The sequence below is a fragment of the Terriglobales bacterium genome, from assembly GCA_035651655.1.
GTDB lineage: Bacteria > Acidobacteriota > Terriglobia > Terriglobales > Acidobacteriaceae > DASRFG01.
Genome location: DASRFG010000037.1, coordinates 1 through 57,671 on the forward strand (window position 1 = coordinate 1; position 57,671 = coordinate 57,671).

Sequence of the window (57,671 nt, forward strand, 5' to 3'; positions counted from 1 at the left end):
GTCACGGTGCACAAAGTCTGGGCCGCACACGATTGCGGTCGCGCGTTGAACCCAGTGTCTGTCGAAGGCCAGGTGATCGGCTCGGTATGGATGGGCCTCGGCCAGGCCCTCGAAGAAGAAATGATCTGGAAAGATGGCATGCTCATGAATCCCGGCCTGCTGGAGTATCGCAGCCCGTCTTCCATCGAATCGCCCGAGGTGGAATGCTTCATCGTCGAGAGCATCGACCCGGAAGGTCCCTTCGGCGCCAAAGAATGCAGCGAAGGCTCGCTGGCGGCCACCATTCCTGCCATCGCGAACGCGATCTATGACGCGGTTGGCGTCCGCCTGCGCGAAGCCCCATTCACGCCCGAGCGGGTGCTCGCCGCGCTGCGCGAGCAGAACAATGCGAAAAAGCTCAACCTGACCGAAGGAGTTGATCCAACTGCTCCTGCGCGGCTTCGCGAGCACGGCGGCTCGCTGTGGTTCCGCGGAAAAGGCCCGCTACGGCATGCGCTGGATCCGGCGCGCGCAACCCAATCACTGCAAGCCGGAGGCGATGATTGAGCCTCCCAGCATTCAAGTTGCTGCGGCCGCGCTCGATTGCCGAAGCTATCGATTACTTGGCGGAGCATGCGCCCAACATACAAGTACTGGCCGGCGGCACCGACCTCATTCCTTCTCTGCGCCAAAAGCTTTTCGAGCCTCAGTATGTGCTTGATCTGCGCGGTCTCGCCGAGCTACGTGGAATTCGCTCTAACGGCAACGGAGTAGAAATCGGCGCGCTTACTACGCTCACCGAGATCGAACGCTCCGCATTTTTGCGACAGCATTACCCAGTGCTAACCCAGGCTGCGGCCACAGTCGCCTCGCCTATCCTGCGCAACATGGGCACGATCGGCGGCAATATTTGCCTGGACACTCGCTGTCTCTGGTATAACCAGTCGCTCACCTGGCGCAAGGGCTGCGGCTTCTGTATCAAAAAAGACGGTGACCTCTGCCACGTCGCCCCCGGTGGAGATGACTGCTGGGCGGCCTTTTCCGGCGACACACCGCCGGCCTTGCTCTGCCTTGATGCGGAAATTGAAATTGCCAGCCCAGGGGGGAAGCGGCGCCTGCCGCTCTCTGATTTCTACACCGGCATTGGCGATAACTATCGCAAACTCGAGAAAAGCGAACTGCTAACGCGAGTTTTCCTCCCGCAGTCCACGGCCGACTATCACGGCGCTTATCGAAAGCTGCGAATTCGCGGCTCCATCGATTATCCTTTGGCGGGTGTGGCGGTGGCACTGCGCGGTAACGGGCACATTGAAGACGCGCGGGTTGCGATTACTGCTGTGAACCCGGCGCCGGTGCTGGTCAAGGGCGCGCGTGAGGCGCTTGAGGGCAAGACGCTCGATGAAGAGCTTGCCATGCATGTTGGCGACCTGGCAGCGCGCACCGCCAAGCCGCTGACCACATCAGCGCTGACGCCTGAATATCGTCGCGAGATGATTCGCGTCTTCACCAAGCGCACGCTGCTCGCGGCAATGAGAACTGCTCTTTGATCACCGACTGCCACATTCACATCCAGCCGGTCGAGATGTTTAAGCCGGCCGCGCTGGCGCTCATGCAAAACAAGCGGCGGAACTTCGACCAGATAGTCGAATACTGCCGTTCGCCCAAGGCATTCCTCAAATATCTGGACCAGTGCGGCATCGATCGCGCCGTGCTCATTAATTATGTGGCACCGGAGGTCATCGGCTTCACCTCCGAGGTCAACACATTCGTTGCCAACTACGTTAAGGAGAATCCCAGGCGCCTCATCCCCTGCGGCAGCCTGCATCCGCGGCATACCAACAATGTTCTCGCGGACGTGGAGCAGATTGTCCGGCTGGGCATTCGCCTGATTAAAATTCATCCGCCGCACCAGCTGCTTTTTCCCAACGACTATCAGCACGGCGTCAAGGAACTGGAAATCATCTATCGTGCCGCCGAAGCCAACGGCATTCCAGTCATGTTCCACACCGGTACGTCGGTTTTTCCCGGCGCCCGCAACAAGTACGGCGACCCAATACACATTGACGATGTAGCGGTGGACTTTCCCCGGTTGAAGATCCTGCTGGCGCACGGCGGCCGGCCGCTATGGATGGATACTGCGTTCTTCCTGGTGCGCCGCCATCCCAACGTTTACCTGGACATCAGCGGCATCCCGCCCAAGGCGCTGCTGAAGTATTTTCCGCGCCTGGAAGAGATCGCGGACAAAACTCTGTTTGGCACCGACTGGCCCGGGCCCGGCGTTCCCGATATCAAGAAGAACCTCGATGAATTCCGCGGCCTGCCGCTTTCTGAACAGGCCAAGCAGCAGATCCTCAGCCGGACAGCCCTCTCCATCTGGCCTTCCTAAAGCTGCAAGCGTTTGCACAGTTCTTGCGCTTGTTGTTCTGAGTTCAGAACGATGGCAATATTCTGATTGACAAGCGCCGCCTGCTTGATAAGCTTGCCAGACCGAGTAGCTGAATATGAGATTAGCTGTTCGCTGTCCTGCTGTGCATTCCCGTTGGTTCTTCTCTATTGGCCTTGTTCTCAGCCTCACATGCATTGCCTGCGCAGACACTATTTATTTCAAAAATGGCACTTCTATCCAGATAGACAAGGCCACCGAGAAGGACGGCAAGATCGAATACTTCATTGGAAGCACTAGGTACACCATCCCACAAACTTCGGTACAGCGGGTCGAGCACAGCGGTGGCCTGGGAATTTCGATCGGCTCCAGCAAACAAGTTTCTACAATCATTGCAACACCGGACAGTGGCGCCTCTGCCGAAGACAATCCGGTAGAGAAGCGACAGATTCGACCCGAGAAGCTCAGGCTGCCGTCCCCGGAAGTCTCTGCGGCCGAGGAAAAACACCTGGCCGAACTGCGCTACCGCATTCTGATCGCCGACCGTGTGGACGAGGCTGGCCTCGCAGCAGTAGAGCATGAAGGAAATGCGCAGCAATCCATGTGGGCCAATTTCGAAGCAGGCCGATTCCAACTGCAACACGGCGACGCCGACGATGCGCGAAAACGCTTTGAGCGTGCGCTCAGCTTTAAGCCAGATCTACCCACCCTTTTGGAATGGCACATCATCGCCTGTGCGCAATCCAACCGTTATGCCGAAGCTATTCCTTCCGCAGAGAAATTAGTGAAGGTGCTGCCGGAAGGGTGGACATTTGCAACCCTCGGCCAGCTCTATTACAACACCGACCAGAAACAGCAGGCGATTGCCGCCCTAAAGCGTTCGTTGCAGTTCGAGCGCGTGGAAGTGGTTCAGGAGTTGATGGAAAGGGCGCAACACCAACTGGATGTGGAGGGTAATTTCAACCAAAGTGACAGCTGGCACTTCACCCTTCGCTATGAGGGCCGTGCCACTTCACTCACGTTACAGCGCGATCTCCTGGGCACCCTGGAAGAGCAATATCGTGACCTGGCCCGCGACCTTCATTACAATCCAACCGAAAATATTTCAGTCATCTTATATACCTCGGAGCAGTTTTTTGACATCACGCGAGCGCCGTCGTGGGTAGGTGCTCTGAATGACGGCACCCTTCGCATTCCGCTCGGCGGCATTACAACTGTTAGCCCCGAATTGCAGAGTGTGCTCAAGCACGAGCTCACCCATTCTTTTGTCCGATTGATGAGTGCCGGTCGCTGCCCCACCTGGCTCAATGAAGGTCTGGCCCAGTTGATGCAAGCAAGGACGCTGTCGCCAAGTGACAATATGGCCCTGGCGCGATTGTTTGGTGAGTCTAAGGAAGCGCCATTCCGCCTCTTGGAGGGAAGTTTCGTCAGGTTCCCCGCGCCTGTAGCTGCAGTGGCCTATGCGGAATCCCTGGTTGCAGTCCAGTACTTGCGCAGCAAATATGGCATGGGAGGTCTGCAGCGGCTTCTAACACGTATCGGGGAAGGCGAGAGCCCCGAGGCGGCCTTATTTGCAGTCACGAGTGACCACTATGTGGAGTTTGAACACGACCTATCCGCCTACCTTCAACGCGGCAGCGGCGGGTAGAAACTATTTCCGACAAAATTCCACAGCCAACCTGTTCCTCCATCGCGCCACATCTTAAGTAATACTCCCTAGAACGCGACGTTCGGGTTCAATAAAGGAAAGTGTGCGCAAATCGGGCATAACGCTTATGCATTTTGTGATGTCTAGTGCGGCTACGGGTTGGAATCTTGCGAAAGATTGCTGTATAACAATAAGTTGCGCGCCTCATTCGCAGCGCCTAGCGCGCTCCCCCTTCTGAGTCTATGAGAGGAAGCTATGTCCAGTCTCACCGCTAGCCATGCCCCCAAGGGGCTGGAAGGTGTTGTTGCGACTACCTCCAGCATTTGCTTCATTGACGGGGACCGTGGTGTGTTGGCATACCGCGGCATTGATATTCACGATCTGGCCGATCACTCTACTTTTGAAGAGACCTGTCACCTACTCTGGTTTGGCGCCCTGCCCACCGAGGCACAGCTGCGCGACTTGCAATCTCGGCTCGCAGAAGAGAGAAGACTTGATCCCGCGGTCATCGACTTGCTCAAAACCGCGCCCAAGACCGCTCTGCCGATGGACGTTCTGCGCTCCGCCGTCTCGGTACTTTCGTTTTACGACGCAGACGACAAGAAAAACGATCACGATGCGAACATTCGTAAGGCAATCCGCCTCACCTCGCAGATCGCGATGATTGTGGCCGCCTATGATCGCATACGTAAGGGCAGACCAGTGGTCGAGCCCGACCGCTCGCTCTCCCACTCAGCCAACTTTCTCTTAATGCTGAATGGAGAGAAGCCCTCCTCCACTGCCGAACGCGCGTTAGATATTGCCCTGGTTCTTCACGCCGACCACGAGCTGAATGCATCTACCTTCGCGGCGCGGGTCACCGCGGCCACTCTTTCCGATATGCATTCGGCAATTACTTCGGCCATTGGCGCATTGAAAGGGCCGTTGCACGGTGGCGCCAACGAGGCAGTTTTCGCCGTGCTGAAGAGCATCAGTAACGCCGGAGCTGATCCCGTCGAATACATTCGAGGTCAACTCGCGCAGAAGAAGAAGATTCCCGGTTTCGGGCATCGCGTTTACCATACCGAAGACCCCCGCGCCACCCACCTGCGGAAGATGTCGCGCGAGCTCGGCGCCTCCGGTGGAGACGGAAAATGGTTTGACTATTCCCGCCGCATTGAAGAGTTCATGAAGAACGACAAGAAGCTCAACGCCAATGTTGACTTCTACTCAGCATCCACTTATCACTCATTGGGCATCGAGGTTGACCTGTTCACCCCAGTTTTTGCCGTCTCGCGGATAAGCGGCTGGGCGGCACACGTCATCGAGCAGCTCGACGACAATCGTCTGATTCGTCCCCGCGCCGACTATATCGGCCCCGCGTACCCGCAAAAGTATGTGCCGATAGAGAAGCGATAGGCTGGCCCCTCGCGTCGCCGGCTGTCCCCAGCAATCGGGTCCATTTCATTTTCATGCTGACCAAGTGCTTCTCCAGGCGGGCGCCTGGATTCCCGATGAACTGAGTCCAGCCGCGGAGCGGCGGAACAGCGTTTAGCCCAGGGCGTAAGCCCTGGGAAGGTGCGCAAAGAAAATCTGAGCCCCGGAAGGGCGACATCAAACGCGCTAAAATGACCGCAGGATATGCGCCGCGTCTATCTTGACAATAACGCCAGCACGCCGGTTCTCCCGGAAGTTTTTGAGGCCATGCGCCCCTACTTCGGAGAGAACTTCGGCAACGCGTCTTCCATCCACCATCATGGACAGGAAACGCGGGCGGCGGTTGAACGCGCGCGCGAATCCGTGGCCGCGCTGCTGGGTTGCAAGACCACAGAAGTCGTCTTCACTAGCGGCGGCACCGAAGCCGACAATCTGGCGATCTTCGGACTAGTCCGTCCCGGCGACCATGTAATTACGTCAACCATCGAGCACCACGCTGTTCTCAATTCTGGAAAGCGGCTGGAAGAAATGGGCTGCGAAGTCACTTACGTTCCAGTTGATTCTCGAGGCCTGGTCGATCCTGGCGACGTCCGCCGCGCGCTGCGTCCCAACACTCGCCTCATCTCCATCATGATGGCGAACAACGAGAGTGGTGTGCTGCAGCCGGTAGAAGAGATCGCCACGATCGCGCGCGAAGCGTCCGTCGCTTTTCACACTGACGCTGTACAGGCCGCGGGCAAGGTGCAGCTCGAGGTCAAGCGCATCGGTTGCGACCTGCTCTCCATCTCCGGCCACAAAATGCACGCGCCTCAGGGAATCGGCGCGCTGTACGTGCGGAAGGGAACAAAGCTCCAGCCACAGCTTTATGGCGGACGTCACGAGCGTTCGCGCCGTGCCGGCACGGAGAACGTCCCTGCGATCGTTGCGTTGGGGAAGGCGGCTGAGGTCGCCGCTCAAGGCTTGCGTGATGGTTCGGTCGCCAAAATTGCAGCGCTGCGCGATCGGCTCGAGAGCACAATTACGGAATCCGTCGAAGCTGTCAAAGTGAATGGCGGTTCCGCTCCCCGCGTGCCCAATACTACGAACCTTCATTTTGATGGCATCGAAGGGGAAGCCTTGGTGATCGCTCTTGATCTCAAGGGACTGGCTGTTTCCACGGGTGCCGCCTGTTCCTCGGGGGCGATTGAGCCCTCGCACGTGCTTACCGCGATGGGCTTGCGTCCTGACCAGGCTCGTGCCAGCCTGCGCTTCAGCCTCGGCAAGCAGAACACGGCTGAGGACGTGGATTTCGCGCTAAACCTGATCCCGCAGACCGTCACCCGCCTGCGTGAACTGTCTCCCGTTTACAATAGTAATTAGCAAGGACGCTGCTCGCTTGAGCCGATGTGCAGCTTCGGCCAGGCGCTAACAGCCGTTTTTTATGTCTGACTCTCGCACCATTGCCGTGGCCATGTCGGGCGGTGTGGACTCTTCCACCGTCGCGGCCATGCTGCGCGCCGAGGGGCACAACGTTGTCGGCTTGACCATGCAGCTCTGGAACCAGCGCCGCCTCGCCGGCGAGGAGGGGATGCCCGAGGCCGTCCAGGGGCGCTGCTGCTCGCTTGATGACGTTTACGACGCGCGCCGCGTTGCTGAGACCATCGGCATTCCTTATTACGTGGTCAACCAGGAGCAGCGCTTCGAAGACGATGTAGTCCGCCCATTCGTGGACGAGTACCTTAGCGGTCGCACGCCCATTCCGTGCAGCCTGTGCAACAACCACATCAAGTTTGATCAGTTGCTGATCACGGCTCGCCAGATTGGCGCGGACCGGCTGGCCACAGGCCACTATGCCCGGGTGGAGTTCGATTCCGCCGGCGGACGCTGGCTCCTAAAGCGTCCCGTGGATCGAAGCAAGGATCAAACCTACTTCCTCTTCGGACTCACTCAGCAGCAGCTCAGTCGCACGCTGTTCCCTCTGGGCGGACTGCGCAAGTCCGAAGTTCGGGAGCTGGCACGAGAGCACGGCCTCATGCTCGCCGACAAGCCCGATTCGCAGGAAATCTGTTTTGTTCCCGGCGGCGACTACAAGCAATTTCTGGACGCTTACCTGGCAGAGCAGGGAGAGGCTCTGCCGGATACTTCCGGCGAGCTCGTTACTACTACTGGCGAGGTAATCGGCGAGCATGGCGGCATTCAGAACTTCACAGTCGGTCAGCGCAAGGGACTGGGCGTAGCTACCGGGTCTCCGCTCTACGTGCTCGAGATCGATGGCACCCGCCGGCAGGTGATCGTCGGCAGCGAAGACCAGCTCTACTCCCGCACCTTGCGCGCCAACCGCGTGAACTGGATCGCTTTCGAGCAGCTCAGCTCACCGCTGCGCGTCGAAGTCAAAATCCGACACCGCCATGAGGCAGCCCCGGCTACTCTCGAGAGTGCTGCGCCCGGCGAGGCGCTGGTCACCTTTGACCAGCCACAGCGGGCCATCACGCCCGGACAGGCCGCCGTCTTCTACGATGGCGACGTTGTGGTCGGTGGCGGCTGGATCGTTTAGGAGTAACCTTCGGTACTGCAATCGTGAAACAGGAGGTCTCATGGCCCCCAGCGCTGTCGCTGTGCCTGCGGATGTCCGCGAAGTTTTGCTCGAGATTTGGGCGGCCAACGAGCGCATGAACCAACTCATCCTCGAGCATCTCGATCCCCGCGCCTGGCAGGCAAAGCTCTCCGGTTCTAAGGGACGCACCATCGCTGCCATCTTCGCCCACGTCCACAATATCCGGCGGAAGTGGTTGAGGCTTTCGGCGCCGCATCTGAAACTTCCTGCTCAGGCCAACCGCACCCATTCAACGCAGAAACAGCTCAAAGCCGCATTCGCGCAAAGCGCGCAACGCTGTGCAGAAATGCTGGCAGATGCCTTGGCAGCCTCCCCGGCGCGCGTCAAAACATTCCGTCGCGACGGCTGGGCGCAGTCATGGCCCGCCGGCCCAACCATGCTCGCTTACATGTTTGCTCACGAAGCCCATCATCGCGGCCAGGTCATGATGCTGGCCCATCAGCTCGGATTTCCGCTCCCCGGGAATATTAACTACGGACTCTGGGATTGGGACAGGCTTTGGAAACAGTGCGGCTTCGAGACCCGCCCACGCTGAGTTTTCCCGCCGGTTCTCAGTAGGGCCAGGAAAAGAGATTACGTCGCCGGGAAAATCGGAGGGATTCCTGGCCGCGCTCGGAGTTACAGAAAGTGCGGCTAGATGAACATCTCGTCCTGGGGAACACCCATGCCATCCCCTGCCTGGCGGCGTCGAGAACGGCCACGGAAGAAAGCTTCAAGCCCCACGGAAACTCCCTGCATCAGGCCGCTTATTTGCCTCACCGGTGAAACGACCGTGTGTTCCACTGACTGAGTAGCTTCTTCTACCTTGTCAATAGTGCGGGTCACCAATTCATCGGCACGGATCACCTGCAGGCGAGTACGGTCAATGATATTAGTTACCGTGGAGTCAAGCCGCTCGACCTGACCACGCACTACTGACGTGGTGCTCTCCACATTCTCCAGAATATTCTCCAGCTTGCCTCGCGAGGCGTCCATTAGCGCCTGCGCCGATTCAAGCGTGGGAAGCGCCTTGGTGCGAAGTTCCTGGGCAAGGGATTCCATGCGAGTACTGGTCTTGCGGACCGCCAGCAGAATGCCGACCAGCACTCCCGCCTGTAGCACTACGGCGGCAGCTGTCACTGCGGTGAAAATGGTAATGGTATCCATCGAAGAGATGCGCACTTCAACAGTTAAAGTAAAACTTTACATTCCTGCCGGCTAACACCTAATCCGCAGCAATTACCCTTTGCTCTTACCGGTGCTACCTTCAGCGGTGGCTTCGCGATAGGCCTGCCGTCCGGCTTCAAAGGCGGACTTGAACGTCTCACGTTGCTGGCCGACCACGTCCTTGCCTCGTTCCACCCAGTCGCCAGCCTGATCGCGGACCTGCCGGCTGCGAGACTTAACGAACTCCCGGCCTTCTTCTGCCTTTTCGCGTAATACTTCGCGGGTCTCACTGCCGGAGCGGGGAGCATAGAGCACCCCGACCAGCGCGCCCAACCCTAATCCTGCCAGAAACCACATGAAACCACCGTTATCTTCCGCCATTCTGACCTCCCGCATGATTGCCAAACCAATCGGATACTAGCACCCGATTTAGTGAATTACAAACCCCCGTCGGCGACCGCAGAACGTCATTCAAGCATTAGTTCTCAAAGCAGGAATATCCCGTTGCGGCATAAGTAGTATTCTCTCCTAGCATGAGCGCGCGCGCCTCCAAGCCGAAGGTTCGCAAGCGGGCCACCGGCCAGGTTCGCCCCGCTCCCACTCCCGGGTTGTCCGCAGCTCGAGGGCTTGGCCCTTTCGACGTGGTGGCAATCGGCGCCTCTGCCGGGGGTCTAAATGCCCTCACCCAGCTGCTGGAGCCTCTCGATGCGAATTTTCCATGCACCATTCTGGTGGTGCAACATCTGGACCCGCACCATAAGAGCCGGCTTGGCGAGCTGCTCTCTCGCCGCGCACATCTGCCAATCAAAGAGGCGGAACACGGCGAAAAGGCCCTGCCCGGAACCGTGTACCTCGCGCCGCCCGATCGCCACCTGTTGGTTGAGCAGGGCATCATTCAACTCGCTCAGTCCAAGGTGGTTCACTTTTCCCGGCCTTCCATAGATTTGCTGTTCGAGTCCGTTGCCGGAACCTATGGGAAACGGTGTATTGGGGTAGTACTCAGCGGCTCTAACAGCGACGGCGCGGCAGGCATCCGGACCATCAAAGAGGCCGGGGGCGTCACCATTTCCCAAAAACCCAGCACCGCCGAGTATCGCACCATGCCCCAGGCCGCCGTTTCCACCGGCTGTGTGGATTACGTCCTCACGCTTTCGGAGATCGGTCCGCTTTTGTGCCAGTTGTGCGCCGTAACACCAGGGAAACATGCTTGAGCTCAGCCTCAGATCTCTGGTCGATCAGCTGGTGGAAGAGCGCAATTTTGATCTGCGCGGGTATAAATTTTCCACACTACAGCGCCGCTTCCAGCGTCGTATGGCTGTCCTGAAGATCACCTCCTACTCCGAATACCTCACCTTCATTCGCCAGCATGACAACGAACTCACGGAACTACTGAACACTGTCCTGATCAACGTCACCGATTTCTTTCGCGATCCTCCGGCGTGGAAGATTCTCGGCGATGAAATCATTCCTTCCGTCACCGCAGGGCTTCACCACGGTGATTCGTTTCGCTGCTGGATCCCGGGCTGCGCAACCGGACAGGAGCCGTACTCCCTGGCCATGCTGCTGCACGAACACTTCGGTCCAGCAGTGAAGGATTTTGATATCAAGATCTATGCAACCGATGTAGATGAAGAGGCGCTGAAGTTAGCTCGTCGAGCTGAATACACGGCTAAAGAGTGTAGCAACCTGCCTCCGGAGTACCTCCGCAAGTACTTTTTGGGAGAGAATATACGCCGGGTGGTGCGGGACCTCCGGCGTATGGTTGTATTTGGCCGGAGTAATCTCGCCCTCGATCCACCTATCTCTCGGGTTAAACTTGTTCTATGCCGCAATGTTCTGATTTATTTCGATCTGGAATCTCAAAGCCGAATTTTGGGGCGGCTGCATTACGGTTTGCGGCCAGATGGAATTCTGATGCTCGGCCGGTCAGAGTCCCAATTGACTCGCTCGAATTTATTTGAACCCTTACACGCCAAGTGGCGTATCTTTCGGTGCAGGAACACTGAGGAACGAGTTCCCATTGAAATCGTTCCTCGCCAGGAGAAGCACTTGCCCAAGCCCGATCAGATGGACGGTTTGTTGCAAGCCTACAGTCAAGCCATCCTGGAGACGCTAGAACCAGGTGTGATCGTTGTGGACAGCACGGGGATCGTGACTACCTGCAACAATGCTGTCGCACGCTTGTTGCAGCTGGAGGACTCGGAGCTGGTTGGTAAGCGCATTCAGCGCACCGAAGTTCTTGACCGAATTCCGGAAATAGCAGAACACCTCACTGGCAGTCAGGCCAACAACGAACCTTTCCATTTCGAGCATACACTGCCTCAAGGAAAGGGCGAGGCCAGTGTGCTTGCCATTACCGTAAAAGCAATTTCTGACGGCAAACGGAGTCGCGTCGGTACGCTCATCTACATCGAAGACATCACCGCGCGACACCGATTACAGCAGACCGTTGCGGAATTACAAGACGCTAGCGAAAAGCTTCACGCCACCAATGAAGAACTTGAAGCCACTGCTGAGGAGTTGCAATCTACCAACGAGGAATTGGAAGCTACCAATGAAGAGCTGCAGTCCACCAACGAAGAATTGGAAACCTCCAACGAGGAACTTCAAGCCCTGAATGAAGAGTTGGGTACCACTAATGAGGAGCTGGAGGTCAGGACCAAGGAGTTGGATGAAAGTAATTCCCGCTACGTTGAGACTCTGGAAAAGACACCCTGGCCGCTTCTGCTGGTCCAGGAGAGGGTGGGGGTACAGGTTTGGAACTCGGCGGCGCAGAGGCTTTTTGGATTGCCTGCAAAATCAGTGATCGGCTTGGAGCTGAAACAGCTCCCCGTTCCGGAAGCGCTTCGCAACTCGCTTTCCCGTTCCTACCGCGAAGTACTGGCCCGCGGGAAGGGCAAGATCATTCATAACTTCTATTTGGACTTGGGTCAATTTCGGGGCCCTGCGGAGGTCCATGTATTGCCTTTAGGTGGCGAAACCGTTGGTGAGAGCGTCTTGTTCATGTTTCAGACCTTTCCGCAAAGTGCTGCCGCGGACCGCCTCGCAAAGACCAGAGCAGTTCTTATTCGGCGCGCCGGCCGCGGAACCAAGAAACGCAAATCTCAAAACAGCGAGCGACGCAGATAATCTGTAGCGCGGCACCCTGCCTACGAAGCTGGGTAAAGGGCAGCCGTGACTAGAACATCACAAGTTCTCAGGAAGCGTTCCTTTGTCCGCCGCGACGGCTCGGCTCGCGACCTCGTTCCTGATTACCGGTGGCCTCGTCCGATTTTTCCCCAGGACGGGGTTCCAATCCCGGGAAGGTGGCCAGAATCTTGCGATGGGACGAGATCCGGCCCTCAACCGCGTTAAGAATAAACGCGCTGATGGTTCGCCGCTCCCGCTTGGCCGCCCAACGGATGGCCATAGCCTCTTCTTTTGTGCAGCGCACTAGCAATGCGGTTCGTTTTACTGGCATTCCCGTATTATCCACTTATTGCGAGTGATATCAAGTGATAGTCCAGAGTTGAATTAGCACGCATATGTCCGTACTCTGGCAATGGACGCTGCATCGGGCCGCGGGGGCTCAACTATATGACGGACAAGCGCAAAATCCTGGTGGTTGACGACGACCCCGTGGTTCTCGAGACCATCCTGTTGGTTCTCCAGCACAATGGCTTCGACGTAAAGGGAGCTGACAACGCTGAAGATGCGCTCACAAAGGCTCGCTTCGAACCACCCGATATTCTCATTTCAGACATTCTGCTGCCCGGCCTAAACGGGATTGATGCCGCCATTCGCCTTCGGAAGTTCCTGCCTGACTGCAGGGTACTCCTCATTTCGGGCGACACCAGCGCCACGGAGGCGTTGCAAAATGCGAGGGCCGGGGGCCATGTTTTCGAAGTGCTGCCCAAACCCACCAGCCCTGAAGTTTTACTTGAAACTCTGAGCCGGGGTCATGCGCGAGAGCAGGACCTCTTTCGCGGCTAAGACACTCCGCTTTGCCTTGATTGTCACCCTGCCCGGAGCCAAGGACCAGCTTTAGAATCAGGGTTTCTGCGTGGGCCGCAAAATCACTTCGCTCGCGAAGGCGCGCTGCGGCTCGGTTACTATCATCGCCACTGCATGCGCAACGTCTTCAGGTTGCAGCATTTTGCTGGTGTCCCGTCCGGTATGAGGACTTAACTCCGTCTGCACCGATCCGGGGCACACGACCGATACCCGAATGTTGTAGCCGCGCAATTCCTCCGCCACCGAGTAGCTGAGCCCATTGAGTCCCCACTTCGACGCGGCATACGCGGCTCCATTAGGCAGAGCATTCTTGCCGGCAATGGACGAGATGTTAACAATGTCGCCACGCCGCGCGCGGATCATGGCGGGAGCAAAGCCGCGAATGCAGTAGTAAGCGCCGCGCAGGTTGGTGTTGAGTATGCCGTCCCAGACATCAGGCGGCAAGCTGTGCAGTGGCCCTCCGAAGCCACCCACCCCGGCATTGTTCACCAGAATATCCACTCGCCCGAACTTCTTCTCCACCCAGCCGGCCAGCTTCTCGACGGAATGCATATCGGTTACATCGCACTCAACCGCCTCGCACTTACCACCCGCCCCGCGGATGCGGTCGGCAGTCTCTTTGAGCGTTTGCAACGACCGTCCGCAAATCACCACGTCCGCTCCGAAATCCGCCAGCTTGCTGGCAATCGCTGCTCCGATGCCGCGGCCACCGCCAGTCACAACCGAAACCTGTTGTTGCAGAATGCCACCTTGTTTCATAGCGTCATCTCGTTCTACCCGACCTTCGTTACCCCAACCCTTCTCGCCAGCTCGGCTTGTTCTTCAGGCGCTGCGCAGAGTTCCGGCGAACCCGTAATCAGCCGCACTCCGCGTTGATAGGTGATGTACGACCACGCCCACTGAAACAGCACCAGGATGCGGTTGCGGAAGCCGATCAGAAAGAAAATGTGCACAAACAGCCATGCCAGCCAGGCGAGGTAACCCGAGATATGCAATCTTCCGAAGTCTGCCACCGCGGCCGCCCGGCCGATGGTCGCCAGGCTGCCCTTATCCCGGTAGTGGAAGGGAAGTCGCGACTTTCCCTGCAGCTCGCGCGCTATGTTCCTGGCGACCGCATTGCCTTCCTGGATAGCTACCGGCGCCACTCCCGGTAATAGTTTTCCGGCCTCATCTTGAAATGCCGCCAGGTCACCGATCACAAACACTTCCGGATGTTCCGGCAGGCTCAGATCGCTCAGCACCGGCACCCTTCCAACGCGATCCACGGCCACGCCCAGTTTCCTTCCCAGCGGCGAGGCCGCCACGCCTGCCGCCCACAAAATCACCGTGGCCGGCAGCACCTTCTCACCCATGTGTACGGATCCCGGCCGCACATCGGTGACCATTGCAGACGTGAGCACCTCCACTCCCAAACGGGTTAGCTGTTTCTCCGCGCTGCGGGAAAGGTCTTCGGGATAAGCCGGAAGCACTCGCGGGCCGCCCTCAACCAGGATGATTCGTGCGCGCTTGGGATCAATTGCCCGAAAATCGCGAGACAGCGCGTTATGGGCGATTTCTGCCAGCGTTCCCGCTAATTCCACGCCTGTGGGGCCTCCACCAATAACCACGAAATTCAGCGGCATCTGTCCGCGACCGGTTGCGGCTTCGCGTTCCGCCAACTCGAATGCCAGCAGCACGCGATTGCGAATTTCCAGCGCGTCTTCAATTGTCTTAAGACCCGGCGCGCATGCCTCCCACTGTTCATGGCCAAAGTAAGCGTGCTTCGCCCCGGCGGCAACGATGAGGTAGTCATAGGGAAGTTCGAGCTCTGCTGCCTGCACTTTCCTGCGAGCCAGGTCGAAACCGCTGACCTCCGCCATTATCACTTCAACGTTGGGTGAATGCCGCATTACCCAACGCATGGGCGCGGTGATGTCTCCCGGTGACAGTCCCGCAGTTGCTACCTGGTACAACAGGGGCTGGAAGGTGTGGTGGTTCTTCCGATCCACCAACGTGACCTGCACCGGCAGGTGCGACAAAGCGCGGGCAGCAGTCAACCCGCCAAAACCGCCTCCAACCACAACTACCCGCGCATTAGACTTCTTTGCCATACCTAACTCTACCTATAGGGATTCGCGAATGTGTGGTGGGGTTGAAAAATATCCCGAACGCGCCAGAGAGCCTTACCGGCGGCGTTGACCGCGCTAAGCCCTTGGGATTAAAGTAAGCAGTTACTTACATGGCCGCGACCGCTCCAGTTCGCTTCTCCGCTGCCGACCGCCGGCAGCAGATCATGGACGTGGCCCTGCAGTTATTCGCCCGCCGCGGCTTCCAGGGCACCACGACTCGCCAGATTGCCGAAAGGGCACGGGTGAACGAGGCCATCATCTTCCGCCATTTTCCAACCAAAGAAGATCTTTACTGGGCGGTGATCGAGCACAAGTGCCGGCGTCCCGCGGGTGAATTTCTGAAAGACAGGCTTCGCCAGGGCGGCAGCGATCGCGAAGTTTTTTCGGCCTTGGCACAGGAAATACTTGAGCGCCGGGCCAGGGACACCACGCTCTCGCGCCTGCTGCTCTTCACGGCACTTGAAAACCACCGGCTATCGCACCGTTTCTTCCGTACCTACGTGGCCGAATATTACGAAATACTCGCAGACCACATCCGTCTTGGCATCAGTGAGAGCCGGTTTCGGGAGGTGAATCCGTTGCTGGCGGCGCGCGGCTTCATTGGCATGGTCGTCTATCACTCCTGGATGCAGGAGTTGTTCGGGTGGAAGCGTTACCAGAAATTCGAACATCGGGAAGTAAGCCAGGTGCTGACCGATATCTGGCTGAAAGGCATGCTGCTGAAAGACGAAAAGCAACCCCATAACGGGTCCGGAAAACCAGGCAAGAAGTCGTAAATAGCAGTGTCGAAAGAGGTTTGTTGACGTCGAATACGAAGGGCGAATCCAGGCTAGAACCAACCGATTATGCAAGCCATGAAACTTAACCAGCGCTTTAAAAATATGCTGCTCACGGTGGCCACTTTACTTCTCGTCGCGCTATTCGCGGGTGGGCTGGCGGCGTGCTCCCAGCAAAAGACCCAGGCGGCAGCGCCCCAGGTGGTGCCTGTGGTGGTGGCCTCGGTTGAACAGAAGAGCGTCCCGGTTCAGATCACCGCAATTGGCGCTGTCGAGGCTTATTCAACGGTTTTCATTAAGCCGAATGTTTCGGGCCAACTGACCGGCGTCTATTTCAAGGAAGGGGATTACGTCCGCAAAGGCCAGCTTCTGTTCGCCATTGATAAGCGTCCTTTTGAAGCCGCGCTCGCCCAACAAAAGGGAAATCTCGCACACGACATCGCTCAGGCGGAGAATGCCCGAGCCCAAGCCCGCCGCTATGACGCCCTGGAAAAGGCCGGAGTCATTGCCAAAGAACAAGCCGAGCAAATGACCACTTCGGCGGCTGCGCTCGATGCCGCGGTTGAGGCAGACAAGGCTGCGGTAGAGAACGCCAAGGTTCAGCTGACGTACTGCACTATTTATTCTCCACTCCAGGGTCGCACCGGTAATCTGATGGTGAAGGCCGGCAACATGGTCAAAGCCAACGATGTTCCGATTCTGGTGACCATCAACCAGGTCGAACCCATTTACGTCACCTTCACCGTTCCGGAGCAGTACCTGGAAGAAATTAAGCAATCTTTCAGCCGGAGAAAACTCCCGGTCAGCGCCAGTGTGCCCCATAGCACGGAACCGTTGGGAGTCGGTGAGCTTAGCTTCCTGGACAATCAAGTTGACCAGACCACCGGCACAATTAAGCTTAAGGGGACCTTTCCCAACCGCCAGCGCCGGCTGTGGCCGGGCCAGTTCGTTAATACGGCGTTGACCCTGGCCACCCGTCCGGATGCCATAGTCGTTCCAGCGCAGGCCCTGCAAACTGGTCAGAACGGGCAGTTTGTTTACGTAATCAAGCCAGACATGACGGCGGAATCGCGGCCGGTCGTGGTCAGCCAGAACGTCGGCTCGCAAGCCGTGATCCAAAAAGGGCTTCAGCCCGGAGAACGCGTGGTCACGGACGGCCAGTTGCGGCTTGTTCCTGGGGCAAAAGTGGAACTTAAGTCGCCGGTGGGTCAACCGACTGCAGCCGGCAACAATTCTTCAAATCAGCCTGGCGGCGAGTAGCGATTTTCGGAGTACACGCGTAGATGAGTGTCGCTGAAACCTTCATTAAACGCCCGGTGATGACCACTCTGGTCATGATGGCGATCCTCATGTTCGGGATCATTGCCTATCGTGATCTTCCGGTGAGCGACCTGCCGAACGTTGATTTTCCGACCATCCTGGTGAGTGCCAGCCTGCCCGGAGCCAATCCCGACACCATGGCATCGTCGGTCGCCATGCCGCTGGAGAAGCAGTTCTCGACCATTGCTGGCCTGGACTCGATGACGTCAACCAGCTCCCAGGGCACGACGCAGATCACGCTGCAGTTCAATCTGAGCCGTAGTCTGGATGCCGCGGCGCAAGATGTCCAGTCCATGATCTCAGCCGCTGCCCGCGATTTGCCGCAGAACCTTCCCGCTCCGCCTTCCTATCAGAAAGTAAACCCGGCGGACTCGCCGATTCTCTATCTGGCGCTGAGTTCACCCAGCATGCGCCTCTCTGACATAGATGAGTACGCCGAAACGCTGATGGCGCAGCGCATCTCGATGGTCAGCGGCGTCGCCCAGGTGAGCGTCTTCGGCTCGCAAAAATATGCGGTGCGCACGCAGTTGGATCCGAAAGCTTTGGCTAGCCGGCAGATCGGCATTGACGAAGTCCAGCAAGCGGTGGCCAGCGGCAACGTCAACCTGCCCACAGGAATTCTCTACGGCTCTCACCAGGCTTTCACCGTACAAGCCACCGGTCAGCTGATGCGGGCCTCGCAATACGCTCCACTGATTGTGGCCTATCGCAACGGGGCTCCGGTCCGCCTCTCCGACATTGGCAAAACATTCGACAGCGTCCAAAATGACAAGACCGCAAGCTGGTACGGGAGTGACAACGGGGTCGAACGCGCCATCGTACTGGCGATCCAGCGGCAGCCCGGTACCAACACCGTCGAAGTCGTGGACTCCATCAAGCAATTGTTGCCCAAGTTCCGGGCCCTGATTCCGCCTGCGGTGCGGTTGAACATCCTCTACGACCGGTCAGTTTCGATTCGCAGTTCGGTCAACGATGTGAAGTTCACGCTGCTTCTGGCACTGATGCTGGTCATCATGGTGATCTTCCTCTTTTTGAGGAATATCTCTGCTACGGCCATTCCCAGCCTGGCGCTGCCCATGTCGATTGTGGGCACCTTCGCCGTGATGTACCTGCTGAACTATTCGCTCGACAATCTCTCGCTCATGGCTCTGACTTTGTCGGTGGGATTCGTGGTGGACGACGCCATCGTCATGCTGGAAAACATCGTCCGCCACATGGAGATGGGCGAGCCGGTGATGCAGGCTGCATTGCGCGGCTCTCGCGAGATCGGCTTCACTATCGTGTCCATGACCTTGTCATTGGCTGCGGTCTTCATTCCGATCTTGTTCATGGGCGGCATTCTGGGGCGGCTGCTGCACGAATTTGCGGTGACCATCGGCGCTGCAATTCTGGTCTCAGGATTTGTTTCTCTCAGCCTTACGCCAATGCTGTGTAGCCGCTTCTTGCGCCCTCCCAAAGAGGAGGGCCACGGGCGCGCTTACGCGTTTACGGAACGCATGTTCAATGGCCTGCTGCACGGTTATGACTGGACGCTGCAGAAGACCCTGCGCCACCGCTTGGCAACCATGTCGGTCTCGCTGCTGGTGTTGGTCGCCACCGTATACCTCTTCACGATCGTGCCCAAGGGATTCCTACCCGACGAGGACACGGGACAGATCTTTGTCTTCACCGAAGGGCCGCAGGACGTCTCTTTCCAGAGCATGGTTCGCCACCAGAAGGCGCTCAACGAAGTCGTCGAACGCCAGCCCTGGAGGCAGGAGTTCTTTTCCACCGTTGCCGGTGCAAACGCGGGGCGCATCTTCATCCACTTGAAGCCTCGCAACGAACGCAAGGGCGCGTTGCAGTTGATCCAGGAGCTCCGTCCGCAGCTCGCTCAAATTCCGGGGATCAATACCTTCGCGCAGGTGCTGCCGCCCATTCGCATTGGCGGCCAGCTCACAAAAAGCCAGTACCAGTTCACGCTTCAGAGCCCGGACACCAAGGAGCTATACGAGTACGCCCCCAAATTAGAGGCCAAACTTCGCGGCGATCCGGATACACAGCGTTTGCTTCAGGACGTAACCAGCGATCTGCAGGTGAAGAACCCGCAGATCAATGTGCAGATTGATCGCGATAAGGCCTCTGCCCTGGGTATCACCGCGCAGCAGGTTGAAGATGCGCTCTACAGCGCTTACGGGCAGCGGCAGATCTCGACCATCTACACCCCGAATAACACCTATTACGTCATCATGCAGCTCGAGGACCAATATCAGTTGGATCCGGAAGCGCTCTCCATGCTTTACGTACGCTCCTCGCGCGGCCAACTGGTGCCGCTGAATGCAGTGGCGACTCTTACGCGCAGCCTCGGTCCGCTGAGCGTCAACCACCTCGGGCAGCTTCCAGCGGTCACCATCAGTTTCAACTTGCGTCCGGGCGTCGCCCTCGGGGATGCAGTTGGCGTCGTCAATAAGGTTGCTCAACACTTGTTGCCCAGCACCATGAGCACCAGTTTTCAGGGCACGGCGCAGGCTTTCCAGTCTTCGTTCAAGGGTCTCGGACTACTGCTGTTGATGGCCATTCTCGTCATCTATCTGGTGCTCGGTGTCCTGTACGAGAGCTTCATTCATCCGCTGACCATTCTCTCCGGGTTGCCGTCAGCGGGTTTTGGCGCGCTGCTTACGCTGATGCTGTTCCATATGGACCTCAACCTTTACGCCTTTGTAGGCGTGATCATGCTGGTCGGCATTGTCAAAAAGAACGCCATCATGATGATTGACTTCGCGCTCGAGGCCCAGCGCCGGGAAGGGAAGTCAGCCGGGGAAGCTATCTACGAAGGCGCGCTGGTCCGCTTCCGGCCAATCATGATGACCACCATGGCCGCGCTCATGGGAACGCTGCCGATTGCGCTGGGCTTCGGAGCGGGCTCTGAATCGCGCCGGCCCCTGGGGTTGGCGGTTGTGGGCGGGTTGGTATTCTCCCAATTGTTGACCCTGTACATCACTCCCGTTTATTACACTTATATGGAATCCTTCCAGAACTGGGTGAAGAGGCTACGGCGTCGCCGCCCCGCCGGGGAGCAGCCTGAATTTGTACGCGAACCGGAACTCGTCAGCCGGTCACACGACTAACGGTCGATCTACCATCAGGAGTTTCGCAGCGATTTGCTTCGGTCTCCGGCATCTCCGGGTTAACATGAAACCACGTTCCTCATGACCTTAGCCGGCGCCACCGCCACGGCCTCACCACACCACAGTTCGCGAGCTGTCGAGCAGTCTGGACCTGCCTGGTTTCGCTGGCTTGCGCCCTCGATTGCCGATGTGATCTTTATCGCCATTTTTTTTGCCCTGACCTACGGTCCTCTCCAGACGAGGCTGTTAGGTGATGCCGGCACCGGCTGGCATATTCGCAATGGTCAGCACATTCTGCAGACTCGGGCCGTCCCGCGCGAGGACTACTTTTCTTACACCATGTTTGGCCAGCGTTGGTACTCCTGGGAGTGGCTCTACGATGTGGCGGCCGGGGCGACCGACTCGCTCCTGGGTTTAAATGGCATTGTTCTCTTGAGCGCTTTAGTGATCGCGGGCGTCTTTGCGCTTCTCTTGCGCCGCACCGTGGCCCGCAGCGGGCATCTGCTGAGCGCCGCTCTATTCGTGATTCTGTCGTTCATGGCATCGAGCATTCATTTTCTGGCACGTCCCCACTTGTTCACCTGGTTGTTCGTCCTGGTCTGGTGGGAGATTCTCGAGAATGCAACTTCCAGTTCCGAATCCAACCGTCAGAGTTTACGCAGTCTTCTCTGGCTTCCTGTGCTGATGCTGATCTGGGTTAATGTGCACGGGGGATTCATCGTCGGGCTTGCTCTGATAGGTTTGTACCTCGCAGGCGCTCTTTGGGACCGCTGGCGCGCTCCTGACAACGCCGCCCATGCGGTGGAAACAAACCGCATCCATAATCTGGGCGTCGCCGGACTGCTGACTCTGGCTGCGACCGTGGTGAACCCACACGGCTACAAGTTGTGGCAGCACATCTACGGCTATCTCACCAGCTCGTTCTACATGAACAATATTCAGGAATTTCTCTCGCCCAACTTTCACCATGCTGCGGAGAAATTCTTTGCCGCCGTTTTGCTCTTGAGCTTTCTGGTTCTGGCGTTGAATCGCCGCAAGCTGCGCGCCGCCCATCTTTTGGTCATTCTGTTCAGCGTGTACGCTGGACTGTACGCCGCGCGCAACATTCCCATTGCTTGCATCCTGCTAACTCTTACCGTAGCGCCGTTGCTTTCTGACGTTGTGGCAAAAGCTTCCTCGCAGCTTGCTCCAGCCGCAGGTTCGCTATTCTCCCGCCGCCTTTTGGCAAAACTCGATGGCCTCTCCGGTCGTCTGGCCAGGACCGAACTTGGCTTTCGCGGCCACATAGTTCCAGTGCTGTTTGTCGCAGGAACTCTGTGGGTGTGTGCCCATGGCGGACGTCTCGGCGATCGCCAGTTACTGAACGCACATTTCGATGATCACAGATTTCCCGTGAAAGCCGCTGATTATCTTGCGACTCACGGAGTTCAGCGGCAGGTCTTTAATCCCGACTACTGGGGCGGTTATCTCATTTATCGCCTGAACGGCTACCAGGTTTTTACCGACGATCGCCACGACTTTTACGGCGAAGATTTTGTCAAAGACTACATCAAGGTGAAAGATGTCCAGCCTAATTGGGAATCGGTGCTGGATCGCTGGCACGTCAATTGGGTGCTGATTCGTCCCGAGTCAACCCTTGCGAATGCGCTGAAAGAGATTCCTAAATGGCGAGTGGTTTACGACGACGGAGTGGCAATTATCTTTGGTCGCCGCTCCTGAGGGCTGAAGGATTTCCAATTACACGATTAGCAATTCCGCAATTACACATTACTTCGTGTCAATGTTGAACCCTAAGATCGCCTGCACTGCGATTGGGTTCTGTCCCTTGAGCGCTGGCCGGAACCGCCACCCTTCCAACGCCTCAAGCATTTTGGCGGTTACATTCCCGCCGGGTGTCTGCAATACCTTCAGTTCACTAAGATAGCCGGAGGGATTGATATTGCACTCCACCAGCACGCGTGACTTCTTCAATTCCGGCGGCAATTCGGTCTGTTCAGGTTCGGGTGGCGTCAGATCCTCGTCGAAGCCGCCCTTGGCCGGAGGCGCGGCGAACTGCAGCACTGCGATGCCCTGATGCGTATCTATGTAAATGGTGTAAACCTTGTCGCCCTTCAGGGCGCCGTAAAGGTTGAGTGCTCCGCCCGAACGCGCCGTCGCCACAATGGTGATCGCCGGGGGATGGATGGGCCGCTCACTGGGGGTGCGCGGTGGAGTGCTGGGCGCGTCCCCGCCGCTTGAGAAACTCGGCAGGTTGACCACGCCTCCCCGGATAGCGATCCCGGCTACCTCGGTCTTCCCACCGCCGCTACCCGCGCCGCCGTGCCCCGGGCTGCTGCTGATGCCGCTGTTGTTGGCGCGGTTCGCGCCAAATCCAATTCCCGTGTCTGTCGCGCCCGAGCCTTCACCCACTTTTCCGCTGCCCGGACCAGCGCCTGCGCCCGTTCCCGCGCCGCTGCCCTTGCCACCCAACCCGGCGGTGCCGTTACCGTCCGGAGACATGGCAATCGAGCCCGCGCCAGCGTTTCCCGGAACTCCGAGCTTGGCGCCTGGCTGCGACGAGGCCACTACACCCGACGAGCGTGAATTGCCACCTCCTGCAGGTGCCAACACTGGGCTGGCTCCCAGGCCCGCCATGGCATTCCCGCTCTTGCTTCCGTGAGCTGTACCCCCGGCCAGGTCAGGCGGAGGAGGCACAACCGCGCCTTCCCGGTCACCGCCAAAGGACATTGCTGGGGACGATGTCTTGCCCAGGCTGCCGCCCTGCGCATCCACCGGCGGGGGCACAACATCTTTTTTGCCGCCACCAAATAACGATCCTGCCATCCCCCAAATTTCATGTGCCAGGTTGGTGCTGCTGGGCGGAGGCTGGACCACGGTCGGAGGAGGCAGTGACAACTTGGCCTGGAGTTGCGATTCGCGAACCGGAGCGCTCACCGGAGGAGGCACCACGTTGTCTTTGATCTCCGGCAGCTTCACTTTTTCCCGCGCGATTCCAGTGGGCGCCGGATGAACCACAGTGGTTTCCGGCATCGCGGTTTTTGCCAATTTATCCCGCATCACCTCTGGCGCAGGATGCACCACGGTGGTATCCATCAGCGGAGCCTTTGCCAGCTTGTCGCGTGTTACCTCCGGCTGGGGAGGGACGGCGGAAACATCCATCAGCGCCATTTTCTGCAATTTCTGCCGCGAGACCTCAGGTGTTGGCGCAATCGCATCTTCCGGCAAGAGCAACTTAGGTTTGGAGAGCGGACGCAGACCCTCGGTTGGAGGCGGGCCGGGTTTGGCGGCTGCCACTGCGATCAGGTTCGCCACCGCATCGTCGCTGCGCGGAAGTTTCAGCTTGGGGGCGTCCACAACTTTTTCGGTCTGCGCATCGCCGCGCGCCACCTTGATCACCTGCGTGGGATGCTTGGCATGCCTGCCTCCGGCGCGACCTGTGTGCCCAGCGTGGGTGCCGCCGGTGTCCGTGGTCTGCGGCAGGTAATCGCCAGAGTAGTAAATAACGTCGTACTTGGGGCGCGTCAACGGCGTGTACGGCTGCATGCGCTGCAAGGCGCTTGGAATACTGATGGCCGCGATCAACAGCACCACTTCCAGCGCCCACGCGATCAGGATCCGGTAGCCGGGAAAAAGTCCAGGATTGCACTCGCCGCGAAGTTGTCGCGACGATTTTTGCATCGCTGGGCCGAGCGAGCTGGAAAATGCCGCCCAGCGCGGTTCCCACTCGATCAGGAAATTAGGAGCTTGGGTGAACACTTCATCCATGAGCAGAGTGTCGGGAGCTTCCTTCACCGCGAAGAGTTCGGTCATGCACCCTCCGCTTTCTTTGAAACTCCGAAGGCGATCTCAATCACGTCCCCAATGGTCGTGCCGGTGTTCCAGACGGTGTGGCAGGGCAGCTCGATGACGGTGGCCGCTTCCATCCGTATCGGCGCAAACCGCCATGGTTTTACGTTCTCTTCCAGATGGATAACGGTTTTCCCATTGTTGAGGTAAATGACGTCAATGGGATAGCGCATGGCCATTGTGTGCACCCCATGACTGGGAACGATCCAGAGGCCCTGGCCGAAGCGGAAACTCGTGGCCTCGGTTCCCATCAGACCGCGCAGCCGGCTCCAGTGCGTGTCAGCGACCAATAGCTCGGTCGCCAGGAACGCCTGCCGCGTGTGATTGAACGCATACCCCTTCCGCGAGTTCCCGGGCATTCAAAAATCTCCTAGACTCGGTCCTTTTGCCGGTTGTAGGCCACTAGTCCTAACAACAGCAGCACCACCAGCACCGCCACTACTCCCGGTGTCATTGTCCCAACTCCGGAAGCAGAACGCGGATCATCTGTATGGCTGCCGGGCCCAGACTCACGAAAAACATGGAGGGAAAAACAAACAAGACCAGAACGGGCACCATCTTGATGGTAGTTTTTGCAGCCTGTTCTTCAGCTCGTTGCCGCCGCTCGGTGCGCAACGCGTCTGAGTGCACGCGCAACGCCTGCGCGATGCTCGTGCCGAAGCGGTCGGTCTGGATCAGCACCGCCACCAGCGCCTTTATGTCATCCACGCCGGTACGCTCCGCCAGATTGCGCAATGCCTCTTGCCGGGCTTTTCCGGCGCGCATTTCCAGATTGACCAGGCGCAATTCATCGCTTAGGTCAGGATGCGCATGTCGCAGGTCTTCGCCTACGCGCTGCAAAGCCTGGTCCAAGCCCAACCCGGCCTCCACGCAGATCACCAGCAGGTCCAGCGCATCGGGAAGGGCAAGGCGAATCCGCAACTGGCGCTGGCGGATCTTCCGCTTCAACATGAAGCGGGGGACCATGTATCCGCCCAAAGGAAGTGCTACCAGCAACAATGGCGAACTGATTCCCACGCCGGTGACGACTGCGATCACCAGTGCGCCAAATGCCAGCATGGCGCGGAAGCCAAAATAGATAGTCAGGTGTTTGGGATCGCGGTAGCCGGCCTGCATCAGCAATACACGGGTTGACGATACCTCGGTAGGCGACTTGGGCAAAGCCTTAGAGAGCGGATCCATCACCTGCTCTACGCGCTCTTTCATCGCCGGCTTTTCCTCCGGCTGCGAGCGCTGCCATCCCAGTGAACGCAGGCGGCTGCCCAGTACAGAGGCCGGCGCCATGGTTGCCGCGCCAAAGGCGAATACCGCCGCGAAGACGGTTACGAACAGCAAAATTGCCAGTGTCAATGCCATAAATTAGACCTGTATCCGAATGATCTTCCGAATAAAGAAATATCCCAGCACCTGTAGCGTGAAACCCGCCGCAATCAGCCAATGACCCAGCGGGTCATAGAGCAAAGGCTTAATGAACTCCGGGCTCATCACTGACAACACAACCGCCACCACAATGGGCAGGACCATCAGCAGGATCATGGTCATGCGTCCCTGTGCCGTGTACACCCGCACCTGGCGCAGGATTTTGAAGCGCTCGCGTATCACGTAGGAGAGGCCATCCAGAATTTCTGCCAGGTTGCCGCCGGTTTCCCGCTGCAGCATCACTGCAGTGACGAAGAATTTCACGTCCACGATGGGCACCCGGTCTGCCAGGTTGAGGAGTGCGTCCTTCACTGGCAGGCCGAACTTCTGTTCTTCGTACAGCTTGCGAAATTCTCCCGATACCGGCTCTGCCATTTCGTTGGAGATCAGTTCCAGCGCCGTGGTGAAAGCGTGCCCGGCACGTACGGCTCGGGCCAGAGTGTCAATGGCTTCCGGAAAGATCTCTTCAAATTTCTGGAAACGGCTGGCGCGCAGAAAAGAAACGTAGATATACGGGATAAACAAACCCGCTATCGCGCCCAGTGCCCCAAACAACGGATTGGCGGTAATCAACACCACCACGCCCCACAGCAGCACAGCGCTGGCCACAGTAAACACCAGGAACTTGCCCGCCTTCATCTTGGTGTCTGCCTGCGCGAGCAGCCGTTGCAGGCCTGAGATTCGGGTCGAACCTTGCAGCAAACGATTCAGCGCGGGAATGTCGCTCAGCATCTCGTCGCGCAGCAATGCCAGCTCGTCGCTGGACGTACGATCGTTCGCCAGTTGCACGGTCGCCAGGCGTTCCCTCAGGACACGCGCATGAGAACCGCGCTGGTCCAGCAACGAAGCCAGCGAAAATACTCCCGCCGCCACCAGCACGAAAATTACTAACGCGATCAACGCAAGCAACATCTTCCTGCCTCCGAAAAACTTGGCCCGCTTCTACGTCTCCACTTGCGATTCGAACAGCGCCGCTCGCAAACGGCACCCACTGGCAATAAGGCGCTCGGCAAACTTGGGCCGAATTCCGGTCGCCTTCAGCACGCCCCGGACTTTGCCGCCCTCGCCCAGTCCCTTACGCTCGAAGGTGAACACTTCCTGCATGGAAATAACTTCGCCTTCCATGCCGGTGACCTCAGCAATGGACACCAATTTGCGCGTGCCGTCAGAGAGGCGCGCAATCTGCACCACTGCGTGGATGGCGGAAGCGATCTGCTGGCGTACCGCCCGCTCCGGAATATTCAGATTGGCCATGGAGACCATGTTTTCCACGCGGGAGAGCGCGTCCCGTGGGGTGTTGGCGTGGACCGTGGTCAACGACCCTTCGTGACCCGTATTCATGGCCTGCAACATGTCGAACGCTTCTTCGCCACGGACTTCGCCGACCACTATGCGGTCCGGACGCATACGCAAGCTGTTGATTACCAGCTGCCGCTGCCGAATAGCGCCTTTACCTTCAATATTGGGTGGGCGTGTCTCCAGGCGCACCACGTGCTCCTGCTTCAACTGCAATTCGGCGGCGTCTTCAATAGTGACGACCCGTTCTGAGTTCGGAATATAACCGGAAAGAACATTGAGCAATGTCGTTTTGCCGGCGCCGGTTCCACCCGAGATCAGCAGATTGAGCCGGCCCTTCACCATGGCGGCCAGCATCTCCAGCATGGGCTCAGTCAGGGTCTTGTTTTCGATCAGGTTGCGTGCCGTCAAAGGATCGCGTCCGAAACGCCGGATGGAGAGGCACGGTCCATCAATCGCCAGCGGCGGAATGATGGCGTTCACACGCGAGCCATCAGGCAACCGTGCGTCTACCATGGGTGACGATTCATCCACCCGTCGTCCCACTCGCGATACGATGCGATCAATGATCTGCATCAGGTGCTGATCGTCTTTGAAGGTGAGCCCGGTCGGCTCCAGCTTGCCGGCCCGCTCTACATAGACCTGGTTGTAGCGGTTCACCAAAATATCGGAGATGCTGGGGTCCTTCAGCAGCGGCTCCAGCGGACCTAATCCAAAAATCTCATCCAGGATTTCCCGGGCCAGCCGTTCGCGTTCGGCAAAACTTAGCGGCACCGCCTCTCCGTTCACGGAGTTGCGGATCAACGTGAGGACCTCTTCCCGGGCCGCCTCGTTCGGCGTGCGGCCCAATTTTTCCAGGTTTAGGCGGTCCAGAATCTTGCGGTGGAGATCAGCCTTGACCTGCTGGTACTCGGTCCGTTCGAAGCTTGCACTTGTTCCCAAGGTACCCATGAGTTACACCTATCCCTAAACCGTCTTGAACAACGACCAGGATGCGTTCTTTCCGCCATCGTTCTCCGTGAGCGCCGCCGCCAGCCCGGCAAAAGAACGGGCAATTTCTGAATGGTTTTGCTGGATTACGGGTACTCCCCGATCAATGGAATTCGATACCGCGAAATAGTGATTGGGGATCTTCCAAAGCAACTTTGCGCCCGTGGCCGCCTCGGCATCGCTCTCGCTGAACCCCGGAATCTTTCGAAACCGGTTCAGCACCAGCCTCACCCGCTCGCGCCCTCCCGATTCACCGAGATACTGCAGCACCCTCGAGGCGCTCCACAGTGAGGCCACATCGGTATGCGCCACCAGGAGCACGCATTCTGATAGATTGCAGACCAGCCGCGTGGCCACATCCAGCCGCGTCGAAGCGTCCACCACCACGTAGCGATAGTGGCCAACCAGCATGTCGAACAACGCGGCGAATTCGCTGGTGGTGGGCTCCACGCCGGCGGGAGCGCTCATGCCAGCCAGCAAGTGCAACGCATCAGGATGGCGCGTCATAAAACTTTCCAGCAGGGAAGTGTCCATGCGGTGCAGGTTGCGTAGGGCATCTGCCACCGTGAACAGCGGCTTAACATTCAAGTGAAGAGCGGCATGGCCCAGGGGGGCCAGGTCCACCAGCACCACGCCACCGTGAGAACCTTGCAGGGAAAGCGCCGTGTTTACGGCAACCGTGGTTGCCCCCGTTCCACCTTTGGCGTTGATTACGGTGAATACTTTGCCGCGGTGACCGCTTTCCGACCGTGCCTTGCGTTGCGCGGCGGTGAGTCGTACGAATGCTTCCAGCAGAGCGGTGGTGGTAGTGGGGCGCTCAATGTACTCGCGCGCTCCCGCGCGCATTGCGCCCACGATCACCTGCGGTTGCGACATGCTGCCAATCGCGAAAATGGCCGCGCTGGAAACTTCTGCCTTTAGCATCTCGATGGCTCGTATCGCCGGCGTGGGGTTCTCCGACGGGATATCAACCAGCAGTACGTCAGTCGCCAGGCTCTGAATGCGGCGCACCAATGGGTCCGTGGCCGCCACCGGCAGACTGGCGGCGCTGTGCACTGTGCGAGCTACGTTGGTCCCATCCACAAGCATTTGCAGCACCGAGCGCTGCTCCTCGTCCGTCGCCAAAATCACTACTGCCAGTTCTGCCATTGCTCCGCTACCTTCCCTGGGTGTTTAGGTGTCACTTGCCTCCGGTTGAATTCTGACCGCCGTCGAACTTCTCTTTGTCGAGGTACGGTTTCGGATGTTTGGGCAAAGGGGGCGCGCTTATCGAAGGCGAAATCCTGCGGGCCGTAACCAGGACCATCAGCTCCGAGTGGTTCTTCTGGTTGCTTTTGCTCTTGAACAGGTTGCCGATGATCGGAAGGTTCCCCAGCCCGGGAATTTTTTCATTGATGTTGGTCACCCGATTGTCCATCAACCCGGCGATCACAAAGGTCTGGCCATCCTGCATCTCGAGTTCGGTTTCTGCTTTCCGCGTGCTCAAGGCCGGAATCACAAAACCCGAGATCGTAAGCGCATTGGAGAAATCCAACTGGCTTACTTCCGGCGCCACCTTCAGGTGAATGTTGCCATTGGGCATGATGACGGGAGTGAATTTCAGGACCACGCCGAACTGTCTGAACTGTATGCTCACCGCGGTGAAACCCGCGCCAGGCTGTACCACGGGGAAGGGAAATTCTCCGCCCGCCAGAAAGCTGGCCTCCTTACCGTTCACCGCGATCAGGTTCGGTTCCGCCAGGATCTGCAGAAGGTTCTTCTGCTCCAGGGCACGCAATGTCGCGCCCAGGTGGAGATCGGGCCGGAAGAGAAACAGGTTCAAGGGGTCAAGATTGGGAAAGGTCGTAGTACCCGGAAGTCCGGGGGCGTGGGGCGTCACGTCTTTCAAATTAAATGTATTCGTGGAGCCAAATTGCTGGGTTTGTAGCATCCCGATACTGTTCCCGGCGCCAGTGGAAAATATATTCAGCCCGTACTGCGTCAACCAGCTCCGGTCCACTTCGGCGAATTTCACTTCCAACAAGATCTCCTGGGCGCCCACCGGGCCGAAGGTAAGGACGTTCACCACCGTCTTGCTGTAGGCATCTGCGATAAGCCCCGCGCGTTTCGCCACATCCTCCGTAGAGACGTGTCCGGAAAGGACGACCGCTGCTCGCGACGGGGTCACGTTGATCTGCTCATCAGGAAATATGCGGTGGATCTCTTCCGCGCATGCGGTCACGTCAACATCTACCCGCAGATCAAAGCTCCGTGAACGTTCCGCTTCATCCCAGATCAGCAACGAAATTTCGCCGGGCGCGCGACCGTGTACCAGGATCTGCGTGGGCGTCACTACAATTGCGTCCGCCACGTTGGGATCAGTGACCGAGACTCGCTTCAGGCGCTCGGTGGTGTTAATCAGCAAGGACTTGCCAACCATAACCCGCAACGGGGCCGGCCCCTGCTCTGGACTCTGCGCGTTGCTGGCTGAGGGGCCAGGAACCGTGGTTGACTGTTGCCCGCTGCCCGTGGGCAGAGTTTGCTCGGGTGAGGCTTGCTGACCGCTGGTTGCCGGTGCGCCCTGCTGCGTTGCTGGCGGCGTGGCAGTCGGGTTTGTCGCATTCGTCGCTTGTGCCAGCAGCAACGTGGTCGCCAGCACCGTCAGCCCGCACACACTCAAAGTTGCTTTGAAGAATCGCATTTTTCTTCCTCTCCGCTCACCAGCACTTGCTTGGGATATCGGGGGAGATATTCCGTTATTCGCTCAGTTTTCTAAAACTTGGTCGTGTCTCGCCTGTCACCTTTGATCATCTCGATCACGTAAACATTCGGTGAGGGCGTTGCGGCCGCTCTCCGCACCTTCGGCCGGCTTGGACCGACCTCTTTGGCAACCGGCATTTTGTAGAGCGACGAGTCCTTGATTACGCTCAGGTTCTCCTCGGTGGTGTCGAGTGGGTTGCGCAATGAGAGCTGGATTCTGCCATCCTGCCCCGCCATGGTTAACTTTTGCGCATCATCGGGTGACACCAGCAACGTGATCACCGGCACCTGTTGCGGCTCGCCTTGAGAATTGCGCTGCAGTCTCTGACCCGCCGCCAGCACTTCCACATTTTCGAGGACAGTGGTGGTCAAAGGTTCGTTAGTGCCTTTTGGATTACCGGTGAGCAGGACGTCAACTCTGGTACCCGGAACCACGAAACCGGCAACCGACACTACATCGTTAACGCGGACCGAAACCGCGCGCATTCCCGGCGGAATCAGCGAAGGCAGTCCTGCGCCCGCATTCTCCGCCGCCAGTTTGCCCGGCAGGACGAATTCGCCCTTGCTGATCGGCAGGATCACCCCCCGGCCCAGCAATTCACCTTTATGCTGGTAATAACCCGCAGGCAGTTCGCCGCCTGGCAGCTTGATCTCCCGCAGGTTTTTGTCCTCAATCTTGGAGCCGACCTGCATGTCCGTGGCAGCCACCACCACTTGAGTGTTGGCCTCTTTCACACTGGCCACGGTCTTGCGCAAGGTGTTGTACACCACGTAGCTGACCAGAGCGCCCAGCCCCAGCGCCATAACACCAATCAATAACAGGCGATTGCGGTTCATCACATCTCCTCGTTCAAGCTCGATTCATTCAATCGCAATGAAGGCCCTAGAACAATCACCAAGAGTGCAGTTGCCTTCGGGTTTTGGTTCATGGCCGGAACACCGCAAAGATGGTTCCCAGAGCTGCGGCCACCCCAAACGGCGCCCGGACCATGGCTGCATTGCGTACATTGATCCCGGGATGGGCTACCGCCCCTCTTCCCGCCAGCCACTTCACCAGTTCTGCAATATTGCGTAGCATCTGCTTCAACATTCCTCGTCGCACCGCCTGCGCCACTCCAATGACGGCCGCGGCAAGAACGGCCACTTCCATCGCTAGGATCCAGCGATCCAGGCCTAGCAAGGCGCCCAGCGCGGTAATCAGCTTTACATCTCCGCCGCCGATCGCCCCGAGCTGAAAAAAGCTCAGTCCCACCCCGAAGGCCACTAGTGTGGCAATCAGCGCAGACACAAAGCCACCCGACACCAGATGGAACACCAGGCCGCCCAACACCGCTAAAGTGGTCATCCAGCGCGGAATCTTCCGCCAACGAATGTCACCGATGGCGACGGTGAGCACAAACGCCAGGATCAGAGCGTTCCACATGGTCGCCTGGTCCGCTCTTAAGCGATGTACTAGCAACCCCGCTGTCGCCATTGTGCAAACCATGAATCCAGCCTCCACTCCTCGGCCTAACTAAGTTCCGATTGAACTGGAAACTTGCGAGAACACGGTGTTTGACTTCGTTCCTATCAACCGAATCGTTCCCACCACAATTACCAGGATCACCGCCAACATCACTGCGTATTCGGCAATGTCCTGGCCTTCATCGTCCTGCCACATCCTGCGAATTACTTCCGTCATTACCGCCTCCCCTATGGAGATAGTTCGAGCCTGGGGCTCGATGCTGCTTCTTACCTGCAATCCAGAGCGCTTCCCGAGTACCCGTAGGAGGTTTTCTTATGCTGCAGAATCAGCAACTTACAGGATTTTATCGCGGAGCGGGCTGAGCGGTGTCTTAGAACTAAGACACTGCGCCAAGATTACTGCTGCGTAACAGAGACAGTTACTGACGTGCCTACCCGCGTTGAGAGAGCAGGACTTTGCCGCCATTAAGACTCAGTCTTATCCATTTTTCAGCGATTGCCCGTATGCTCACGGGAAAAAATTACTGCCTGTTTGTTCTCATACAATTTCTTCCACCCGGAATCGTATTGCAGAATCCGGGATAGGCCGCTCTGAGGGGGCACTACCACCGTGGCCACTCCAAACATCTCCAGCCGCTGGCGCCAGGTGTGATCGTCGGCGTTCGCGATGTGCGAAAAGGCTTCCATTAGTTCGTCGCCATACAAGTCGGTTCGGCCATCCGTGAACACCCGATACTTTGGGTAGAGCTTCCAAATAAAGTAGCCACCCCAATCGTAATAGTTGAACAGGTTAGGCGGCGGCTGGTTTTGCGCCAGGAAAGCGGTGGCTCCCGCAGGAAAGTACCTTGCCTCCAGGGAAGGCTGCTCTCTTACCACGTAATTGAAACGAAATAACATAAAACCGGTCATCGCCAGCAGCAGCACAACATTCAGGGCCAGCTTACCAGCTGCGGCGCTCTGGTCGTCCGCCTTGAACCACTTCCAGCCTTGATCGTTCATCCACCCCACCAGACACGCGCACACGATCGGCACTGCCACAATGGCGAAGATGGGCACGTGCCGCACCGCGGTTAGGGCTCCATAGGCAGTCCCAACCAGCATGAGCAACTGCGCCGCTCGTACCCGCCTGCCCGCTAAGGCCAAGGCCAAAAAGCTAAGCAAGAAGAGCGCTAGCAAGGGCTTGAACTCTACCTCATGAAAATTCGGTGAAGCCCATTCCTGAATAAAATCCTGGATGCCATGCGCACGCAGCGTTTCCAAAGGATAGATGTACAACCGCAGCCCGTTAGGATTCAGCGGAACCAAGGCCAGACAGATAACGAAGACCAGCGCCAGCGTTTTTGCCGGAGCTTTGACATCTTCCCAGGCACGAAGCCCCAATCCTACCTCTAACAACCATCCCGCGAGCGTTACGCCGATCAGCACCAGACCTATGGCATAACCAGCATGCAGGTTCACCCAAAGGATGGTTAAAGGCGCCATTAGCCAAAGAAAGCGGTAGCGAGCCGGCGACTCGATCCCGCCTGAAAGGCCGGAATTGTTTTCAGCGCGATCGAGTAAGAGGAGAAAAATAGCCGTCAGTAAGACGGAAAACATCTGTGGTCGCAGTCCCCAAGCTGGACTGCTGGCCATCATTCCCAACAAAACAATGGGCGCCGCGACGTAAGGCCGGCCTGCACAGCGAAAAAAAGTAATTGCGAACGCGCCGCCTGTTGCCAACCCAAAAAACAGATTCAGCCCCGCCCAACTGGTCCGTTTGTAGACCAGATACATGATGACTTCAGAGAGCCATTCATGGGCGATCCAAGTCTGACCAAATTTTGTGTAGGAGAAGATATCTCGATGTAGAACGCTGTGGCTTTGCGCCATGTACTGGCCGGCGCGCAGATGCCACCACAGATCTGGATCATGGCCGCCACGCACCGTCAGGATGAAAAATCCCAACAGCAGGATGATGGTGAAGACCCGACGCTTGGAAAGCAGCGGGCGCAACTCAGTTGCTGATATCGTGATCGGACCGGAGTGGCTCAGGGACTTCAAGTTCGTCAATCAAGCGGTGCAGGGAAGAGCGCGCGATCTTCAAAGAACGGGCGGCTTGCAGTTTATTATTGCCGAATTCCTCCAGCACTCGACGGATCAGTCGTCGCTTGAATGCGCGCACTTCCTCGTCAAAGGAACCGTCTTCCATGCCCACTTCCCATGCCGCAAATTGTGACGGCAGGTGCTCGATGGAAATCTCAGCATCGTCGCAGATTACCACTGCGCGCTCGATTACGTTCTGCAGTTCGCGAATGTTACCCGGCCAATCGTATTCTTGCAGTGCTGCCATCGCAGCCACTGAAATTCTTCGCGCGGGTCGGCGATGACGTTCGCAATGGCTCTGCAGGAAGGAATAGGCGAGCACCACGATGTCGTCCCGCCGTTCTCTTAATGCCGGCAGATGGATCTCGATGGTGTTCAAGCGGTAGTACAGATCAGCCCGAAAGCTGCCCGCTTTTACCAGATCGCCCAGGTTGCGGTGAGTTGCGCAGATCACACGCGCTTCCATGGAGCGTTGCTGGTTGCTGCCCAGGCGCTCGAAGGTGCGCTCTTGCAGCACCCGCAGAAGCTTCACCTGCATCGCCGGGGAGAGCTCACCTACTTCATCCAGAAAGATGGTGCCACGCTCTGCCGCTTCGAATCGCCCACGGCGCGCCGCCGTCGCCCCGGTGAAGGCACCCCGCTCATGCCCGAAGAGCTCAGCCTCAATCAGGGTTTCCGGCAAAGAGGAACACGCAACCGCGAGGAAAGGCTGCTGTGCCCGAGTGCTGGCATGATGGATCGCGCGCGCCAGCAATTCCTTTCCGGTTCCAGTCTCGCCTGTCACCAGCAATGTGGAATCGGTTGCCGCCACCTTGGAGGCGAAGCTGTAAATCGCCCGCATCTTTTCGTCCGTACCTACCACCGATACAAAATCCGTTAGGCTCGCAGCCGATGCCCGCAACTGCGCCAGTTCACGATGAAGTTCATGAAACTGTGCCGCCCTGCGCAGCACCAGCCGCAATTCTTCCAGGGATGCACTCTCCACAAAATAATCGTATGCCCCGGTGCTCAAGGCCTGGCGCTTGGCTTGACGGTCGGTTGTGGATAAGAATGCGACCACCGGCACCGCCGCCGGATTTCGGACCAGAGTCTGCAAACCGGTGAGGCTTGCTTCGAATCGGGATTCGTCCGGACTGGGCAAACTGGTGATCAGCACATCGCACTCCACCAGTTTTTCCCGCTCTGAGAGTTTCGCTGGAAGCAGCAAAAAGCTGTCTCCCAATTTTTCGCCAAGAATCGCGAAAAACTCCTCCCGTTCATCCACAAAATGACACTTGATCACTGCCACTAAACTCCTCAAAGCCGGTTTTTCTCTATCTGCCCAACCGTCCGCAGCCGCGACTGGAGCGGCTTTCGGCAATAATTACAGGCCCCAGGTGACGTGGCCTGAATACTATCAGCAGAATTCAGCCGAGACAAACAAAACGGCCTGCTTAGGGTAAGAACAGTAAGTTAGACGGCTATGTTCGGAGTGTGCAAACTATTGCACATCGGCATGCCGTGAGCTGCCACTAAGGCGTTAACCTATGAGGCGACCCTGCGGCCCCGGCCCCTCTCGAAGCGGGGATTTCCACACCCTTCACTAGATTTCCACCGCCGTCTTGGGGCGGTGCGGTCGGAACCGTTATCCCGGAACCATAAGCTGTTAATTTGACAGGCTTAACATCCGGCTGCACAAGCCAAACCCGTCTGTCTTTAAAGTAACGGATTAACTCCTGATCGCTTTGGAGGTCGATTTCGCGCGCCCACAACACCTTGGCGCCCTCTATTTCAGCGCCGTTGTACACCCACTCCCGTTGCGGATTGTGCCCTGGAAGATAACGGACGAAGACCAGGTGCGAACCGGGCGTCTCCTCCAACCGGCGCTTCAGCGCCGCGCGATCCGGATCGCCCCGCGGCCACAAATCCGGCACCGGAATGTGCAGCACAACCGCGCCCAGGCGCAGGAATACAAGCGCGACACAGCCCACGATTATGGTGCGCGCCAGGAGAAGACCCACCCTCCTACCATTCCATTTCCAAACTCTCATGTGGCGGAATCCCTGCATCACAACCGCATACAACGCGCAAGTCAGAGGCGCGGCATAATGTGGTTGGATCCAGCCCTCCAATCCCAGGGCCAACGCGGTCGCTGCGAAAACCAAGAGTGGTATTCGGACGCGCCGGTCCTTGAAAACCCATCCCAGGTAAAGCAGCGGCAGCGTCAGGCACGGCGCGAGGTAGAAATACCAGTTCACCAGCGCCTTGCGAGCAGTGAATGCCACCAGATCACTGCGGTTGGTCAGGAACATGTGAGGTTCCCATTCCAGGTAAAAGATCCGCATGAGCTGATTGTGAAACGTAGGCGCATGTGTGCGAATGGACTGCCACAGCATCACTGGCGTAATCGCGTACGTCTCGCGGGCCACCTGGTAAGGCATGTGCCATGGGCACCCAGTACCTCGCCAGAAGTAGTAGCCCATGGCAGCGAAAGTCACTGCCATCACCCCTGCAATTGGCAACACAATTCGCTGAATTGAAACTTGAGATGGCGGACCTTTCTTGCCCAACATCCAAATCAGCAAAGCAACCGTGGTTGCACCACCGAAGACCAAGCCCTCAAAAGGGCGGCTGTTGGCCAGAACAGCCAGCCCGAGCGCAAACAGAACAGCATCCCGCACGCGTTGTCGTTTCTGGATTCGCGGTAATGCGCCTAATACCAGGCAGCCACCCGTCGCCGCCACTGCGCCGCCCCAATAAGAATCAATCCAATAGTTAAATAAGCCGATGGTCAGGGTCGCGAAAATTCCTCCCAGCAACGCCCACCGCAGTGGCATCCATCCCTGCAACATCCAGCAGATCCCGGCGCACATCACGGCAACGCTCAGCCACACACCGATCCACGGGTGTCCCAACACTTCACCAAGTGCTAGCGTCAATCCCTGCCCGACTGGGTACATGGACATGTAGGTGGGACGCACAATAATGTGCACACTCTCAAAGTGCATCCAGTGAGGAGGGGTAGGATTGGTCATTCGCCCGTGCGCGAACGTGTCTGCGGCGAGCAGATAGCTGAATTCATCGTGAATTGCAGGAACCGGAACGCCCAGCAGAGGCAGCATTGCCGCCCTCAGAGCGAGTGCCAGAAGTCCCACGCTAACGACTGACAGCACCGGTCGGCGGCTTAATTCGCTGAAAGCTTGCGCAATAATCTCCGGAGCCGATCCCTTTGGCGAGCCATTGCCGCTCCACGCCAGAAACCAGGCGCCTGCCCAGCGCAGCGCAATCATTGTGGCTGCCGATCCTGCGATCACGATCAGGACCAATTCCAACCATTGAAGGGTCATCTGAATTGAAGGGTCATCGCTTACGCTATACTCCGCCCATGCCTGCCGTGCGCGGCGTTTCCTTGCGGCGCAGTGCCGTTCGCAAGCACTCTCTCCCCCTGACTCTGGCGACTATGCTAGAGCTATTCGGCGCTCTGCCTCAGGAATTCGCTGAAGGGTACCTTGATTTTATAATTTTTTTCACCGTCGGCAAGATGCTACTTCTCGCAAAGACGCGCCGGATCGCGGTGAGTTGAGCACGCAAGTCCAAAGGAATTCTTTGACTCAAAACCCGTCGTCGGCAAGGAGTCCAGGTCCGCTGCGAAAGTGGCAGTCAATTCTTGCGCCCGAAAATCTCCACTTTGTTCTCACAGGCGCGGCTGTCGCTTTCTTGATTCCCATCCTGCACCGCGTTCATTTACCTGTGCGATGGGATCTGGACCAGATGCTTAACTCCTACATAATCCTCGCTGTCCAATCTGCCGTACTCGCAACGGTGTTGTACGCCATTCAAAATCCCAAAGAATTGTTGATCAGCTTCCGCAACCAGTATTGGCTCAACAAGCCGAAATTACTTATCTTGGCCGCGTTCGTTGCGATACTTGTTCTGGTGGTCGGAGCTAAGTTTGCAGTCCTGATCACGGTTGAGACGCTCGCCGTCCTCGAATTAATGCATCGCGATCGTCTGAAAACTCCAAACAACCAGGAACGGCTCGCCCACCGAATCATGGGATTACTTCCTGCCGCTGCTTACTTGTTCTTCGGCCTGATAATGGTTTTCACCTACAACAACATAATTGTGAGAGTTCGGTATTACGGCGCTTACGACGAGTTCTTTAACTGGCTGGACGTAAGGCTATTCGGGACCACAGTTTCGGCCCTGGCCCATCACGCAGCGGAAGTGTTGCCGGCTGGAACCTTATCCGCCCTGAACTTTATTTATTTCGGGATGTTTCCGCAGATCGGGACGACCTTGATCCTCTGTGCAATGTTGTCGGGTCGGCGCCGGGCCATGCAATTTGTGGGAGCCGTTCTCTTCGCCAACTACCTGGCGCTCATCATCTTTTACTTGTGGCCAAGCCACGGGCCATACGTCTTGTGCAGCCACCATTTTGAAAGACTGCGCTACGACCTAAGCTCATATCTCAGTCAGAAAAACATGCTCGCTAATGCTCGCTACCTCTGGCAGCAAAAACCAGTTCATAGCATTCCTATGGCCTTTTATATCGCGTTTCCCTGCATGCACATCGCACAACCGCTGGTGGTGCTGTGGTTCATCCGAAAATGGAAACGGATTGCAAGCCTGTTCGTTGCTTACGATGTTTTATTACTGGCTGCCATTCTGTTGCTGGAGTGGCACTATTTTGTTGACTTGCTGGGAGGAGTCGCCGTAGCTGCTGCGACCATCTTCGTGATGAGTAGGGATTCCGGCCCAAGGGCCGGCGAGAAACAAATTGCATGGGCGCGGACCGCGGGACCATACTAGTGCGCATCCGCGATTCTTCGCGAGAACCGTTCTGTTGAATTCACCTTCGCCAATATTAACAACGACAGTTGCCCGGCCTCCCATGAGCAGCGGCCTACCAAAATCCCATGCTCGCCACCTCTGGGCAGTCGCGGTGGCAGTGATCTTTGCTGCCAGCATGTGGTTTTACGTGCTGGGTATTCTGGTTCCTTATCAGGTTGCGGATGCCGCACGCACCGGCCAGCCGCGCGGCAACCTTTCGGATCTCTATCCGCGCTGGCTAGGCGCACGCGAATTGCTTCTCCACGGCCGCGCTCCTTATCGCGACGACCTCACGCGCGAAATTCAGATAGGTTACTACGGTCGGGAGCTCGACCTTTCCCGGCCCTCCGACCCACACGATCCACAAGCCTTTGCCTATCCAGCCTACATAGTTTTTCTGCTCGCTCCCACCATTCATCTGGATTTTTCGTTGGTGCAGGCGGCGTTCAACTGGTTGCTGATCGCGCTCATCGTCATCAGTGTTCCGCTGTGGCTGCGCGCCCTCAATGTGCGCTTTTCAAGAACGGGATTGTTCATAGCCACCACTCTCACCCTGGGCTGCTATCCCGTGGTACAGGGAGTTAAGTTGCAACAGCTCACGCTTTTAGTAAGTGCGATTCTTGCCGCGGCTGCCGCGGCGCTCTCGGCGGGCATGCTCATTGTGGCGGGTGTTCTGCTGGCTATTGCGACCATCAAACCACAACTGGTGCTGCCGCTGGTGGTTTTCCTGGCAGTATGGACATTGAGCGACATTCGCCACCGGTGGCGGTTAGCTGCTGGTTTTACTGCGACCATGTTGTTGTTGGTCGGCGGCGCTGAAATTATCTTGCCCGGCTGGGTAGGTGAGTTTTACCGGGCGACTCTGGCCTACCGCCAGTACACGCGTGGTACATCATTCCTTACCGAAGGGTTGGGTCCCTTTACTGGCCAGACCCTGACCGTGCTCGTCGTGTTATTGATGCTTTTTGTTTTTTGGCGTGCGCGACGTCAATCGCCTGGCTCGCCCGCTTTCTCTCTCGCGCTGTGCTTTGCCTTGGGTGGGAGCGTGCTTCTGACCACATGGCATCCTTACAACCAGGTGCTGTTCGTCCCCGTGGTGATGCTCCTACTCAATTGCTGGCGGGGAGTGTTTCGCGCCAGCAGGGCTACGCGCTTGTTCTACTTCGCTGTCGGCGGCCTCGTCGTATGGCCGTGGGTTGCAAGTACGGGCCTCACCTTCGCCTCACTCATATTGCCTCACGAAACCGTCCAGCACGCCTGGACTCTCCCCCTCTACACTACCTTGAGCATTCCCCTGGGAATGATGGCTCTGCTCGGATTGCAGGCCAGGAGCGCCTTGCGAGGGACTGCTTCCGGTTAAACCAGCCTTTGGCTGGCCACAAAGCACGATATCCGGTATTGCAATCCTTCAAGCCAAGGTTTACGCTTTTGCGACGATTCAAGCCGGGGAGCGACCCGCGCCGTTGCGCCCCGAAATAGCTCTTCGCCACAAAGGCCATCAATGGCAATGCCCAGTGTAGCTGGCCCCATCTCCGACCCAGGTTCAGGGGCTTTTCCCAAGCTCCTTCTCGTGCAAGGTAGTGAAACTCGCCCGCTTTTGCTCGACCACTCGCCGTTTACCGTGGGACGCAAAGCAGAAAAGGACCTGGTCATCACCGATCCTCGGGTTTCACGCGATCACGCCGTAATCACGGCGGAGAATGGCGAGTTCTTTGTTATTGACCAGGGCAGCAAGCACGGCACTTTTCTCAACGGAGAAAAGGTACAACGAGCCCGCCTGCAGACCAATGATCGGCTCGAATTCGGCGCCCGTGACGGCGGCTATCTCGTATTTCAACCGCAGACCGCAGAGAAGAGTTCCGCCCGCGAATTTCTGAGTCAGATTTCCGACCTCAACATTACTCAAAACACTGATTTGGAGAAGCTGGCGCTATTCCTTGAGGCCGCGCGCAAACTCAATACGACCGGTGTACTGGATGAGATTTTGGTTACCCTGGTCGAGTCAACTCTGCGGCTTACCGGTTCTGAGCGCGGCTACGTTTTCCTGCGCGAGCCAGACGGCAGTCTTCGACTTGCTGCTGGACGTAACGCGGAAGGCATGCCGCTACTGGACGACAAGACGATCTCCCACTCCATCCTCGATGAGGCCATCAATTCCAACTCCGAGTTTCTGGTGTCTGACACCACGAAGTCCACTGACCTAGCGGCCCGCAACAGCATCATCGCTTACGACCTGCGCACGGTGATCTGTATTCCTCTTCGCAAGATGCAGGTCCAGACCAAGCAAGCGAACCGCAAGCTCGAAACCGGTAATCTTGCAAGCGAAGTGATGGGAGCACTCTATCTGGATGCTCGCTATACCTCGCGGGCCATGTCTGGGGTGGGGCACGACATCCTCCACGCCATCGCCCGTGAAGCGGCGGCGCTGGTGGACAACGCCCGGCTGGTACAGGCGGAGGAAGAGGCCCGCCGCTACCAGCAGCAGATGGCAATCGCCGCCAGTATCCAGCAGGGCCTGATGGCGGTCACCATTCCGGAAGTACCGTTCGCCCGCCTGCACGCCCGCAATATTTCCTGTAAAGAGATCGGCGGCGATTTTTACGATGCTGTCAAAACCGAAAATGAACTTTCAGTAGTCATTGCTGATGTCTGTGGGAAGGGAGTTACCGCAGCCATACTGGCCTCGACTCTGCAGGGTATGGTCTATTCGCATCTTCTCGCCAGCATGCCGCTGACGGAAATTGTGAGCGCCGTCAACCGCTTCTTCTGCCAGAAGCACATCGGCGAAAAATACGCCACTCTCATCATCGTTCGCATGCACAGCGACGGACGTCTCGAATACGTGAACTGCGGCCATGTCCCTCCGCTGGTAGTCAGCGAGGGGAAAGTAGCCCGCCCTGAGGCTTCCAACGTACCCGTGGGCCTGCTGGCTGACGCGGCTTACGAAAGCGGCGAATGCCGGATGAACCCCGGTGACCGCCTGCTGTTGGTCACCGACGGCGTCACCGAAGCGGAAAATAGTAATGGCGAGTTTTTCGAAGATTCCCGTCTGCAGGAAGTGGCCGCGATGTCTTCATTCGAAGAGATCTTCAAGTGCGTGAATGCTTTTTGCGCCGGCACTCCCCTGGCCGACGATTGCACCATGGTTGAGCTGCAATACACGGGCTCCGGGCGCCTTTCCGCAAAAACCCAGGCCTGAAACTTCTATTGACAGTCCGCGTTTTCTAACCAACACTACCGGCACATGAACTTCACCCTGCTGGATTGGTCTGCAATCATTGCCTACCTTCTTATCACTCTGGGGCTAGGCCTGTTCTTCCGGCGTCGTTCCGGGCGGAGCGTGGATGACTACTTCGTCTCCGGCCGCAACGTGAGCTGGTGGCTGGCTGGCACTTCCATGGTTGCGACCACCTTCGCGGCGGACACGCCGCTGGTGGTCACGGGCCTGGTTTACTCGCAGGGCATTGCTGGCAACTGGCTGTGGTGGTGCTTCCTGCCTTCGGGCATGATGACCGTCTTCCTGTTCGCGCGTTTGTGGCGCCGCTCGGGTCTGCTCACCGACGTTCAATTTGCGGAGATGCGATACAGCGGCGGCCCGGCGGCCTTTTTGCGCGGCTTTCGCGCTATCTACCTTGGCCTGCTGATGAATTGTGTGATTCTCGGCTGGGTCACCAAAGCTATGATCGGCATTGTCGGCACTACTCTGGGCGTCAGCGACCATGCCGCACTCGCCATTTGTATCTTCTTCTTGATTCCATTCACCGGGCTTTACGTCTCTCTCGGCGGACTCTGGGGCGTGCTGTGGACCGACCTCTTTCAGTTCGCCTTAAAAATGGCCATCGTCATCATGGTCGCCTACTATGCCGTGGGGGCGGTGGGCGGGATGGGCTCCCTGGTCAGCTCACTTCACCAGATGCGCGCCGCAGCCGCTGCCACCAACTCCGGCCCGCCGCCTGGCGATGCCCTCTCCTTTTTCCCGGACTTTTCCCGCGGTCTCACCGAGCAAGCGCTCTGGTTGCTGCCCGGCATTAGTTTTATCGTCTATCTCGGAATGCAATGGTGGGCCTTTTGGTATCCCGGGTCAGAGCCGGGTGGCGGCGGGTACATTGCACAGCGGATTTTCAGCGCGCGCGACGAGCGTAACGGCTTGCTCTCCGTTCTCTGGTTCAACATCGCGCACTATGCCATTCGCCCATGGCCCTGGATCCTGGCCGCCCTCGCGGCGATCGTTCTATATCCGAATCTCGAGCATCCGGAAAACGGTTACATGATGATCGTGAACCAGCACACCCCGCACGCACTCAGGGGAGTGGTGATAGCGGGATTCATGGCGGCCTTTATGTCAACCATCGCTACCCAGCTCAATTGGGGAGCTTCTTATCTGGTCTCTGATTTCTATCGCCGCTTCATCAAACCTCAGGCTTCAGAAAAGCATTACGTCAACATTTCTCGTCTGGCCACCGTGGTCCTGGTTATTGCCGCCGGATTTGTTGCCGCGCAGCTCGCCTCCATCAGGTCGGGATGGGAAGTCGTTCTGGAAATCGGTGCTGGCACCGGTGGAGTGTACCTGCTGCGATGGTTCTGGTGGCGTATCAATGCCTGGAGCGAAATTTCCGCCATGGCTACAGCTATGGTCTCCACCCTTGTTCTGCGCTGGACGGCGCCATTTTCCGGCTCCGGCCCGGTGATCTTCGCCAAAACGGCTCTTGCCAACACCCTTCTCACCACCCTCGTTTGGGTGATTGTGACTCTGGCCACGCCCGCCGAACCTCAGGAAGTCTTGCTGCGCTTCTACCGCAAGGTCCGCCCGGATGTGCTTGGCTGGAAGCCGATCGCCCGGCTCACTCCTGAACTGCCTCCGGTCCACGACCTCGGCCCCAACTTGTTTTCCTGGCTGCTGGGTTGCGGGATGGTTTACATGGCACTCTTCGGAATTGGCTGGCTGACGCTCGGTCCCATGTGGCGAGGCGCTGTGATGATGGCGGGATCAGCCATCTGCGCGGCTTTGTTGTATGGCAATCTCTCGCGTAGCCACTGGAAGCTCGAGACCGGCGAAGTGCACGAGAAACGCCGTGCCGCGCCCAATGCCTGATTCGCAGCACCGCCGGACGAATTAACTGGCGGAGTTAATACGCGAAGTATGGCCCCGGACCGGCCGGAGTATTTTGTCCCTCAATCGCAGTGAACACATTCCGCCCATAGAAGAATGGCATTCCCCAATCAAACTGATTTGGATTTGGTCCGCCCAAATTATTGAAAGCGGTAGCGGCCAGGTTTGAGAACAGAGTGTCCGCATTGGCGATGTTGAAGCTCACATTGCTGCTGGTTCCATTTGTTCCCTGATTGGTGGCGGAAAAGCTTCTCGTATTAGGAGGGCAGTAGAAGGAAGAGTTGTCGGTGCACACACTGAGCGCAGTGCTGGCGCTGTCCAGGAAAAACAACCCATTTGAGCCGCTGTCAATAAATGCGCCATAGGAAATGTTCTTGAAAACAGTGGTGAAGGTCGCATTCGAAGGATCTACGCCCAGCACGGTTGCGTTGGACAGCCCGTTGTTCGATTGCGTTCCAATCCCAAAAACCAACGACCCGCTCACGGTCGGTGCTCCCGCTGCCGGGATCGCCGGCAGCTCGATGATGACTCCGTTGTTGTCTGTCGGAAAGAATGCCACCGGATTTTGCACCTGCGCTGACAATGGCTCCGCCGTCTGTATGCAGCCTGAGGACGGACACGCATAGTAGAGTCCCACATTGTTCGCGGTGGAGGCGCATCCCGGACCACAGTCCTGAACGAACGGGCCCACCCCCAATACACCGTTGGCGCCCAAGGTAGCTAGGGTATCCTCGGAGGGAATACCAGCGTTCTTGCAAGGCGTTGGCACGGTGGGAAATGCGGGATCACCAATGACCTGCATTGGGACCGAATTCGCCTTTTCGCCGGCTATGATGATGTCAGCCGCTTTGATAGGTCCCCAGGTAAAGCCATCCTGGAATTGATTGCACTCCGCTATGGGAGTGGTTCCGGAAACCTGTTGCGGCAGCGCGAGCGTCAACGCCGAAGCCAGTACTCTTAGTCCGCTTGATCCCGTATCTACGAGCACTCCGTTGATGGTCTGACATTCGGTGGTACTACCTGGCACACACACCTTAACGCTGGTAAATGCGCCATTGGCGCTATTGCTCGCCGGGCCAGCATTCACCGAGATCGGCTGAACATTGTTTCCGGGAGGAGCAATGGGATTGTCACCAACCTTTGAGCCGTTACCACAGCCAACGGCGGTCACCAAGAGAGCTGCGATGAACAGGATTGGAATGGCGCCGCCACTTCCTCTGCTTGCAAGCGTCATCGAACCGCCTCAGTGCGAACTCCCTGCGGCAACAATTCTGGGACGTACGCCCTGCCAGAGAAGGCCCGCATGTGGCCGCCCTGCTGTACTACGAGCCCGGGCATTTCAATCAGAAGCGGTCCATGGCCGGAACGGCGAATTCGCGCGGCGCGAGTGTATTGCTCAAAATAGGCGCCCATAATTTGCTGCATGTCGGGGATGGTCGGCCCCTGCCATGAAACCGCAAAAACTTTTCCCGCGGGCGAGACATACTCTCTGACCACGTGCCCGGTAGCAGCCCGCACCTCGTGCACTGTGTACGCGCTGGCAGTGGTGACCCGAAGGCTGGCGCGCATCTGCGCCTGATCGTTTCGCACCGAATTCACATCACCACCCAAGGCCGCGAACCCCGCCATGGGTAAAGCAAGAATTGCGCAGGCAATGGCCAGCAACCACCCACCGTGTTTTGGCAAAGCAGTAAGCACGTTCATATCTTTCTCGAATTAAGTTTGTGAAGATGACCGGTTAGATGACGAAATCCACGGTAATGCCACCGGCAATTTACAATTCTTTACGTTATGAATCAGAGTCGCTGGCCCACAATTCCAAACGGACCGCAGCAATACACCGAATCCTAGCCATTAAGCCCAACATCGGGCGGAGCGCTCTGCGCTGGAGAATCGGTGCGGCTTCCGCGCGCCTGCCACGGACGCTGCAAAAATGGCTCCAACTTTCGTGGTGCGGTGAGCGTAGCCAAAAGGTGGAGAACCCTCGATTGATATGCACCAACTCGTGTACTAGACAGGCATTCTTCCTCGCCTAAAATCAAAATTAGTTCCGGGTCATTTTTAAGCGGCGCTATCGAGGGAATCCCAACCAGGGTCCGGGTCGATAGCGCTTTGCCTATTTGAGGGCGTCGCTTTCATTCCAGCCCGCCGCGGGCAGTTTTGCTATCTTGAACTCTGCCTAATGAAAGTCCTCATCGTTCTTCACCATCAGTTTGAGCTCTGGAATGCGCCTGCATGGCTGGCGGATCGTCTACGCCGCGATTTTCACAAGCTCGATATCACCCAGAGGGACGACTACGAGGGGATTGAAGATTATTTGCGTGACGCCGAGATCGTCATTACCTGGTCGTTGCGTCCCGAACAGTTTCGCGCTGCCCGCAAGCTACGCTGGATCCATTCCACCGCGGCGGCCATTCATCAGTTGCTGTTTCCCGAGTTGGTGGAAAGTGATGTCATTCTCACCAACGCGCGCGAAGTGCACGGCCCGGTGGGTGCCGAACATGCGCTGGCATTGATTTTTGCTCTCACAAAAAGACTCCCGGCGGCGATACGTTTTCAGTCACAGCATGTCTGGGGACAGGGCTTGGTGTGGCGTGATTCGCAGCCCACCTGGGAAGTCCAGGACAGCACGCTAGGAATCATCGGCTTGGGCAGCATCGGCCGCGAGCTCGCGACCCGGGCGGCCGCGCTTGGCATGCGTGTCGTAGCGGTCCGCGAGCATCCAGAGAAGGGAATGGCCGGAGTTAACGCGGTTTATGGCCCCGACCAGCTTGATGAGGTTCTCGCTGCGTCAAACTATGTGGTGCTCGCGGCGCCAATTACCCCGAAAACGCGCTCCCTTCTCACCGCCGAGCGCCTCACCAAAATGAGGTCGGACGCCTACTTGATAAACGTCAGCCGCGGCCCGTTGGTTGATGAAGCTGCCCTGATTACGGCTTTGCAAAAGAAGCAAATCGCTGGCGCCGCTCTCGACGTCTTCGTTGAAGAGCCGCTTCCAGCCGGCTCTCCGCTATGGGACATGGAGAACGTCCTCATCACGCCCCACACCGCCGGAATAACCGAGAAGCTCTGGGAGCGCCAATATGCGCTTATCCATGACAATCTGCGCCGCTTCCTCGCCGGTGAGCCCCTGCGGGGCGTGGTAGATAAATCAATGGGTTACTAACCTTCACCCCGCTCTCGTCTGCATGACCCACGCGGTCAGGCTTCCAGGCCGATTTCATTCCCACCTTGACTTGAAGTTACTTTTGAGTTGCCCTGTATATGACTGTCGGTAACTGGTGGGGCTAACCGTCTAAAGGCACAATAGAGTTTCCTATGCCACGGCCAGTACTCAGCAAGAGAACTGTTTCCGGTGAGAGCACGGCGTCCGCCCCCCAGTCACCACCTTCCTCCGCACCGGCCAGCTTGAAGCTTCAGCGCTGGGCACACTCTGCCCAGGTCTTCGTAGTCAAGCATCCCATACCTTTCATGGCGGGTTTGGCGTTGGTTATTTTCCTGGTTGCCTTTCACGTAAACCGTTCTATCGGCGCAGCCAATCTGCAAATCAAGATGCAGCACGGTTTCCGTTCCGCAGAAGTGTCGGTCTGGGTTGACGACCAACTCACGTACACAGGCAAGACCAGTGCAAAAAAGCGCCGCTTGCGTATGCTTCCGGCGACGGTGCAGGGCACTCTGGTGCGTACCATACAAGTTCCTGCGGGCAGCCATGAGTTGCGGGTACGCGTGCACTCCTCCGATGGATACGATTCCACAGGACGAATCACTGGGGATTTTGCTCGCAAGGCGGACATGGGTTTGCTGATTGCAGCCGGAAAACCAGGAAATGACCTTGCTTTATCTTGGGTCAATGGCGCTGGTTTAACTGCCGAACTTGGCCCGGTATGGTATGTAAAGTACGCTGGCTCACTGCTGATGACCATCGCAGGGTCCATCATCTCCGCCTGTACCGCATTCGTGATCCGCGAATTGCCCAACATTGCCCGCCGCAGCAGCGAACAAACCAAAGCTTGAAAGCTTGCTCCTGAGTTAGAATGCCCAACATGCGTAAGGTTCTTGTGCGGACAGCCATAGGCCTGGCGGTCATCTACGTCGTGTTTCTGGGTTTCATCACCTGGGCCATGCGCCAACCACCGGAGACCTTCGGCCGTGTCATGTCGCATATGACGAATGCCGTGTTTCTGGTGGCGCCTTTTGAAACTCTCTGGACACAGGCGCGCGCCGGGCAGCTCCAACCTGGCCAAGCCGCGCCAGACTTTTCACTGACAACCCTGGACCATACCTCGCAGATCAGTCTGGCTTCTTTCCGCGGCAAGCAGCCCGTGGTCCTCATATTCGGGAGCTATACCTGACCCCCATTTCGGCGGGAGGTTCCTGCCCTCAACACGCTGTACGATCAGTATCGCGACAAAGCCGCCTTTTACGCGGTATACATTCTCGAGGCACACCCTAGCGACGTCTGGCAAATGGAGAGTAACGTCCGCGACAAGGTGGTCTTTCAGAGTCCGCGGAATGTGGATGAGCGTACCCAAGTTGCAGGAACCTGCGTGCGCAAGCTAGGCATCAAGTTCCCGGCGCTCATTGACGGCTTCGACAATGCTGCTGAAAAGGCTTACACCGGTTGGCCTGACCGCATGTACGTCATAGACACTCAGGGTCGCATTGTCTATAAGAGCAAACCCGGTCCGTTCGGTTTCAAGACCAAGGAATTGGGCGCTGCCCTGGCGCAGTTGTTTCCAGCCCAGCCCAGCAGGGCCCAGAACTAATCGGCATTAATATGGATTGAGGTTGCAATGCCGGAGGTGGTACCTGCTCCCGATGTCGTTTCCATAGGAAATAAAGAACTACTAAGAAGAGGACGAGCAGCGCAATCGCGATGCCCAGCACCTCTCTCCCAGCAGATCTTGACGCAGAACTCCCTAGGGAACGAGCCATATCAATTGGATGCTGAAATTTCACAGCCGGAGGAGCCCGAGCTGGATAATGACCCCGACCGTCGCAGGCCCTTTATAGGTGTTATTTGAGGAACATGCCAGCGCGTTATCGGCTTATCGCCTTCGGTTCGCTCGCGGACTTCTCGAAAAGGATCTCAGCCACCAGCAGGAACGCACCGATCACAATTGCACTGTCCGCGATATTGAAGGCCGGCCAATGATAGCTTCCCAGATAAAAATCGAGAAAGTCCACCACGTGTCCGCTGAGCAGTCGGTCCCACAAATTTCCGATCGCGCCTCCCAGAATGAGCGCCAGGCCCACGCCGGTGCTGGTCATCGCGTGACTGTTCTTCCACAGCAGGGCTGAGACCACTACCAGTGCTACCAGAGAAAACAGCACCAAAACCGTGACCTTCCACGCCGAGGGAGATTCCGCGAACAGGCCGAATGCCGCCCCACGGTTCTCCACGTGCGTCAGATGAAAGAAGCCGGGGATCACGACTACGCTGTCGTGAAGTCCAACACTGCGCTCAATCGTCCACTTCGCTAGCCGGTCAAAGCACACCACCAGCACGGAAATCAGGAAATGGTACTTGCGCATGGCATGGGCATTACTCAAGGTAGGATTGCTCACCGCCAGATCGGCCATAGTTAATATTTTACCTGCGACGTCCAGCCCCGCTAGTGACTCTCTATCTCCTTCAGCACGGCGCTGCACCGCTCGCACACAGCCGGATAGATGCTGTTCTCGCCCACGTGGATCGAATAATTCCAGCAACGTTCGCACTTCCTGCCCGGCGCCTTACTTACTTTGACGGAAACACCCGTCGCTCCGTTACCAGCGGCGCTTCGTTCCAGATTGACCTTGGAGACAATAAATAAATAACGCAGCTGGTCCTGGTAACGCGCCAAGACTGAATAGGCCGGATCATTGGCAGCGATCGTTACCTGCGCCTCGAGGCCGCTCCCGATTTGTTTCTCATTGCGCGCCGTCTCCAGTGCCTTCAGCACTTCATTGCGAACCGCCTGCAACAGCGTCCAGTCCGAGCGCAGTTGCTCCCAATTCTCTTCCGTCGGGAGCGCGCCGGTGACTTCCTCCGGCCGGGGAAACGTCGTCAGGTGCACGCTCTCCAGCCGGTCAGGCAGGTTGGGAAGGAATTGCCAGATTTCGTCGGTGGTGAAGCTCAGAATTGGCGCCAGCAGCCGAACCAGCGCCTCGCCGATTCGCCAGATCGCAGTCTGGGCCGAGCGTCGTCCAATCGAGCCAGGAGCCTGAGTATAAAGCCTGTCCTTTAACACGTCGAAGTAGAACGCGCTCAAATCCACCACGCAGAACTGGTTCAGGCGCTGGTAGATTCTGTGAAACGCCATCTCTTCATACCAGCGCTCCACCTGCGCTACGACTTCGGCTGCCTGGCGCAACATGTAACGATCCAGCGGCTCCATCTTGGCGTACTCAACTGCGTCTTTCCGCGGATCGAAATCTGACAGATTGCCCAAAATGTACCTGAACGTATTGCGGATCTTGCGATAGTTCTCCGCGATTCGCTGCATCAGCTGCTCCGAGCCGACCACATCCTCGCGGAAGTCCACCGATGCCACCCACAGCCGCACAATCTCCGCGCCCAGGCGATTAGCAATGTCCACGGGATCCACGTCGTTGCCGCGCGATTTCGACATAGCGCGGCCTTGCTCGTCGAGCGTCCAGCCGTTGGTGGAAACCATGCGATACGGCGCCTGATTGCGCGTTCCCACCGAGCAGAGCAGGGAAGAGTGAAACCAGCCGCGGTACTGGTCGCCGCCTTCGATGTACATGTCGGCCGGCCACGGCAGCCCCGGTTCACGGCCCAGTACAGCCGCATGGCTCGACCCGGACTCGAACCACACATCAATGATGTCCATCTCCTTCTTGAAGCGCGTCCCGCCGCACTTCCCGCACTTTGCGTCTGGCGGGACAAGCATGTCGGCTTTGTCCGTGTACCAGACGTCCACGCCCTCGCGCGCCACCAGCGCAACCACCTTGGCGTAAACTTCTTTGGATTGCAACGCCAGCCCACAGCCTTCGCACAGGTACACCGCGATGGGCACTCCCCACAGGCGCTGGCGCGAGATGCACCAATCCGGGCGGGTAGCGATCATGTTGGAGATACGCTCCTCTCCCCAGGCGGGGTCCCACTTCACCTTCCTGATCTCTTCCAGCGCGCGAGTGCGCAACGTGCCGCCCGGCAGCTTGCCTTCCATGGAGATGAACCACTGCTCGGTTGCGCGAAATATGACAGGATTGTGACAACGCCAGCAGTGGGGATAGGAGTGCTCCAACTTTTCGGTGTGCAATAGCGCACCGCGCGCTTTCAGCAACTCGATAACCGGCTGGTTGGCCTCAAACACAGTTTTGCCGTCATACTCGGGCAAACCGTTACGCAGGCGGCCGGCAGCATCAACATTGCAAGTCTGGTCGAGCTTGTACTTCACACCGGTATAGAAATCGTCAGCGCCATGGGAGGGTGCAGTGTGCACCACGCCCGTACCCTGGTCCATGGTGACGTAGTCCGCAAGTACGCCCAGTATCTTGCGCTCTGGCCAAGGCAGGAATGGATGGTAGAAGTACAAGTGCTCCATCCGGCTTCCCGGAAAGCGGGCAACGATTTTCCAGTCCTCAAAGCCACACTTCTCAGCGGTTAGGCTGGCCAGCTTTTCGGCCACGATATAAGTGTCGTTCCCGGTTTCTATCGCCACATACTCTTCATTGGGATGAAACGCCGCCGCCATCGAGGCGGGCAGCGTCCAGGGAGTTGTGGTCCAGATGATGGTCGAAACCGTTTTGCCATCGAAAATGCGCTTGTCGGCGAGCTCGGGATCGATGTTTCGCGGATCGGATTGCAGCCGGTACTTCACCCAAACGCTCGGGCTGGTGTGGTTCTCGTACTCAACTTCGGCTTCCGCCAGCGCCGTGCGGTCGTGAATGCACCAGTACACCGGACGCAAGCCCTTGTACACAAAACCGTTCTCGAGAAATGTATAGAGGGTCTCCAGCACCACCGACTCATATTCCGGAGTCATGGTGGAGTAGGGCCGCTCCCAACGCCCAAAGACGCCGATGCGCTTGAACTGCTCGCGCTGTAGCTCCAGATATGTCTCCGCGTACTTGCGGCAGGCCTGCCGAATTTCCAGCGGGCTCATGGTCTGCTTCTTCTTGCCCAACGCGCTGTCCACTTTGATCTCGATGGGCAGTCCGTGGCAGTCCCACCCCGGCACATAGGGAGCGTCTAAACCCGCCATGGTCTTGGACTTGACAATGAAATCCTTAATGCACTTATTGAGTGCATGGCCCATGTGCAAGGGGCCATTGGCATACGGAGGCCCGTCATGCAGGACGTAGACAGGCGCTCCCGCGCGCGCCTTTCGGATGGAGTCATAAATCCTTAACTCTTCCCAGCGAGCCAGTATCCTGGGCTCGTTCTGAGGCAGATTCGCCTTCATTCCGAAGTCGGTGTTCGGCAGGTTTAAGGTAGATTTCAGCTCGAGCGCCACTCTTCTATGCGTCCTCGTGGTGGATTCTTTTCATTATAGGGAGCAGAGAAACAGCCGTCCAACGCGCCCCATTTAACAGCCTGCAACAATGTCTGTTGTGAACTTCGGTTCCTGTCCTTCGGGACACCTCTGTATGAATTTTCTTTTAGGGTGACGTTTTGGGAATTCAGGCATCTAAAAGTGGGAATGCACTTCCTACATTTCCCGGTAGGGGTAAGATTTTCCCGACTGAAAGTGGGGAATTCTGAGCTTTACAAAGGCTTTTTAAGCAGAATGTCACCCGAAAGCAACTTGGCACTCCATGTGCTCATCTCGTTTAATGACGACGGTTACCTGACCGTGGCAAGTGGGACATAGGGCCCCTGGGACGAAATTATGGTGAATCAGGTTTTAGAACCTCCGACTCAAGAACGTTACGTCGAGCCCAAACTGGATCTCCTGGGCGGCTTAGAAAAACTCGACCAGCCATGGTGGAAGTCGCTGAGCCAATCCTTCCACGAGTGGCGACACCCGGAAAAATTGCCACCCCTGCGCTTGACCTCCCGGCCTGTCCCGGTCCGCGATATCTGGGGTACATACAACTACAAAAAGCGCGGCGCGCTGGGCTCGATTGTGGCCCATAGTTTTGTGATCGCGGGGCTGATTGTAATTTCGGTTATGGGCGCGCGTGTAGTCAAAAAGCAGATCAAACAAGAACAAGTGACGCTCATCGCGCCCGACATTTCGCAGTACATGCCGCTCTCGCAGAAAAAGAATGACGTGATCGGTGGCGGCGGCGGTGGCGGCGATCGTGACAAGTTGCAGGCGCCCAAGGGCAAGTTGCCCAAGTTCGCCATGGAGCAAATCACGCCTCCGGCAATGGTAGTTCGCAACGAGAACCCCAAGCTGACGGCTGACGCCACGGTCGTGATTCCGCCTAAAGTTCAGATGGCCTCTAACAATCTGCCAACCTTTGGCGATCCCAAGGCCGTAATTCCGGCAGGCCCACCGTCGAACGGTACCGGCTCTGGCGGTGGCATTGGTTCCGGAACGGGTGGCGGAGTTGGTTCCGGCACCGGCCCTGGCGTTGGCCCGGGCAGGGGAGGCGGGATTGGTGGGGGCGTGTTCCGCGTGGGCGGCGGAGTTTCAGCGCCGCGCGCGATTTCAACCCCTGACCCTGAGTACTCAGAAGAAGCGCGCAAGGCCAAGTATCAGGGAACCTGCGTGCTATGGCTGATCGTCGCTCAGGACGGCCACCCGCACGACATTAAAGTCGCTCGCTCGTTGGGCATGGGTCTCGACCAGAAAGCAATTGAAGCGGTCCGCAACTGGAAATTCGAACCGGCCATGAAAGACGGCCAGCCAGTCGCGGTTCAAATCAACGTAGAAGTAAACTTCCGGCTCTACTGAGAGAAGTCCATTTGAAACTCCTGAGGAGAGGCAAACCTGCCTCTCCTTTTTTTGTCCCCTGGACATTTCTTATCCGCTGAAACCAGCATGTAGCGCGGACACTCCTTTGCGGTTTTTGCAAAGGTGGGGAAGCAAGGACACATGCAGACCTGCGCCATCTAGAGTAAAAAGAAATGTGTGATTTTCCTGCTCTGGTTGGGTAGAATTCCAACCACAATCCCAGCGGCCTAATCCAGCTCCCCCGGAGTGTACGAACCATGGGAAGACCCTTGCTTGTCTCTTTAAGCCTGTTGTTAATCACCCTAACTGCTTTTGGCCAGGAATCAGGGACCGCGGCCCTCAGCGGCGATGTCACTGACCCGCAAGGCGCGGTCGTGGCCAGCGCGCAAATCACAGCAGTCAATAAGGCTACCGGGCTCGAGCGCACCACGTTAACCACCAGCGTCGGCCTGTTCGTTTTTAACAACCTCGCACCCGGTGAATACGAAGTCCGTGCCCAGGCAAAGGGCTTCGCTCCCGCGATGGCACGGGTCGCCCTTGAGGTCGGGCAGCAGGCCAAGATCAAATTGCGGCTTCCTATCGAAAAGCAACAGACCACCATCGAGATCGAGGACACGAGCAACGCATCTGCCGTAAACACCGTTTCCTCAGTGGTGGATGGCGTGGTGAACGCCCAGCAAATTGGAAACCTGCCCTTGAACGGCCGCAACTTTCTGGAGCTGGCGCTGCTGATGCCGGGCAATTCACCGGCCCCCAATTTCGACCCAACCAAAACCAATACGGTAGCAATCTCCTCCGCCGGACAATTGGGCCGCGGCGGCAATGTCACGGTTGACGGTACCGACGACAACGACGACGCGGTCGGCGGAATGCTGCTCAATGTCCCTGAGGATGCGGTGCAGGAATTTCAGATTGCCACCAACCGGTTTTCCGCCGAGACCGGACGCTCGGGATCATCCGTGGTTAACGTGGTGACAAAGGGAGGAACCAATCAATTGCACGGCTCCGCCTCCTTCTACGAGCGCGATAAGAGCCTGCAGGCGTTGCCAGCGACTTTTGATCCGACGTCCGTTTCCGGCCAGACGCCGCCCTTCCGCCGGCAGCAATATTCGGGAACCGTTGGCGGCCCCATCGCACGGGATAGAGCCTGGTGGTTCGCCGGATTCGAATACCGCGACCAGCTGGGCGGAGTCCTGGCAGGAACACGGGACCTGGCCACACAGACCATCAGCAAGAGTTTTGCGCGAGCGCCCCTTACCGACCTGATGGGAACGACACGGGCCGACTGGCGCGTCTCCAATAACAATACTCTCAGCTTCCGATATTCTCTGGAGCGGCAGGACGCTACCGGCGCCAGCACCATCTCGAGTTCGCTCGGCTCGCCATCCGAGCGGCAGACTTCGCAAAACAATTTTCAGAACTTTCTCGCCTCCTGGACCCGCGTGCTCAGCCCCACCTTGCTGAACCGTGCCAGCTTCAGCATCAACAATTTTGGCAACGCCACATTACCGGTGACCCCAGGGCCGGAGCTGGACTTCCCCAGCCTTACCGATGGCGCTTCTTTCCGCGTCCCACAACAGACGACGCAGAACCGCCTGCAGTGGAGCGATAGCATTGATTGGACCCGCGGCAAACACAATTTCCGTTTCGGCGGAGAAATGCAGCGCCTGGATGACACCTTCAACCTGGGTGTGTTTCAGACGGGGCGAATCATCGCAGTAGAAAATTTTCCGGACTTTGACCGCAACGGCGATGGAGTAGTCAACGACAATGATCTTCTCTTCGCGGTTGCTATCCGCAGCGCCACCCCCACCCGGCCCCTGCTACTTCCCAACTCTGACAACAATTTCGTGGCCGGCTACGTTCAGGATGACTGGCACCTGCATCCGCAGTTCACCCTGAACCTGGGGTTGCGTTATGAAATCGATTCCGACGTTAAGAACATCGGACGCTACAACGAGATCAATCCCATTGTTCTGCCCCTTCTCCACGGAACGCGGCACAAGGATAGGGACAATTTCGGTCCGCGCGTTGGCTTCAATTGGGCGAGCAAGTCAGGGCAGTTTAGCATTCATGGCGGTTACGGAATTTACTACGACCGCATCACTCTTGAAATACAGTCGCTCGAACGCGGTCTGGATGGCCGAGCTTTGCCCATCGCTGTGACCCTGGGCAATGTAGCGTTCCTTGATTCCATGGGCCGGTTCGCCCCCGGCGCGCCCACATTCTCCAACGCCTTTACCGGCCCGGTGATTCCCGGAGCCGGTGGCGCGGCGGGCATAGACATCATTGATAACGCCATGCAGAACCCCATGGTGCAGCAGTTCAACCTGGGTATTCAGTGGGAAGTCGCCAAGGACTGGATCCTTCGGGCGGACGGCATCCACAATCTGGGCACGCACTTCATCATCGGACGGCCGGTTGGCGCGGTGTACAACCCGGTTGTAGGCGGTCCAGTGGGCGCCCCCAATGAAGGAGTGACCAATCTTGAATCGAGCGTGAACACGCACTATGACGGCCTGCTGCTGAGCATGGATCGGCGGATGTCACGTCGCTACCAGTTCCATGCGGCCTACACGCTCTCAAAGGCTTTCAATTACTCCAACGACGACCAGATACCGTTTGCCTATCCCCCGCTCGATCCCAACAACCTGCATCGTGAGTACGGCCCCACGCCCAATGACCAGCGGCACCGCTTCGTGGCTGCCGCGATTGTTAACCTGCCGTACGGCTTCCGCTTCTCGCCTATCTGGACGATCGCTTCCGGCGTGCCCATGGACATCCTGCTGCCCGACGGCAGCTCGCGCATCCCGCTCCTAAGCCGAAATGCTGGAGGCAGGCAGTTCCACAGCGCTGCCGAACTGAATGCCTTCATTCAACAACTCAATGGCGCCGGAGGCATCAATGGTCAACTGCTCCCCTCCGTAAGCAACAACGCGCGTTTCAGCGACAGCTTCCAGTCGTTCGACATGCGTTTGTCGAAAGACTTCCGACTGCACGAGGGCGTCAACCTGGAAGCCCTAGGGGAGGTATTCAATCTGCTGAACCAGACGAACATTCTCGGCGTTTCCACTACGAACTATTCGGGCTTCTCCAATGCGCTGGTCCGCGACAGCAATACTCCCGGCGACCCGGGATTTATGACTTCGTCGCAGTTTGGACGGCCGGTGAATACAGCCGGTGGAATCTTTGGATCAGGCGGCCCGCGGGCATTCCAGTTGGGAGCGAAGCTGACGTTCTAATCTGCGGATTCACCGTTTCAGGACGAGGGAACTGATGCCTCTGCAGAGCTCGGTCATATGACCTCGTGGTGTCTTAAATCCCGAATGACGACAACCACATAAAGCACGAAACCGACCGTGAAAAGGGGAATACCAAGGCAGAAAAAGGCGACCATGGTGAGCGGTGTCGTTCGGAGGAGGCAGGGAAAGGTAAAAACCAGTCCCAGAAGCGTCGCCGTCAGTGCATATACCACCAGTTTAGGCACCGCTCATCCTTTCTGCTTCGGGGTGTGAATTGGACCGTGACAATCAGGGCAGCGAAGCTCGTTGCTCCGGATCTGGTCCATGATCTCAGAATGCGCCGGATTA

47 protein-coding genes and 1 pseudogene (1 of these 48 running past the window's edge) are annotated in these 57,671 nt (G+C 57.7%); 25 read left to right on the top strand and 23 right to left on the bottom strand.

From position 1 onward, the window contains the following. The 8 genes from VFA76_17265 to VFA76_17300 form a co-directional block, all read left to right on the top strand. A partial coding sequence (locus VFA76_17265; protein ID HZR33598.1) for a molybdopterin cofactor-binding domain-containing protein occupies positions 1-546 on the top strand: 546 nt, incomplete at its 5' end. Beyond that, complete coding sequence (locus tag VFA76_17270) at positions 543-1,526, top strand: FAD binding domain-containing protein (GenBank protein ID HZR33599.1); 984 nt, start codon at positions 543-545, stop codon at positions 1,524-1,526. The genes VFA76_17265 and VFA76_17270, both read left to right, overlap by 4 nt. Beyond that, the gene (locus VFA76_17275) at positions 1,523-2,365 is read left to right on the top strand and encodes an amidohydrolase family protein (protein ID HZR33600.1); all 843 of its coding nucleotides are present in this window, start codon (positions 1,523-1,525) and stop codon (positions 2,363-2,365) included. The genes VFA76_17270 and VFA76_17275 overlap by 4 nt, the downstream gene beginning before the upstream one ends. A 115-nt stretch (positions 2,366-2,480) precedes the next feature. Further along, a complete protein-coding gene (locus tag VFA76_17280) occupies positions 2,481-4,010 on the top strand; it encodes a hypothetical protein (protein HZR33601.1) in 1,530 nt (509 codons plus the stop codon). Between the two features lie 255 nt (positions 4,011-4,265). Further along, the gene (locus tag VFA76_17285) at positions 4,266-5,408 is read left to right on the top strand and encodes a citrate synthase (protein ID HZR33602.1); all 1,143 of its coding nucleotides are present in this window, start codon (positions 4,266-4,268) and stop codon (positions 5,406-5,408) included. A 222-nt stretch (positions 5,409-5,630) separates the two neighbouring features. Then, positions 5,631-6,785 carry a cysteine desulfurase family protein gene (locus VFA76_17290; protein ID HZR33603.1) on the top strand — a complete coding sequence of 385 codons (1,155 nt, stop codon included), beginning with the start codon at positions 5,631-5,633 and terminating at the stop codon, positions 6,783-6,785. A gap of 61 nt (positions 6,786-6,846) precedes the next feature. Next, positions 6,847-7,959 carry a tRNA 2-thiouridine(34) synthase MnmA gene (gene mnmA / locus VFA76_17295; protein HZR33604.1) on the top strand — a complete coding sequence of 371 codons (1,113 nt, stop codon included), beginning with the start codon at positions 6,847-6,849 and terminating at the stop codon, positions 7,957-7,959. Positions 7,960-7,999: 40 nt separating this feature from the next. Beyond that, the gene (locus VFA76_17300; protein HZR33605.1) at positions 8,000-8,554 is read left to right on the top strand and encodes a DinB family protein; all 555 of its coding nucleotides are present in this window, start codon (positions 8,000-8,002) and stop codon (positions 8,552-8,554) included. Between the two features lie 98 nt (positions 8,555-8,652). Here the strand turns inward: VFA76_17300 and VFA76_17305 are convergent, their stop codons facing one another. After that, entirely contained in the window at positions 8,653-9,165 is a 513-nt protein-coding gene (locus VFA76_17305) for a hypothetical protein (GenBank protein HZR33606.1), read from the bottom strand. A gap of 72 nt (positions 9,166-9,237) precedes the next feature. After that, positions 9,238-9,546: a YtxH domain-containing protein gene (locus tag VFA76_17310; GenBank protein ID HZR33607.1), complete on the bottom strand. Its 309-nt coding sequence runs from the start codon at positions 9,544-9,546 to the stop codon at positions 9,238-9,240. A 152-nt stretch (positions 9,547-9,698) separates the two neighbouring features. Here VFA76_17310 and VFA76_17315 point away from each other — a divergent pair, with 152 nt between their 5' ends. Both VFA76_17315 and VFA76_17320 read left to right on the top strand, forming a co-directional pair. After that, positions 9,699-10,376, top strand: a complete 678-nt coding sequence (locus VFA76_17315) for a chemotaxis protein CheB (GenBank protein ID HZR33608.1) — start codon at positions 9,699-9,701, stop codon at positions 10,374-10,376. Continuing rightward, positions 10,369-12,294: a CheR family methyltransferase gene (locus tag VFA76_17320; protein HZR33609.1), complete on the top strand. Its 1,926-nt coding sequence runs from the start codon at positions 10,369-10,371 to the stop codon at positions 12,292-12,294. The genes VFA76_17315 and VFA76_17320 overlap by 8 nt, the downstream gene beginning before the upstream one ends. 67 nt (positions 12,295-12,361) lie before the next feature. Here the strand turns inward: VFA76_17320 and VFA76_17325 are convergent, their stop codons facing one another. Next, positions 12,362-12,625, bottom strand: coding sequence for a hypothetical protein (locus VFA76_17325; protein ID HZR33610.1), 264 nt, complete (start codon positions 12,623-12,625; stop codon positions 12,362-12,364). Between the two features lie 116 nt (positions 12,626-12,741). Here VFA76_17325 and VFA76_17330 point away from each other — a divergent pair, with 116 nt between their 5' ends. Further along, positions 12,742-13,137 (top strand): response regulator, encoded by a 396-nt coding sequence (locus VFA76_17330; protein ID HZR33611.1) that lies wholly within the window; start codon positions 12,742-12,744, stop codon positions 13,135-13,137. Between the two features lie 57 nt (positions 13,138-13,194). Here the strand turns inward: VFA76_17330 and VFA76_17335 are convergent, their stop codons facing one another. Both VFA76_17335 and VFA76_17340 read right to left on the bottom strand, forming a co-directional pair. Further along, positions 13,195-13,917, bottom strand: coding sequence for an SDR family NAD(P)-dependent oxidoreductase (locus VFA76_17335; protein ID HZR33612.1), 723 nt, complete (start codon positions 13,915-13,917; stop codon positions 13,195-13,197). A gap of 14 nt (positions 13,918-13,931) precedes the next feature. Then, a complete protein-coding gene (locus VFA76_17340) occupies positions 13,932-15,248 on the bottom strand; it encodes an NAD(P)/FAD-dependent oxidoreductase (protein ID HZR33613.1) in 1,317 nt (438 codons plus the stop codon). A 128-nt stretch (positions 15,249-15,376) separates the two neighbouring features. Here VFA76_17340 and VFA76_17345 point away from each other — a divergent pair, with 128 nt between their 5' ends. From VFA76_17345 to VFA76_17360, 4 genes are all read left to right on the top strand, one after another. Next, on the top strand, positions 15,377-16,042 hold the full coding sequence (locus VFA76_17345; protein HZR33614.1) for a TetR/AcrR family transcriptional regulator: 666 nt from the start codon (positions 15,377-15,379) through the stop codon (positions 16,040-16,042). 78 nt (positions 16,043-16,120) lie between these two features. Further along, entirely contained in the window at positions 16,121-17,302 is a 1,182-nt protein-coding gene (locus tag VFA76_17350) for an efflux RND transporter periplasmic adaptor subunit (protein HZR33615.1), read from the top strand. Between the two features lie 23 nt (positions 17,303-17,325). Next, positions 17,326-20,469, top strand: coding sequence for an efflux RND transporter permease subunit (locus tag VFA76_17355; GenBank protein ID HZR33616.1), 3,144 nt, complete (start codon positions 17,326-17,328; stop codon positions 20,467-20,469). Positions 20,470-20,550: 81 nt separating this feature from the next. After that, positions 20,551-22,188 carry a hypothetical protein gene (locus VFA76_17360; protein HZR33617.1) on the top strand — a complete coding sequence of 546 codons (1,638 nt, stop codon included), beginning with the start codon at positions 20,551-20,553 and terminating at the stop codon, positions 22,186-22,188. Between the two features lie 48 nt (positions 22,189-22,236). Here the strand turns inward: VFA76_17360 and VFA76_17365 are convergent, their stop codons facing one another. From VFA76_17365 to VFA76_17425, 13 genes are all read right to left on the bottom strand, one after another. Further along, complete coding sequence (locus tag VFA76_17365; GenBank protein HZR33618.1) at positions 22,237-24,279, bottom strand: hypothetical protein; 2,043 nt, start codon at positions 24,277-24,279, stop codon at positions 22,237-22,239. After that, positions 24,276-24,674, bottom strand: coding sequence for a DUF192 domain-containing protein (locus VFA76_17370; GenBank protein HZR33619.1), 399 nt, complete (start codon positions 24,672-24,674; stop codon positions 24,276-24,278). The genes VFA76_17365 and VFA76_17370 overlap by 4 nt, the downstream gene beginning before the upstream one ends. 91 nt (positions 24,675-24,765) lie before the next feature. After that, positions 24,766-25,671 (bottom strand): type II secretion system F family protein, encoded by a 906-nt coding sequence (locus VFA76_17375; GenBank protein HZR33620.1) that lies wholly within the window; start codon positions 25,669-25,671, stop codon positions 24,766-24,768. 3 nt (positions 25,672-25,674) lie between these two features. Beyond that, positions 25,675-26,646, bottom strand: coding sequence for a type II secretion system F family protein (locus VFA76_17380; protein ID HZR33621.1), 972 nt, complete (start codon positions 26,644-26,646; stop codon positions 25,675-25,677). 30 nt (positions 26,647-26,676) lie between these two features. Then, positions 26,677-27,981 (bottom strand): CpaF family protein, encoded by a 1,305-nt coding sequence (locus VFA76_17385; protein ID HZR33622.1) that lies wholly within the window; start codon positions 27,979-27,981, stop codon positions 26,677-26,679. 15 nt (positions 27,982-27,996) lie between these two features. Next, the gene (locus tag VFA76_17390; protein HZR33623.1) at positions 27,997-29,169 is read right to left on the bottom strand and encodes an AAA family ATPase; all 1,173 of its coding nucleotides are present in this window, start codon (positions 29,167-29,169) and stop codon (positions 27,997-27,999) included. 31 nt (positions 29,170-29,200) lie between these two features. After that, positions 29,201-30,700 (bottom strand): type II and III secretion system protein family protein, encoded by a 1,500-nt coding sequence (locus VFA76_17395; GenBank protein ID HZR33624.1) that lies wholly within the window; start codon positions 30,698-30,700, stop codon positions 29,201-29,203. 71 nt (positions 30,701-30,771) lie between these two features. Further along, entirely contained in the window at positions 30,772-31,596 is an 825-nt protein-coding gene (cpaB, locus tag VFA76_17400; GenBank protein ID HZR33625.1) for a Flp pilus assembly protein CpaB, read from the bottom strand. An 88-nt stretch (positions 31,597-31,684) separates the two neighbouring features. Then, complete coding sequence (locus tag VFA76_17405; GenBank protein HZR33626.1) at positions 31,685-32,245, bottom strand: A24 family peptidase; 561 nt, start codon at positions 32,243-32,245, stop codon at positions 31,685-31,687. A 27-nt stretch (positions 32,246-32,272) separates the two neighbouring features. Beyond that, positions 32,273-32,440, bottom strand: a complete 168-nt coding sequence (locus VFA76_17410) for a Flp family type IVb pilin (protein ID HZR33627.1) — start codon at positions 32,438-32,440, stop codon at positions 32,273-32,275. A gap of 272 nt (positions 32,441-32,712) precedes the next feature. Continuing rightward, complete coding sequence (locus tag VFA76_17415; protein HZR33628.1) at positions 32,713-34,263, bottom strand: hypothetical protein; 1,551 nt, start codon at positions 34,261-34,263, stop codon at positions 32,713-32,715. Next, positions 34,217-35,593: a sigma-54 dependent transcriptional regulator gene (locus VFA76_17420; GenBank protein ID HZR33629.1), complete on the bottom strand. Its 1,377-nt coding sequence runs from the start codon at positions 35,591-35,593 to the stop codon at positions 34,217-34,219. The genes VFA76_17415 and VFA76_17420 overlap by 47 nt, the downstream gene beginning before the upstream one ends. Before the next feature lie 223 nt (positions 35,594-35,816). Further along, a complete protein-coding gene (locus tag VFA76_17425; protein ID HZR33630.1) occupies positions 35,817-37,631 on the bottom strand; it encodes a hypothetical protein in 1,815 nt (604 codons plus the stop codon). A gap of 424 nt (positions 37,632-38,055) precedes the next feature. Between VFA76_17425 and VFA76_17430 the strand changes: the two genes are divergently transcribed. The 4 genes from VFA76_17430 to VFA76_17445 all read left to right on the top strand — a co-directional run bounded on the left by VFA76_17430 (position 38,056) and on the right by VFA76_17445 (position 44,209). Beyond that, the gene (locus VFA76_17430; protein ID HZR33631.1) at positions 38,056-39,096 is read left to right on the top strand and encodes a phosphatase PAP2 family protein; all 1,041 of its coding nucleotides are present in this window, start codon (positions 38,056-38,058) and stop codon (positions 39,094-39,096) included. A gap of 82 nt (positions 39,097-39,178) precedes the next feature. Then, positions 39,179-40,477: a glycosyltransferase family 87 protein gene (locus VFA76_17435; GenBank protein HZR33632.1), complete on the top strand. Its 1,299-nt coding sequence runs from the start codon at positions 39,179-39,181 to the stop codon at positions 40,475-40,477. Between the two features lie 141 nt (positions 40,478-40,618). Beyond that, positions 40,619-42,316 carry a SpoIIE family protein phosphatase gene (locus VFA76_17440; protein HZR33633.1) on the top strand — a complete coding sequence of 566 codons (1,698 nt, stop codon included), beginning with the start codon at positions 40,619-40,621 and terminating at the stop codon, positions 42,314-42,316. 45 nt (positions 42,317-42,361) lie between these two features. Next, entirely contained in the window at positions 42,362-44,209 is a 1,848-nt protein-coding gene (locus VFA76_17445; GenBank protein ID HZR33634.1) for a sodium:solute symporter family protein, read from the top strand. 34 nt (positions 44,210-44,243) lie between these two features. Here the strand turns inward: VFA76_17445 and VFA76_17450 are convergent, their stop codons facing one another. Both VFA76_17450 and VFA76_17455 read right to left on the bottom strand, forming a co-directional pair. Further along, complete coding sequence (locus tag VFA76_17450; protein ID HZR33635.1) at positions 44,244-45,461, bottom strand: DUF3443 domain-containing protein; 1,218 nt, start codon at positions 45,459-45,461, stop codon at positions 44,244-44,246. Beyond that, positions 45,458-45,931 (bottom strand): DUF2844 domain-containing protein, encoded by a 474-nt coding sequence (locus VFA76_17455; GenBank protein ID HZR33636.1) that lies wholly within the window; start codon positions 45,929-45,931, stop codon positions 45,458-45,460. The genes VFA76_17450 and VFA76_17455 overlap by 4 nt, the downstream gene beginning before the upstream one ends. 478 nt (positions 45,932-46,409) lie before the next feature. On the opposite strand from VFA76_17455, the gene VFA76_17460 reads away from it, so the two are divergent. The 4 genes and pseudogenes from VFA76_17460 (at position 46,410) to VFA76_17475 (ending at position 48,993) form a co-directional block, all read left to right on the top strand. Next, positions 46,410-47,393 (top strand): D-2-hydroxyacid dehydrogenase, encoded by a 984-nt coding sequence (locus tag VFA76_17460; GenBank protein ID HZR33637.1) that lies wholly within the window; start codon positions 46,410-46,412, stop codon positions 47,391-47,393. A gap of 152 nt (positions 47,394-47,545) precedes the next feature. Continuing rightward, positions 47,546-48,241 (top strand): hypothetical protein, encoded by a 696-nt coding sequence (locus VFA76_17465; GenBank protein ID HZR33638.1) that lies wholly within the window; start codon positions 47,546-47,548, stop codon positions 48,239-48,241. Positions 48,242-48,270: 29 nt separating this feature from the next. Further along, on the top strand, positions 48,271-48,579 hold the full coding sequence (locus tag VFA76_17470) for a hypothetical protein (GenBank protein HZR33639.1): 309 nt from the start codon (positions 48,271-48,273) through the stop codon (positions 48,577-48,579). 12 nt (positions 48,580-48,591) lie between these two features. After that, positions 48,592-48,993, top strand: a pseudogene (locus VFA76_17475) (deiodinase-like protein). 274 nt (positions 48,994-49,267) lie between these two features. On the opposite strand, the gene lspA reads toward VFA76_17475, so the two are convergent. After that, a complete protein-coding gene (lspA, locus tag VFA76_17480) occupies positions 49,268-49,810 on the bottom strand; it encodes a signal peptidase II (GenBank protein HZR33640.1) in 543 nt (180 codons plus the stop codon). A gap of 32 nt (positions 49,811-49,842) precedes the next feature. Then, positions 49,843-52,692, bottom strand: a complete 2,850-nt coding sequence (gene ileS / locus VFA76_17485; GenBank protein ID HZR33641.1) for an isoleucine--tRNA ligase — start codon at positions 52,690-52,692, stop codon at positions 49,843-49,845. A gap of 375 nt (positions 52,693-53,067) precedes the next feature. Between ileS and VFA76_17490 the strand changes: the two genes are divergently transcribed. Both VFA76_17490 and VFA76_17495 read left to right on the top strand, forming a co-directional pair. After that, positions 53,068-54,081, top strand: coding sequence for an energy transducer TonB (locus VFA76_17490; GenBank protein HZR33642.1), 1,014 nt, complete (start codon positions 53,068-53,070; stop codon positions 54,079-54,081). Between the two features lie 257 nt (positions 54,082-54,338). After that, positions 54,339-57,323, top strand: a complete 2,985-nt coding sequence (locus tag VFA76_17495; GenBank protein ID HZR33643.1) for a carboxypeptidase regulatory-like domain-containing protein — start codon at positions 54,339-54,341, stop codon at positions 57,321-57,323. 248 nt (positions 57,324-57,571) lie between these two features. Here VFA76_17495 and VFA76_17500 read toward each other — a convergent pair whose 3' ends face one another. After that, positions 57,572-57,671, bottom strand: the final stretch of a protein-coding gene (locus VFA76_17500; GenBank protein HZR33644.1) for a NapC/NirT family cytochrome c. The gene runs 410 nt beyond the window's last position; 100 of the gene's 510 nt are visible here — the last part of the coding sequence; the start codon falls outside the window, past its right edge — the gene reads right to left on this strand; its stop codon occupies positions 57,572-57,574.

Bases quoted from the DNA above. Each gene is read 5' to 3' on its own strand.
- VFA76_17325 (HZR33610.1), bottom strand. From the start codon at position 12,625: ATGCCAGTAAAACGAACCGCATTGCTAGTGCGCTGCACAAAAGAAGAG.
- VFA76_17490 (HZR33642.1), top strand. From the start codon at position 53,068: ATGGTGAATCAGGTTTTAGAACCTCCGACTCAAGAACGTTACGTCGAG.
- VFA76_17365 (HZR33618.1), bottom strand. From the start codon at position 24,279: ATGACCGAACTCTTCGCGGTGAAGGAAGCTCCCGACACTCTGCTCATG.
- VFA76_17495 (HZR33643.1), top strand. From the start codon at position 54,339: ATGGGAAGACCCTTGCTTGTCTCTTTAAGCCTGTTGTTAATCACCCTA.
- VFA76_17410 (HZR33627.1), bottom strand. From the start codon at position 32,440: ATGACGGAAGTAATTCGCAGGATGTGGCAGGACGATGAAGGCCAGGAC.
- VFA76_17320 (HZR33609.1), top strand. From the start codon at position 10,369: ATGCTTGAGCTCAGCCTCAGATCTCTGGTCGATCAGCTGGTGGAAGAG.
- VFA76_17435 (HZR33632.1), top strand. From the start codon at position 39,179: ATGAGCAGCGGCCTACCAAAATCCCATGCTCGCCACCTCTGGGCAGTC.
- VFA76_17280 (HZR33601.1), top strand. From the start codon at position 2,481: ATGAGATTAGCTGTTCGCTGTCCTGCTGTGCATTCCCGTTGGTTCTTC.
- VFA76_17405 (HZR33626.1), bottom strand. From the start codon at position 32,245: ATGGTTTGCACAATGGCGACAGCGGGGTTGCTAGTACATCGCTTAAGA.
- VFA76_17385 (HZR33622.1), bottom strand. From the start codon at position 27,981: ATGGGTACCTTGGGAACAAGTGCAAGCTTCGAACGGACCGAGTACCAG.
- cpaB (HZR33625.1), bottom strand. From the start codon at position 31,596: ATGAACCGCAATCGCCTGTTATTGATTGGTGTTATGGCGCTGGGGCTG.
- VFA76_17445 (HZR33634.1), top strand. From the start codon at position 42,362: ATGAACTTCACCCTGCTGGATTGGTCTGCAATCATTGCCTACCTTCTT.
- VFA76_17305 (HZR33606.1), bottom strand. From the start codon at position 9,165: ATGGATACCATTACCATTTTCACCGCAGTGACAGCTGCCGCCGTAGTG.
- mnmA (HZR33604.1), top strand. From the start codon at position 6,847: ATGTCTGACTCTCGCACCATTGCCGTGGCCATGTCGGGCGGTGTGGAC.
- VFA76_17330 (HZR33611.1), top strand. From the start codon at position 12,742: ATGACGGACAAGCGCAAAATCCTGGTGGTTGACGACGACCCCGTGGTT.
- VFA76_17290 (HZR33603.1), top strand. From the start codon at position 5,631: ATGCGCCGCGTCTATCTTGACAATAACGCCAGCACGCCGGTTCTCCCG.
- VFA76_17350 (HZR33615.1), top strand. From the start codon at position 16,121: ATGAAACTTAACCAGCGCTTTAAAAATATGCTGCTCACGGTGGCCACT.
- VFA76_17370 (HZR33619.1), bottom strand. From the start codon at position 24,674: ATGCCCGGGAACTCGCGGAAGGGGTATGCGTTCAATCACACGCGGCAG.
- VFA76_17310 (HZR33607.1), bottom strand. From the start codon at position 9,546: ATGGCGGAAGATAACGGTGGTTTCATGTGGTTTCTGGCAGGATTAGGG.
- VFA76_17355 (HZR33616.1), top strand. From the start codon at position 17,326: ATGAGTGTCGCTGAAACCTTCATTAAACGCCCGGTGATGACCACTCTG.
- VFA76_17450 (HZR33635.1), bottom strand. From the start codon at position 45,461: ATGACGCTTGCAAGCAGAGGAAGTGGCGGCGCCATTCCAATCCTGTTC.
- VFA76_17395 (HZR33624.1), bottom strand. From the start codon at position 30,700: ATGCGATTCTTCAAAGCAACTTTGAGTGTGTGCGGGCTGACGGTGCTG.
- VFA76_17470 (HZR33639.1), top strand. From the start codon at position 48,271: ATGCGTAAGGTTCTTGTGCGGACAGCCATAGGCCTGGCGGTCATCTAC.
- VFA76_17375 (HZR33620.1), bottom strand. From the start codon at position 25,671: ATGGCATTGACACTGGCAATTTTGCTGTTCGTAACCGTCTTCGCGGCG.
- VFA76_17440 (HZR33633.1), top strand. From the start codon at position 40,619: ATGGCAATGCCCAGTGTAGCTGGCCCCATCTCCGACCCAGGTTCAGGG.
- VFA76_17460 (HZR33637.1), top strand. From the start codon at position 46,410: ATGAAAGTCCTCATCGTTCTTCACCATCAGTTTGAGCTCTGGAATGCG.
- VFA76_17360 (HZR33617.1), top strand. From the start codon at position 20,551: ATGACCTTAGCCGGCGCCACCGCCACGGCCTCACCACACCACAGTTCG.
- VFA76_17430 (HZR33631.1), top strand. From the start codon at position 38,056: ATGCTTAACTCCTACATAATCCTCGCTGTCCAATCTGCCGTACTCGCA.
- VFA76_17390 (HZR33623.1), bottom strand. From the start codon at position 29,169: ATGGCAGAACTGGCAGTAGTGATTTTGGCGACGGACGAGGAGCAGCGC.
- lspA (HZR33640.1), bottom strand. From the start codon at position 49,810: ATGGCCGATCTGGCGGTGAGCAATCCTACCTTGAGTAATGCCCATGCC.
- VFA76_17285 (HZR33602.1), top strand. From the start codon at position 4,266: ATGTCCAGTCTCACCGCTAGCCATGCCCCCAAGGGGCTGGAAGGTGTT.
- VFA76_17335 (HZR33612.1), bottom strand. From the start codon at position 13,917: ATGAAACAAGGTGGCATTCTGCAACAACAGGTTTCGGTTGTGACTGGC.
- VFA76_17345 (HZR33614.1), top strand. From the start codon at position 15,377: ATGGCCGCGACCGCTCCAGTTCGCTTCTCCGCTGCCGACCGCCGGCAG.
- VFA76_17340 (HZR33613.1), bottom strand. From the start codon at position 15,248: ATGGCAAAGAAGTCTAATGCGCGGGTAGTTGTGGTTGGAGGCGGTTTT.
- VFA76_17465 (HZR33638.1), top strand. From the start codon at position 47,546: ATGCCACGGCCAGTACTCAGCAAGAGAACTGTTTCCGGTGAGAGCACG.
- VFA76_17425 (HZR33630.1), bottom strand. From the start codon at position 37,631: ATGACCCTTCAATGGTTGGAATTGGTCCTGATCGTGATCGCAGGATCG.
- VFA76_17455 (HZR33636.1), bottom strand. From the start codon at position 45,931: ATGAACGTGCTTACTGCTTTGCCAAAACACGGTGGGTGGTTGCTGGCC.
- VFA76_17315 (HZR33608.1), top strand. From the start codon at position 9,699: ATGAGCGCGCGCGCCTCCAAGCCGAAGGTTCGCAAGCGGGCCACCGGC.
- VFA76_17300 (HZR33605.1), top strand. From the start codon at position 8,000: ATGGCCCCCAGCGCTGTCGCTGTGCCTGCGGATGTCCGCGAAGTTTTG.
- VFA76_17380 (HZR33621.1), bottom strand. From the start codon at position 26,646: ATGTTGCTTGCGTTGATCGCGTTAGTAATTTTCGTGCTGGTGGCGGCG.